The sequence below is a fragment of the Qipengyuania sp. RANM35 genome, from assembly GCF_041021145.2.
Lineage (GTDB): Bacteria > Pseudomonadota > Alphaproteobacteria > Sphingomonadales > Sphingomonadaceae > Qipengyuania > Qipengyuania soli.
Map to the genome: position 1 here is coordinate 2,266,261 of NZ_CM196433.1, position 57,671 is coordinate 2,323,931.

Annotated in this window: 47 protein-coding genes (2 of these 47 only partly in view); 19 read left to right on the top strand and 28 right to left on the bottom strand. The window is 62.8% G+C overall.

Translation table 11 applies throughout. The features are described 5' to 3' along the window. The 17 genes from RAM60_RS11315 to RAM60_RS11395 form a co-directional block, all read right to left on the bottom strand. Positions 1–875: the 5' portion of a TolC family protein gene (locus tag RAM60_RS11315; RefSeq protein ID WP_200981469.1), read on the bottom strand. The gene continues 529 nt to the left of window position 1, outside the view; only the first 875 of its 1,404 coding nucleotides appear in the window; its start codon is at positions 873–875; its stop codon lies off the left edge, out of view. A gap of 15 nt (positions 876–890) precedes the next feature. Continuing rightward, positions 891–1,592, bottom strand: a complete 702-nt coding sequence (locus RAM60_RS11320; protein WP_369026678.1) for an OmpA family protein — start codon at positions 1,590–1,592, stop codon at positions 891–893. Positions 1,593–1,623: 31 nt separating this feature from the next. Next, positions 1,624–11,868 (bottom strand): T1SS-143 repeat domain-containing protein, encoded by a 10,245-nt coding sequence (locus tag RAM60_RS11325; protein ID WP_369026677.1) that lies wholly within the window; start codon positions 11,866–11,868, stop codon positions 1,624–1,626. Between the two features lie 406 nt (positions 11,869–12,274). Further along, entirely contained in the window at positions 12,275–12,745 is a 471-nt protein-coding gene (locus RAM60_RS11330) for an A24 family peptidase (protein WP_369026676.1), read from the bottom strand. Further along, positions 12,730–13,413 (bottom strand): tetratricopeptide repeat protein, encoded by a 684-nt coding sequence (locus tag RAM60_RS11335; protein WP_369026675.1) that lies wholly within the window; start codon positions 13,411–13,413, stop codon positions 12,730–12,732. Before RAM60_RS11335 ends, RAM60_RS11330 begins: the two co-directional genes overlap by 16 nt. A 2-nt stretch (positions 13,414–13,415) precedes the next feature. Further along, positions 13,416–14,381 (bottom strand): type II secretion system F family protein, encoded by a 966-nt coding sequence (locus RAM60_RS11340; RefSeq protein WP_369026674.1) that lies wholly within the window; start codon positions 14,379–14,381, stop codon positions 13,416–13,418. A gap of 1 nt (position 14,382) precedes the next feature. After that, complete coding sequence (locus tag RAM60_RS11345) at positions 14,383–15,387, bottom strand: type II secretion system F family protein (protein WP_369026673.1); 1,005 nt, start codon at positions 15,385–15,387, stop codon at positions 14,383–14,385. Further along, on the bottom strand, positions 15,387–16,772 hold the full coding sequence (locus RAM60_RS11350; protein WP_510639746.1) for a TadA family conjugal transfer-associated ATPase: 1,386 nt from the start codon (positions 16,770–16,772) through the stop codon (positions 15,387–15,389). The genes RAM60_RS11345 and RAM60_RS11350 overlap by 1 nt, the downstream gene beginning before the upstream one ends. After that, entirely contained in the window at positions 16,769–17,968 is a 1,200-nt protein-coding gene (locus RAM60_RS11355; RefSeq protein ID WP_369027336.1) for a CpaE/TadZ family protein, read from the bottom strand. The genes RAM60_RS11350 and RAM60_RS11355 overlap by 4 nt, the downstream gene beginning before the upstream one ends. 148 nt (positions 17,969–18,116) lie before the next feature. Continuing rightward, a complete protein-coding gene (locus RAM60_RS11360; protein WP_510639747.1) occupies positions 18,117–18,734 on the bottom strand; it encodes a TadE/TadG family type IV pilus assembly protein in 618 nt (205 codons plus the stop codon). Positions 18,735–18,736: 2 nt separating this feature from the next. Further along, positions 18,737–19,225 carry a TadE/TadG family type IV pilus assembly protein gene (locus RAM60_RS11365; protein WP_369026672.1) on the bottom strand — a complete coding sequence of 163 codons (489 nt, stop codon included), beginning with the start codon at positions 19,223–19,225 and terminating at the stop codon, positions 18,737–18,739. Positions 19,226–19,230: 5 nt separating this feature from the next. Continuing rightward, on the bottom strand, positions 19,231–20,913 hold the full coding sequence (locus RAM60_RS11370; RefSeq protein WP_200981478.1) for a TadE/TadG family type IV pilus assembly protein: 1,683 nt from the start codon (positions 20,911–20,913) through the stop codon (positions 19,231–19,233). Between the two features lie 18 nt (positions 20,914–20,931). Beyond that, on the bottom strand, positions 20,932–21,210 hold the full coding sequence (locus RAM60_RS11375) for a hypothetical protein (protein ID WP_369026671.1): 279 nt from the start codon (positions 21,208–21,210) through the stop codon (positions 20,932–20,934). Next, positions 21,200–22,657 carry a type II and III secretion system protein family protein gene (locus RAM60_RS11380; RefSeq protein ID WP_369026670.1) on the bottom strand — a complete coding sequence of 486 codons (1,458 nt, stop codon included), beginning with the start codon at positions 22,655–22,657 and terminating at the stop codon, positions 21,200–21,202. The genes RAM60_RS11375 and RAM60_RS11380 overlap by 11 nt, the downstream gene beginning before the upstream one ends. Further along, positions 22,647–23,549: a Flp pilus assembly protein CpaB gene (cpaB, locus tag RAM60_RS11385; RefSeq protein WP_369026669.1), complete on the bottom strand. Its 903-nt coding sequence runs from the start codon at positions 23,547–23,549 to the stop codon at positions 22,647–22,649. The genes RAM60_RS11380 and cpaB overlap by 11 nt, the downstream gene beginning before the upstream one ends. An 86-nt stretch (positions 23,550–23,635) precedes the next feature. Beyond that, on the bottom strand, positions 23,636–23,836 hold the full coding sequence (locus RAM60_RS11390; protein WP_369026668.1) for a Flp family type IVb pilin: 201 nt from the start codon (positions 23,834–23,836) through the stop codon (positions 23,636–23,638). Positions 23,837–23,881: 45 nt separating this feature from the next. After that, positions 23,882–24,082, bottom strand: coding sequence for a Flp family type IVb pilin (locus RAM60_RS11395; protein ID WP_369026667.1), 201 nt, complete (start codon positions 24,080–24,082; stop codon positions 23,882–23,884). Between the two features lie 408 nt (positions 24,083–24,490). On the opposite strand from RAM60_RS11395, the gene RAM60_RS11400 reads away from it, so the two are divergent. Then, complete coding sequence (locus tag RAM60_RS11400) at positions 24,491–25,306, top strand: DUF2569 domain-containing protein (RefSeq protein ID WP_369026666.1); 816 nt, start codon at positions 24,491–24,493, stop codon at positions 25,304–25,306. Positions 25,307–25,396: 90 nt separating this feature from the next. Beyond that, positions 25,397–26,032: a hypothetical protein gene (locus RAM60_RS11405; RefSeq protein ID WP_369026665.1), complete on the top strand. Its 636-nt coding sequence runs from the start codon at positions 25,397–25,399 to the stop codon at positions 26,030–26,032. A 7-nt stretch (positions 26,033–26,039) separates the two neighbouring features. Here the strand turns inward: RAM60_RS11405 and RAM60_RS11410 are convergent, their stop codons facing one another. Further along, the gene (locus RAM60_RS11410) at positions 26,040–26,699 is read right to left on the bottom strand and encodes a M23 family metallopeptidase (protein ID WP_369026664.1); all 660 of its coding nucleotides are present in this window, start codon (positions 26,697–26,699) and stop codon (positions 26,040–26,042) included. 107 nt (positions 26,700–26,806) lie between these two features. Beyond that, entirely contained in the window at positions 26,807–27,502 is a 696-nt protein-coding gene (locus tag RAM60_RS11415; RefSeq protein ID WP_369026663.1) for a helix-turn-helix domain-containing protein, read from the bottom strand. 208 nt (positions 27,503–27,710) lie between these two features. Here RAM60_RS11415 and RAM60_RS11420 point away from each other — a divergent pair, with 208 nt between their 5' ends. The 3 genes from RAM60_RS11420 (at position 27,711) to groL (ending at position 31,251) form a co-directional block, all read left to right on the top strand. Further along, positions 27,711–29,111, top strand: coding sequence for an MATE family efflux transporter (locus tag RAM60_RS11420; protein WP_369026662.1), 1,401 nt, complete (start codon positions 27,711–27,713; stop codon positions 29,109–29,111). Between the two features lie 159 nt (positions 29,112–29,270). Next, entirely contained in the window at positions 29,271–29,558 is a 288-nt protein-coding gene (gene groES, locus RAM60_RS11425; protein ID WP_200981487.1) for a co-chaperone GroES, read from the top strand. Between the two features lie 55 nt (positions 29,559–29,613). Beyond that, the gene (gene groL, locus RAM60_RS11430; protein WP_200981488.1) at positions 29,614–31,251 is read left to right on the top strand and encodes a chaperonin GroEL; all 1,638 of its coding nucleotides are present in this window, start codon (positions 29,614–29,616) and stop codon (positions 31,249–31,251) included. Between the two features lie 75 nt (positions 31,252–31,326). Here groL and RAM60_RS11435 read toward each other — a convergent pair whose 3' ends face one another. After that, positions 31,327–32,025 (bottom strand): winged helix-turn-helix transcriptional regulator, encoded by a 699-nt coding sequence (locus RAM60_RS11435; protein ID WP_369026661.1) that lies wholly within the window; start codon positions 32,023–32,025, stop codon positions 31,327–31,329. A 178-nt stretch (positions 32,026–32,203) separates the two neighbouring features. On the opposite strand from RAM60_RS11435, the gene RAM60_RS11440 reads away from it, so the two are divergent. After that, the gene (locus tag RAM60_RS11440; protein ID WP_200981490.1) at positions 32,204–32,431 is read left to right on the top strand and encodes a tautomerase family protein; all 228 of its coding nucleotides are present in this window, start codon (positions 32,204–32,206) and stop codon (positions 32,429–32,431) included. Between the two features lie 75 nt (positions 32,432–32,506). Here RAM60_RS11440 and RAM60_RS11445 read toward each other — a convergent pair whose 3' ends face one another. From RAM60_RS11445 to RAM60_RS11455, 3 genes are all read right to left on the bottom strand, one after another. Beyond that, complete coding sequence (locus tag RAM60_RS11445) at positions 32,507–34,819, bottom strand: DUF305 domain-containing protein (RefSeq protein ID WP_369026660.1); 2,313 nt, start codon at positions 34,817–34,819, stop codon at positions 32,507–32,509. Between the two features lie 98 nt (positions 34,820–34,917). Beyond that, positions 34,918–36,204: an acyl-CoA dehydrogenase family protein gene (locus RAM60_RS11450; RefSeq protein WP_369026659.1), complete on the bottom strand. Its 1,287-nt coding sequence runs from the start codon at positions 36,202–36,204 to the stop codon at positions 34,918–34,920. Continuing rightward, a complete protein-coding gene (locus RAM60_RS11455; RefSeq protein ID WP_369026658.1) occupies positions 36,204–37,565 on the bottom strand; it encodes a phosphotransferase family protein in 1,362 nt (453 codons plus the stop codon). The genes RAM60_RS11450 and RAM60_RS11455 overlap by 1 nt, the downstream gene beginning before the upstream one ends. A 300-nt stretch (positions 37,566–37,865) precedes the next feature. Between RAM60_RS11455 and RAM60_RS11460 the strand changes: the two genes are divergently transcribed. After that, on the top strand, positions 37,866–38,837 hold the full coding sequence (locus RAM60_RS11460; RefSeq protein ID WP_246449749.1) for a serine hydrolase: 972 nt from the start codon (positions 37,866–37,868) through the stop codon (positions 38,835–38,837). Between the two features lie 106 nt (positions 38,838–38,943). Here the strand turns inward: RAM60_RS11460 and RAM60_RS11465 are convergent, their stop codons facing one another. Then, on the bottom strand, positions 38,944–39,195 hold the full coding sequence (locus RAM60_RS11465; RefSeq protein ID WP_369026657.1) for a hypothetical protein: 252 nt from the start codon (positions 39,193–39,195) through the stop codon (positions 38,944–38,946). A 247-nt stretch (positions 39,196–39,442) separates the two neighbouring features. Here RAM60_RS11465 and polA point away from each other — a divergent pair, with 247 nt between their 5' ends. The 3 genes from polA to RAM60_RS11480 are packed head-to-tail and all read left to right on the top strand — an operon-like array spanning position 39,443 to position 44,686. Then, positions 39,443–42,277: a DNA polymerase I gene (polA, locus tag RAM60_RS11470; RefSeq protein ID WP_369026656.1), complete on the top strand. Its 2,835-nt coding sequence runs from the start codon at positions 39,443–39,445 to the stop codon at positions 42,275–42,277. A gap of 8 nt (positions 42,278–42,285) precedes the next feature. Continuing rightward, entirely contained in the window at positions 42,286–43,554 is a 1,269-nt protein-coding gene (locus RAM60_RS11475) for a sensor histidine kinase (RefSeq protein ID WP_369026655.1), read from the top strand. Positions 43,555–43,600: 46 nt separating this feature from the next. Then, positions 43,601–44,686, top strand: a complete 1,086-nt coding sequence (locus RAM60_RS11480) for a mechanosensitive ion channel family protein (protein WP_369026654.1) — start codon at positions 43,601–43,603, stop codon at positions 44,684–44,686. 1 nt (position 44,687) lies between these two features. On the opposite strand, the gene RAM60_RS11485 is transcribed toward RAM60_RS11480, so the two are convergent. After that, positions 44,688–47,009 carry a CDC48 family AAA ATPase gene (locus tag RAM60_RS11485; RefSeq protein WP_369026653.1) on the bottom strand — a complete coding sequence of 774 codons (2,322 nt, stop codon included), beginning with the start codon at positions 47,007–47,009 and terminating at the stop codon, positions 44,688–44,690. A 399-nt stretch (positions 47,010–47,408) separates the two neighbouring features. Between RAM60_RS11485 and RAM60_RS11490 the strand changes: the two genes are divergently transcribed. The 9 genes from RAM60_RS11490 (at position 47,409) to RAM60_RS11530 (ending at position 54,387) form a co-directional block, all read left to right on the top strand. Beyond that, positions 47,409–48,116 (top strand): CoA transferase subunit A, encoded by a 708-nt coding sequence (locus tag RAM60_RS11490; RefSeq protein ID WP_369026652.1) that lies wholly within the window; start codon positions 47,409–47,411, stop codon positions 48,114–48,116. Next, entirely contained in the window at positions 48,113–48,568 is a 456-nt protein-coding gene (locus tag RAM60_RS11495) for a YybH family protein (protein WP_369026651.1), read from the top strand. The genes RAM60_RS11490 and RAM60_RS11495 overlap by 4 nt, the downstream gene beginning before the upstream one ends. After that, entirely contained in the window at positions 48,565–49,509 is a 945-nt protein-coding gene (locus RAM60_RS11500) for an HAD family acid phosphatase (protein WP_369026650.1), read from the top strand. The genes RAM60_RS11495 and RAM60_RS11500 overlap by 4 nt, the downstream gene beginning before the upstream one ends. A 1-nt stretch (position 49,510) precedes the next feature. Further along, positions 49,511–50,167 (top strand): CoA transferase subunit B, encoded by a 657-nt coding sequence (locus RAM60_RS11505; RefSeq protein ID WP_200981503.1) that lies wholly within the window; start codon positions 49,511–49,513, stop codon positions 50,165–50,167. Positions 50,168–50,238: 71 nt separating this feature from the next. Then, on the top strand, positions 50,239–51,375 hold the full coding sequence (locus RAM60_RS11510; protein ID WP_369026649.1) for a nitronate monooxygenase: 1,137 nt from the start codon (positions 50,239–50,241) through the stop codon (positions 51,373–51,375). A gap of 39 nt (positions 51,376–51,414) precedes the next feature. Next, on the top strand, positions 51,415–52,083 hold the full coding sequence (locus RAM60_RS11515; protein ID WP_369026648.1) for a ferritin-like domain-containing protein: 669 nt from the start codon (positions 51,415–51,417) through the stop codon (positions 52,081–52,083). A 40-nt stretch (positions 52,084–52,123) separates the two neighbouring features. Then, the gene (locus tag RAM60_RS11520) at positions 52,124–53,260 is read left to right on the top strand and encodes a CaiB/BaiF CoA transferase family protein (RefSeq protein WP_369026647.1); all 1,137 of its coding nucleotides are present in this window, start codon (positions 52,124–52,126) and stop codon (positions 53,258–53,260) included. Positions 53,261–53,343: 83 nt separating this feature from the next. Further along, positions 53,344–53,895 carry a GbsR/MarR family transcriptional regulator gene (locus RAM60_RS11525; RefSeq protein WP_510639756.1) on the top strand — a complete coding sequence of 184 codons (552 nt, stop codon included), beginning with the start codon at positions 53,344–53,346 and terminating at the stop codon, positions 53,893–53,895. Positions 53,896–53,979: 84 nt separating this feature from the next. Continuing rightward, positions 53,980–54,387, top strand: a complete 408-nt coding sequence (locus tag RAM60_RS11530; RefSeq protein ID WP_369026646.1) for a hypothetical protein — start codon at positions 53,980–53,982, stop codon at positions 54,385–54,387. 53 nt (positions 54,388–54,440) lie between these two features. On the opposite strand, the gene metK is transcribed toward RAM60_RS11530, so the two are convergent. The 3 genes in view from metK to RAM60_RS11545 are tightly spaced (at most 50 nt apart) and all read right to left on the bottom strand, a layout consistent with a single transcriptional unit that may run on beyond the window. Next, positions 54,441–55,679: a methionine adenosyltransferase gene (gene metK, locus RAM60_RS11535; RefSeq protein ID WP_369026645.1), complete on the bottom strand. Its 1,239-nt coding sequence runs from the start codon at positions 55,677–55,679 to the stop codon at positions 54,441–54,443. Between the two features lie 50 nt (positions 55,680–55,729). After that, on the bottom strand, positions 55,730–57,307 hold the full coding sequence (gene lnt / locus RAM60_RS11540) for an apolipoprotein N-acyltransferase (RefSeq protein ID WP_369026644.1): 1,578 nt from the start codon (positions 57,305–57,307) through the stop codon (positions 55,730–55,732). Between the two features lie 42 nt (positions 57,308–57,349). After that, on the bottom strand, positions 57,350–57,671 hold the 3' portion of the coding sequence (locus RAM60_RS11545; protein ID WP_369026643.1) for a DUF4167 domain-containing protein. The gene runs 332 nt beyond the window's last position; only the last 322 of its 654 coding nucleotides appear in the window; its start codon lies beyond the right edge, outside the window; it ends in the stop codon at positions 57,350–57,352.

Sequence of the window (57,671 nt, forward strand, 5' to 3'; positions counted from 1 at the left end):
CCGGCCCGGCCGCGGACTTCGAGGCCGACAGTCGGGTAAAGGTCACCTTCGGCCGACTTCACCAGTGCATTGGCTGCATCGACATCGGCCTGGGCTTCACGCACCAGCGGGTTGCGCAGGCGGGCCATGCCGACCGCGGTTTCGAGGTCCGCCGGCATGGCCGAGGCCAGGTTCGGCGGCAGCGCCGCGCCGCTGAGGTCGAGACCGGTCAGGCGACGCAGGCTGATGTAGGCGTTCTGGAGGCCGAGGTCGGCTTCCTCGCTCTGCACCTTGGCCGACTGCAGGCGCTCTTCGGCCTGCTGGCGGTCGGCGATGCTGATCGAACCCTGTTCGACGCCGGTGCCGAGGTCGGTCACCAGCGACTGGTGGAAAGCGGCATTGTCTGCCGCCGCAGCTGCGACGCGCTGCTGGAGCAGGACGTCGAGATACTGGCGGGCGATCTGCAGGGCGATGAACTCGGAACGCTCGACCACGCGCAGCGACGCACCGTCGACGCGGGCAGCCTGGCGCAGCAGTTCGCCGCGACGGCGACCGAAGTCGAGAACCGTCCATTCACCACTCAGCACGCCTTCGATCGGATAGAGCTCCTGGTCGGAGATGCCGAGCGAGCGGCGGGTGTTGTTCTCGAGCCTGCGAACGCCGGCAGAAGCTTCGATGTCGACGCGGGGCAGGTAGAGTCCCTGCGCCTGCTTGCGTTCGAATTCGATCGCTTCCTTGTTGAACTGTGCCTGGATGATTTCCGGGTTCGACTGCATGGCGACCGTGATGGCCTCCTGCATCGAAACGGCTTCGGTATCGGCCGATTGGGCCATCGCCGCAGGTGCAGCTCCGGCCAACAGGATTGCCGTCATTGCGGCCAGGGTGTGCTTACGCATGGTCTCCCCCCTCTCTTAATTGTTGACCAGGATTTCGACGCGGCGGTTCTGGAGTTCGCGCACGCCATCCGCAGTGGGGACGCGCGGCTCCTCTTCGCCCTTGGCCGAAGTCGAGATTGCCGACTGGGAAATGCCCTGTACTGACATCAGGCTAGCCACCGCGTCGGCGCGGCGTTGGGACAGGCCCAAATTGTAGGCATTCGAGCCCGAGGTATCGGTGTGACCGACCACGTTGAACGAGCGCCAGTTGCAGGCTGCAGCGTTCTGGGTGACGTACTGCACGATCTCGCTCGCGTCCGAACCCGGCGTAGCGGAATCGAATTCGAAGAAGATCAGGCCAGGCAGTTCACGGTTGCAGACCGGGGCCGGGGTCGGCTCGGGCGCAGGAACGACGCGGGGCTGCGGGACCTGCATCATGCGATCATAGGCCATCCAGCACTTCGACAGCGACACCTCGTCCCGCGTGTTCGACTTGAGATAGCCGAGCGCGATGCCGCACTGCGCCTTTGCTTCGGAAGCCCAGATGTACCGGGGATCGTTGGCGTTGAAATAGGCGGGATCGAGCGTCGCGGCGAGCGCCGCATCGTAACGCTGCTGGACTTGCCCCCGCAACGTATCGCGATCCATCCCGGCCCAGTTTTCCTGCGCCAGCGCTGGCGTTGCCGCCAGCCCGGTTGCCGCCAGGGCCAGCGGCATCAGAACATTGGTCTTCGTCATCTTTTCCCCCTGTCTTTTTCTGTCGGGAATATCAGGCATGAGAGGCAGTCTCGAGGACGAGAGCTGCATCCTGCACCAAATCCGTACCCATGCCGACGGCATGGAGCGAGTCGATCTGCACATCGAGCATGCCAGCCAGCATGGCATTGCCGCCAGCCTCGCCGCCAAGACCCGCGGTGCCGAAAGGCTCGCCGGTAGCAAAGTAGTCGATCGCCGCATCGAGCGCGCTCTGGGCACCAAGGTCGGCCAGCGCCGCCGCGGGATCCCCGGCAAGCTCGACAGCCTGCTGCGCAGCCGGAGCTGCCGCAAGCATGAGAAGCGCTTCCATACCACCCATGGCGTCGGACATCGGTACCGCCGAAGCGAAACCGCTGTCGATAGCGGGTTCGGTCATCGCGAAGCCATTGTTCGCAAAACCGGAGACGTGACCTTGGGCCATGTCGATCAGACCCGACATCTGTGCCGCTTCGAAGCCGTCGAAGCCGCTCATCGGGACCGTGGCCGCCGGGATCGAGAAGTTCGACGCTGCAAAGTGGCTGACGCCCATTTCAAAACCCAGGTCAACATCCGGCAGGGCTGCCAGGCTCGATGCGTGGAATGCCGGCATGTCGAAACCCATGTCGGACATCGTTGCTCGAAGTTCGAAACCGCCGAAGTCGCTGACCTGATGGTTCATGGCGAAGCCCGAAGCTGCCGCCGCAAGCGACATCATGCCCATCGAACGCAGTTCCGACTGGAAGCCATTGTTCGACGTGAGCGGGTCTGTGTTGCTGGCGAGCAGCGGTTCCGACACCGGCACCGACTTGGCGCTGGCGAAGAAAGCTTCCGCAAGCGTTGTGGTCGTTGAAGCCGGGTTGAGCGTGATGTCCAGCGTTCCCGAGGGCGAGGTGTCGCCGTCATTGTCGATCACGGATACCGGCACGGTGAAGTTTACCGGGTCGTTGGTGATCGTCGTGGCGCCGAAGTCGCCGATCTGGAAGGTCGATCCTGCCTGCCAGCTGTACTCGACGCTGTTGTAGCCGTCGTCAGTAAGCACACCGATGACAGTGCCGTTCAGCGACGAACCGCTTTCGCCGGCAACACCAGCGACCGAAACCGAGCCGTCGACATTGAGCGTCACCGTGAAGACGTGGCCATTGACGGTGTAGTTGGTCGGCGTGCTGGTCGGTATGATGACACTGCCATAGGAAACGCCGAGATAGGCGATTGTCACACCATTGATGTGATCGATGACGCCATCACCAACGACGTTGTTGCCATCCGCATCGTCAAACGCCGTGATCCGCACGGTCGAGCCCGTGCTCGACTTGAAGAGGGCTGTGGCACCGTTCACCGTGTAATGACCGTCGAAGACGTGGTCACGGTTGGCAGCGCCGGCATAGTTGTTTTGCGTCGTGTCAGCCGGGTCGCCCCGCAGGTCGGTCACAAAATCGATGCGGAAGGTTTCACCGCCGCTCTGTGACCCGACGAAGGTATTCCCGATACCGCCGATGGTCGCAGTCGTGTTTACAGAGCTGCCAGGTGCACCACCGATCTCCGGCGTCAGCAGCAGGTCGAAGCTGTCGTTGTTGACCGGCGTACCGCCAAGCGTCTCACCGGTCGGGACAAAGCCTGTCCACGACAGGTTTCCGCCGACGAAGTTGTAGTTCCCGCCATTGAAATCGATCGTCGACGTAGAGTCGAGAGGCTGGGCCATCGTGACAATGTACTGGTCCTGCGCCGAATTCGGATCGAGCACGATCGTGAAGACCAGTTCGTTGCTGCCGGACGTCCGGGCGACGAGTTCCGTGCCGTTGTTGCCGATCTGGTAGACCAGCGATTCGAAGCCGGAAGTGAGGTTCTGCGCAACGAGCGCATCAATGGATGCCTGGGTGAAGATCACCCGACCGCCGTCGCCACCGAAGTTGTTGTCGACGTCATTGTCGCTGTCGAGATAGGCGATGCCGCCACCGCTCGCGGCGTTGGTACCCACCAGAGCGACCGGCGATACAGCGACCGGGCTATCGTCTTCGACAACGACCAGAATACCATTTGAAATGGTCGTGGTGGTGGTGCCATCGTTTACGTTGACCGGTACGTTGAAGCCGAGGATGTCCTCCACCCCAGTGGTCGAATGGTCGAGTGGTCGAACGAGATCGACAGTCCAGTTGCCAGCATTGTCGATCGCGACGAACATCACGGTACCAGCGCTCGTGCTACCCTGAAGAGCCTGGCCGTCAACGCTGAGCTGCCAAGTGACCGGGAGACCGCCCGACGTCAGGCCCGGAGTAGTCGGAAGGCCCAGAGTGACAGTGAAAGTCGCATCGTCGGCATCGGTTATTGTGATCTGGCCCGAAGCCTCGAAGCTGTTGGTCGTATCCGACGGAGTACCCACGCTGTCGGGAATGCCGCCGTTGAGACCTTCTTCCGAAACCCGAGCCACACTGCCGGTTACGACCGGGGCGTCATTAGATCCGTTGATCGTAATGGTCAGCGTGGTGGTCGAGTGATCGCCATCCGCATCGACAATCGTGTAGGTGAAGGTGTCGGTCTCGCTTTCGCCAGCACCCAGGTACTGCACCGCCGCCGTGTTGAGCGTGTAGGTATAGGTCCCGTTGGCGTTGAGCTGGAGCGAACCGAATTCACCGGTGGTCGAACCGCCGATCGTACCGGCTGCGCCACCGAAGCCCGTCACGCCCGTCAGTGCCGGAGCGCCTGCACCGTCAGCACCAAAGGCATCGTCGACTCCGTCGGTCAGGACGTTGCCACCGACCGACGAAGTGTCTTCGCCAAGCGCATTAGTATCGGGCTGCGCGACCGGCGTATCATCGTTGATCGTGATGGTGACTGATCCAGACGCGTCGACCGTGTCGCCGTCGGCGTCGATCGCCTGCACGAGGAAACCGAAGTCGATGGTCAGATTGTCTTCAGTGTTTGCCGTGTCATGGTCGAGCGGGCCTTCCAGCGTGAAAGTCCAGTCACCGTTGCTCTGGAGCGCCATGGTGAATACGGGCGAACCGCCTGCCGTTGCGACGATCGACCCGCTGCTCACCACATAGGAAAGAGCCACACCGTGGGATGTAAGGCCAAGGGCATTCAGGGCGTCCTGCGCATCATTGGTGTCGAAACCATATGTCGGGGTCAGGTCGGCGCCCGAGCTGAACAGGCTTGTTACCGAACCCGTGGCCGTGGCTGTGATCGTCCCCGCACCGCCGTCGATATCGCCCGGGCCGCCTTCAAGGCCGTTGGGCGAAAGCGCGTCTTCATCGACGCTTCCACTCGAATTGCCGGTTGAGGCAATCGGGCTGTCATCTTCCACCGATACGGTGATGCCGCTGTTCACAGTGGTCGTAGTCGTGCCGTCGCTGACGTTCACGGGGATATCGAAGGTGTATACGTCCTCACTGGTCGCATCGGGGTGGTCGATCGGTGCCACGAGGTCGACCGTCCAAGCCCCCGTATCATCGATCGAAACGAGGATGACCGTGCCTGCCGTGGTGCTTCCAACCAGAGCCTGCCCATCCGGCGAGAGCGACCAGGTGATCGGCAGGCCGCCCGAGGTGAGGCCAGTGGTCGTCGGGATCCCGAGCGTTACGGTGAAGCTCGAATCATCGACGTCAGTGATTGTAATCGTCCCCGAGTCGGAGATCGAATTGGTGGTGTCCACCGGATCGCCGACGTTGTCGGGGTTTCCGCTTGCGACGATGCCCTCTTCGGACACGGCCGCCGCACTGCCAGTCACCACGGGCGCGTCGTTCGTACCAGTGATGGTGATAATCAGCGTCGTGGTCGAAGTGTCACCATCGGCATCGACGATCGTATAAGTGAAGCTGTCGGTCTCGTTTTCACCAGCCCCGAGGTACTGTACCGCCGCCGTATCGAGCGTGTAGGTGTAAGTTCCGTTGCCGTTGAGCTGGAGCGAGCCGAATTCTCCGACGGTAACACCGCCAACCGTACCAGTTGCTCCGCCGAAGCCAGTCACTGCTGACACAGCGGGGCTGCCTTCACCGTCTGCGCCGAACTCGTCGGCATTGTCGGTCAGCACGTTTCCACCAACCGATGTCGTGTCCTCGGTCAGCGAGTTCACATCGGCATTGGCGGTCGGAACATCGTCCACGATGTTGATCGTGATCGTGCCCGTCACCGTGTTCCCGTTGGCATCGGTCGCGGTGTAGCTGTAGCTCTCCGCACCAAGCTCGGTGTTGGTGCCGTTGTCGGCATCGGGGCTCGTGTCGTACGGCGCAGTCAGCGTGTAGCTGTAGCTGCCGTCAGGGTTCAGCGTCAGCGTGCCGTAGGTGTCCGACCCGCTGTTCAGCGCATAGGTCACACCTGTGCCCGCAACCGCCAGCTGCCCGGTCACCGTCTCCGTCGTCAGCGACGGGTTCGAGCCGAACGACAGCGCCGCCTCGTCCACCACCTGCGTGTCGTTGTCGGCCACCAGGGTGACGTTGTCGACATCGATGGTCAGCGTGGTGGTCGACAGGTCGCCGTCACCATCCTCGATCGTGTAGACGAACACGTCCTGGACATCGCCGGTCACCGCGTTCGCGGTCGAGACATAGGTGTAGCTGCCGTCCGCGTTCAGCGTCAGCGTGCCGTAAAGACCGTTGATCGTCGCACCGACATTGCCGCTCGCATCGCTGGTCGTGTCGCCGCCCGCTGCGCGGACACCGACCACACCACCGGCCGCTTCCGGACCATCGGCACCGAACTCGTCGGCCGCATCGGTCAGCACATTGCCCGACACATCCGCACCCTCGGTCACGCTGTTGGTGTCCGCGACCGCGGTCGGAACATCGTCCACGATGTTGATCGTGATCGTGCCCGTCACCGTGTTCCCGTTGGCATCGGTCGCGGTGTAGCTGTAGCTCTCCGCACCAAGCTCGGTGTTGGTGCCGTTGTCGGCATCGGGGCTCGTGTCGTACGGCGCAGTCAGCGTGTAGCTGTAGCTGCCGTCAGGGTTCAGCGTCAGCGTGCCGTAGGTGTTCGATCCGCTGTTCAGCGCATAGGTCACACCCGTGCCCGCAACCGCCAGCTGGCCGGTCACCGTCTCCGTCGTCAGCGACGGGTTCGAGCCGAACGACAGCGCCGCCTCGTCCACCACCTGCGTGTCGTTGTCGGCCACCAGGGTGACGTTGTCGACATCGATGGTCAGCGTGGTGGTCGACAGGTCGCCGTCACCATCCTCGATCGTGTAGACGAACACGTCCTGGACATCGCCGGTCACCGCGTTCGCGGTCGAGACATAGGTGTAGCTGCCGTCCGCGTTCAGCGTCAGCGTGCCGTAAAGACCGTTGATCGTCGCACCGACATTGCCGGTCGCATCGCTGGTCGTGTCGCCGCCCGCTGCGCGGACACCGACCACACCACCGGCCGCTTCCGGACCATCGGCACCGAACTCGTCGGCCGCATCGGTCAGCACATTGCCCGACACATCCGCACCCTCGGTCACGCTGTTGGTGTCCGCAACCGCGGTCGGAACATCGTCCACGATGTTGATCGTGATCGTGCCCGTCACCGTGTTCCCGTTGGCATCGGTTGCGGTGTAGCTGTAGCTCTCCGCACCAAGCTCGGTGTTGGTGCCGTTGTCGGCATCCGGGCTCGTGTCGTACGGCGCAGTCAGCGTGTAGCTGTAGCTGCCGTCAGGGTTCAGCGTCAGCGTGCCGTAGGTGTTCGATCCGCTGTTCAGCGCATAGGTCACACCCGTGCCCGCAACCGCCAGCTGGCCGGTCACCGTCTCCGTCGTCAGCGACGGGTTCGATCCGAACGACAGTGCCGCCTCGTCCACCACCTGCGTGTCGTTGTCGGCGGTGAGGCCGACGTTCGCCACGTTGAAGGTAAGGGTCGTGGTCGAAGTGTCACCGTCGGCATCGACGATGGTGTAGACGAAGGTTTCGACTGCGTCCGACGAAATGGCATTCGCCTCGACGAGGTAGCTGTAGCTGCCGTCGGCATTGAGGGTCAGCGTGCCGTAAGTGCCGGCAACCTGGGTGCCGACGCCGCCGGTGGCGGGAGTGCCGGTGTCGCTGCCTGCGGCGACGCCAACCACGGTCGGGCTGCCGAAGCCGTCGGCACCGCCGACGTCCGCGCCAGCCGCGCCAGAGTCGGTGTCTGCACCGGTGAGGACATTGCCGGTCGCCTCGACCCCCTCGGTCGTCGAGTCGGTGTCGGGATTGGCGGTCGGACCGTCGTCGGCGAAGCGGATGTTGCCGCCGAGGTCGAGGTCGAGCGTTTCGCTCGCTTCGTCGCCATCGGCATCAATGATCGTCGCCGTGCCCTGCAGGGTCAGGATGCCGTCGCCGAGGACCGCGAACTGCGTGTCATAGGGAGCAGCGCCGTCGCCCGGGAGAGCGTGGTCGATTTCCTCGTACTGGGTGAGCGTCACGACGCCCGTGTCGGCATCGACCGAAAGGCGGAACACTTCGGTGCCGCCAGCCGAGCCGACGATGTCCGCGCCGTCGAAGGCCAGGGTGATTTCCACCCCGTTGCTGAACAGGCCCGAGTTCGCATTCTCGATCACGAAGCCGTAGTTCCAGCCGATGCTGCCGGCGCCGTCCGCGCCATAGCTCGAGCTGTCGATGGTGAAGGAGCCGCTGAAATCGGCAGTCGTGGAAGCCGTGTCGAACGCAGCGCCGATTGTCTCGGCGTCCTGCGTCGTCAGCAGGATCTCGTTTCCGTCAGTGAGCGAGGCATCGATGCTCGGCCCATCGTCACGGAAGCTGATCGCATCGCCGATCGAGACAGTTGCGCTGGCAGTGTCGCCGTCGCCGTCCGTGACCGTAGCGCTGAGCGTGATGAGGTCACCGCTGGCAAGACCAGTCGCGTCGTCGGGATTGGTACCGTCGGCGTGGACCACAGCGCGCTGCTGGTCGAGGGTTACCGTCCCGGCAGCATCGACGCTTAGGATGAAGACGATATCGCCGCCGGTTTCGGTGCGGCCCACGACCGCGCCACTTTCCAGCGTAAGCACGACGGCTTCACCCGAGAGCGTGTCGACAAGGCCGGTCGAACCGGCTGCGACGCCCAGCGTGTAGCCCGAGACGCTGCCCGGACCATCGGCGTTGTAGTCGGGCGTGAACAGGCCCGAGAAATCGGCTGTCGCGTCGGTACCGAGCGAGGTTTCGTCGACTTCCAGCGAGCCCGCCTCGGGAGCGCTGGTCGAAAGGGTCGGAAGGTCATCCGAAACCGAGAGCGAGACTGAGGCCGAGGCCTGGTCGCCGTCGATGTCGGTCGCGACAACGAGCACTGAGCCGAGCGCAGCGAGGTCGTCGCCAAGGTCGGGGTGGAGCGCGTAATTGTCCGAGAGAGTCAGGGTCACCGTGGCAGTCGTGCCGCTGACCGAGAGGTCGAGCGTGACGATGACGTCGGCGCCGTCGCGGCCAACGATCTGGGTGTCCGAAACGCGTTCCCAGGTGAGGCCGCCGCCAAGCGAGTCGAGTGCGGTCGCGCTGTCGTCGAAGATGATCGAGGCGATCGCGTCCGAACCGGCGGTGAAGACGATGTCGCCACTGTCGGTGACGGGCGCCGCCGGATCCGAGCCGTCGGCCAGGTTCTGGTCGTCGACCTGCAGCGAAACGGGTTCACCGGCCTGCGGACCTGCACCGTCCGAGATGGTGATCGGCTGCGTCGCAGTGTCGAAGTCGTCGTCACCGTCCGTCAGCGTATAGGTGAATGACGCGTCCACATCGCCGGCGCTCTGGTCGAGGCCGGTGGCCGGATCGAAGGTCCAGTTGCCCGCGGCGTCGAAGGTATAGTCGCCGTTCGCAGTGGACACGCTGGTCGTGCCGGTGGCCGCGATCGCGTGGTCGGTGCCGCCGATGTTGACCGAGGTTACGGTGGCGCCGTCTGCGCCCTGCACGTCATTGCCGAGGACATTGCCCGACAGGGTGCCGGCTGCATCTTCCGCGATGCTCAGCGGGGCTTCGTCGGCGGCGGTCGGGACATCGTCGATGATGCTGACGCTGATCGTGCCCGAACCGATGAAGTTGCCGAGGCTGTCGTAGACTTCATAGCCGAAGCCTTCGGCACCGCTCACCGTGTTGGTGGTGTTCTCTGCGGTGTCGCCGTCGGTATAGGGCGTGTCGAGCGTGTAGGTGTATTCGCCCGTCGCGGAATTCAGCACGAGCGTGCCATAGGTGCCGTCGGCAGGGCTGGTGAGCACATAGGTCAGCGTGCCGGTTGCGCCTGTCACGGTGATCTGGCCGTTGGCAATCTCGCTGTTGCTGGCAGCATCGCTGCCTGCGGGAAGACCGGCTTCGTTCACCAGCGCGTCGCTGTCGGTCACGACGCCGGCAACATTGCCGATGTTGATCGTCAGCGTGGCAGTGGCAGTGTCGCCGTCACCATCGACGATGGTGTAGGTGAAGCTGTCGACTGCGTCAGCATTGGTCGAGTTGGCATTGGAAACGTAGGTGTAGGCACCGGTGGCGGCATCGACCGTCAGCGTGCCGTACTGGCCCTCGATGACCAGGCTGCCTTCGACCACAGAGGTGGTCTCGCTCTCGTTGTTCGAGCTGGTGACGGCAACAACGCCGCCGAATCCGTCGGCGCCGGCGATGTCGGCGGTCCCGTCGGTCAAGACATTGCCCGAAACGCTGTCGCCCTCGGTAACGCTGTTGCTGTTGGCAAAAGCGGTCGGAGCGTCGTCGTCGAAGACGATCGAAAGCGTGGTTGCGACCGAATCGCCGTCGCTGTCGGTGACGACGAAGCCCACCGAAAGCGTGGCATCGGTTGCCTCGTCGTTCGGTCCGCCAGCATGGAGGACGTTGTCGACCAGTGTGACGCGATAAGCACCGGTGGCGGGATCGGTCAGTTCGACGGTAAAGAGCACGCCGCGCGGACCGGTTGCGGTCAGCACGTTGCCCGCGAGCGAATAAGTGACCTGCTCGGTTCCGACCGTGGCGGTGGCGCCGTTGAGCGCGGGGTCGAAGGTGATGGTTGCAGGGGCGTCGTTGCCCGCGCTGAAGGCCAGAGTGCCGGTGAAGGTGGCCTCGCTGGTGTCGGCCGGATTGTCGCCGGCATTGGCATCGAGATCACCGGTCGTGGAATTGGGGTTGCCCCCCGCGAGTGCATCATCGTCGACGGTCGCGGTGACGGTGCCACCGGTCGGGATCGAGTCGGGCAGCAGGGTGATGGTGACGGTCGCGGTGTCGCTGTCGTTGTCGCCATCGGTGATGCTGTACTGGAAGGTCACCGTTCCCTGCTCGCCCGGACCGGGCGTGTAAGTGAAGGTGCCATCGCCATTGTTGACGAGCGTGCCGGTGCCGCTGAGCGAGCCCTGCACGTACTGGACCGTTCCGATCGCGACGCTGTCGGCGCCGGGCACGTCGTTGTCGAAGACGTCGACGGTGACGGTCGCGCCTTCTTCGGTCTGGCTGGCGCTGTCGTTGTTGGCGATCGGCGCATCGTCGATCACGCGGATGTCGAGCGTGGCAGTGGCCATATCGCCATCGGCGTCGGTCACTGTGATTGCGAAGCTGTCCACCTCGACGTCGAGGAGGTTGTCGGTCAGCGTGTAGGTGTAGCCGACCTGGCCGCCGCCGATGCTGGTGATCAGCAGCGTGCCGTATTCACCCTGGATGACCTGGCCGACAGCGGTGATCGCGACGCCGTTGATGCTCAGCGAAGCGAAGCCGTCGGGCGTGGTGTAGACGATCGTGCCATTGGTGATTTCGGAGTTGCTGGACGAGTTGGTTCCTGCCGATTCACCCTCACGCGCAGGCAGGCCTGATTCGTTGACTTCGTCCGAAGCATTCACGGCGCCTGCCGGATTGTCCGGAGTGATGACGATGATTTCGGGCGGATCGTTCGGAGCGAACGGAATGATTTCCTTTTCGGGATACTGCGGACGGAACAGCTCCGTGTAGGGAAGCAGGTCGCCGATCGCATAGGCCGCCTGGATGTCGCCCACGTCGCCGGCAAAATTGCCGCCCGAGCTCTGCGGGTTTCCGGCTTCCGGCTCGGGTTCGTTGCCGGTGAGGAGCGCGGCTACGGTCTGCGGAGCGATGGAAACGCCATCGATGACGAACTGGGGAACGACAATCGCGCCATCCGGGATGCGGATGACGGAGCCGTCTTCGAGCGTGATGATGAGATCGCGTCCATCGACGGCAAAGCCTTCGAGGTCGGCACCGGCAGGAAGGACGATGACATTGTCCGGACCCGCCTGCACGATCCGCTCCCGGCCAAGGCCGCCGAGCGGCGCTGCGGCACTCTGGCCCTGCATCAGCTCGTTCGAGAGCTCGTCCTGGTTCTCGGGCACGAAACCGCCCTCAGAACGACCGTCAAAATCCATCATCGGATGCTCCTCCGCATTCGACGGACGGCACCGGGGTCACCGATGCGCACGCGAAACAGCGCGGGGAAGGAGCCAAATTCGACTGCCCGAAACCCGACAAGATGCGACCGCAGTCGTAACTTGCTGCTTCGCGGCCCGTTTGTCTGTTTTCCGCCACTCGGCAGGCTGTGCCTTGAGAGCGACGATTCGTTGGCTCGATATGACACCCGGGCCGAAATAGTTGCAAGGATATTAACTACTTCGCTTAACCACGGCGCCAAGAGCCCCTATCCGAAAGCGGTGGTGCATCCCGTTGTTTTCATGAGATAGTTTGGTTTGAAACCGTTTCTACGGATCGCCCCAAAACGGAACGGCCCCCGAATGCGGTAACCATTCGGGGGCCCTAGAAGGAATTCCGTCGGGAGAATCAGAATATAAGGCTGTTAGAATCCGACAGGAAGGCGGCGATGAAGCCGCAACAAATCGGGACGCCGTAGGGCAGCGTCCAGCTGCGCTTCTTACCGTCCGTCATGATCTTGAGACCGCGATAGTAGATCATCAGGACAATCATGAGGAGGAAACCCGCCAGTACCACCCAGCCGAACATGACCCAGGCGCGGTCCAGAGGCACAGCGAGTGCCGCGGCGGTATAGAACTTCGCATCGCCTGCCCCGATCGCCTTCAGGGCGAACAAACCTACTCCGATCGCCAGAGCGATCCCGGCATGGATAGCGGCAGATCCAAGCAGTTCGAGTCCCCCTGACGCTACCGTCGTGGTGACGGCGCATACCGCAAGAATTCCGACCAGCCAGTTAGGAATGCGACGCGTTCGGACATCCCAGACCGCCCCGACCACTGCCGTGGCCAAGGCCGCCCAGAGCGCTATTTCTGCAACCATTTGCCGAACACGACCTCGAATTGTTTGGAGACTTTTTGCGTATCGACCGCGGCCACTTCGGTAACCTTGGGCTCGACCTTCTCGACGGCCGGCGAAGCCGCTGCCTGTCGCGAGCTTACCTGCATGGTCGGGGCAGCCGCGGGCTCGGTTGTCGTGATTCGAAACTCGCCGTGGGAAACCCGGTGAACTTCGGAAGTGCGATCTTCACGAGCGGCAAGTTCGCTGCTGGGCACGGATTCGGCCGATGCAAGCTGCTCTGTTACCCGAGCCTGCTTGGCGAGCATCATATTCCCCTGCAGGCGCAGTAGGTTCGCTACATATTTTGGCTCATTCGGATCGAGAGTGGCCGCCGTGCGAAAATAACGCTCGGCAAGATCTGCGCGACCGAGACGAGCATACGAAACCGCCAGTCCATTGTTGGCGGCGGCAGCACTCGCCTTGTCGAGACGGGCGAGCTGGAACGAGGCGACTGCCTTTGAGATGTTCCCGTCTCTCAGGTAGCGGCGACCTTCTTCCAGCACGACCGGACCATCAAGTTCAGGATTAGCGGCCAGGCGCTTGTCTCCGTCTCGGTTGAACGACCATCCGGCGAGTGGCGAGGATTGGCAACCTGACACCGTGACGGCGGCAAGAACCACCATTCCCGTCGCAAATATGGATTTCGACATCTTCAACCTCCCAAGGCAGGCACAATAACACGGACGATCTGGACGACACCCGGCAGCATCAGCACGCCGATCATCGTCGGAAGCATGCAGAACACAAGCGGGATCGAGATGAGCACCGGCAAGCGGTGAGCCTTCTCTTCTGCACGCAAGCGACGCTTCTCGCGCATCTCCGTCGAGTAGACGCGCAAAGTGTCGGCAACGCTCGTACCCAGCTTGTCCGATTGGATCAGCAGCGTCGCAAAGCTCTTGATTTCGGTGACGCCGCTCTTTTCGCCCATCCGGCGCAGCGCCTCTTCACGGCGGGCACCGGCGCGTAGCTGCAAGGTTACTTCAAGAAGCATGTTTGCGACCAAGGGATGCGAGTGCACCATTTCGCGCCCCACGCGGTCCATCGCCGCTTCTAGTCCGAGGCCTGCTTCCACGCAAACTAGCATAAGGTCGAGGCAATCCGGGAACCCATTGGTGATTTCTTCCCGCCGGCGGTCCGCCTTAGCCGTAACCAGCAAGTTGGGTACGTAGAGGCCGGCGACTGCCAGACCCATACCGTAGAGATATGATTTGACCGCAGATATCTCGCCACCGCCGCCAAATCGTTGCGCGACAAAGAACAGCAGGGGCAACAGGATAACCAATGCGAACCGCGTCAGGGTGAAGACCTTCGGCGCAGACGGCGAAGTATAACCGGCGGCAGTGAGCTTGTCGCGCAGGACATCGCCCTTGGTATCGGCCAAGCTGAGCCCTGCCCGTTCCACACGATCGGCGAGATCAGACCATGCGCTGGTACGGCGATCCTGGAGTGACTCCCTCTTGACCGCCCCGCCACCCGCGATCTGCTGGATATTGTGACGTGCCTGGATCCGCCGCGATGACAACCTGCCGAAAGTCACAACAGCGAAAATGACCAACGCGAAGATCAGCGCCAGAAGCGACATACGGGCAATCGGATTGGTGATCAGGAAATTGATCATGCTAGACCTTCAAATTGACCATGTTCTTGATCCAGAAAACGCCGACGAAGAACCAGGCGACCATCAACGGGAAGCCAATGTAGAAAATCGGATCGGTCGAGACGTCGAGATAGAACTTCGGGTTCGACGTGAAGAGGATCAGGAAAGCGATCACCGGGAGCGCTGTGAGCAGCCATCCCGTCATGCGCCCTTCGGAACTCAGTGCGCGTACCTTCAGGTACAAGGTAGCGCGCTCGCGGATGACCTTGGAAAGCGCTTCGAGGATCTCGGCGAGATTACCGCCCGTTTCGTTTTGTACCGAAAGCGAGACAACGAACATGCGGATATCGTCAAGATCCCAGCGTTCGGCCATATCCTCGAGAGCTTCATGCAAGTCTGCACCATAGGAAATCTCGTCCGAGATCAGGCCGAATTCGGTGCCGATCGGATCGTTCATCTCTTGGGTCAGCAGGTCGATCGCCGACGAGACGGGGTGCCCGGATCGGAGCGCACGGACGAAAATGTCGAGAGCAACGGGGAACTGTTCCTGCATCACCTTGCGGCGGCGCTGGGCGAGGAAGCTGACCACAAGCATCGGCAATCCGATCGCGCCCGCCGCAGCGAAGGCGAGGATGATCTGGATGACGCCGAGTGTCAGTGTATAGCCGTAGGACACTGCCATGGTGGTCACGACGAGCATGAGTGCGGCGAACAACACCACCATCCCTAAGGATATCTGGGCAAAGCCGAAGGGTACTGCCGCCATCATGAGGTCGCGGCGGAAATTATTTATCGGTTTGCTGAGCAGGCCGATGTTGATCGGGTTGCCGATAGGATCATGCTTACGCAGCGCACCCAGGATTTCTTCGCGTTTCTGACCCTTGGAAATCAGCTTCAGTCGCTTGTTGACCGCGCCGGCATGGGCACGTCCCGCAAGACCTATCCGCAAGGCCACCTGAGACATCAGGAAGATGGACGCAAATATGGCGACCAGGATCAGGACACGGGTGGCGTCTCCGGTCAGCATCAGACTTTACCTAGATCGAGGTTGGGCCGGAATAGGTCAGCGGGCAGATCGATGCCGTGTTCGGCGGCCGTTTCCAGGAACTTAGGACGGATGCCGGTGGCTTCATGCCGACCGAGGACCTCGCCGTTCTCTCCGCGGCCTTCCATCTTGAAGCGGAAGATTTCCTGCATCGTGATGGTTTGGCCTTCCATGCCGACCAATTCGGAAACGCTGAGCAGGCGGCGCCTGCCATCTGCCTGGCGCCCGATCTGGACCACCACATTGATGGCCGATGCGATCTGCGCACGGGCCGCAGTCGGCGAAATGTCGATACCGCTCATGCCGACCATCTGCTCGACACGAGAGAGGGAATCGCGCGCGGTATTGGCGTGGACCGTGGTCATCGAGCCATCGTGGCCGGTGTTCATCGCCTGCAGCATGTCGAAGGCCTCGCCGGCGCGGACTTCGCCCACGATGATTCGGTCTGGGCGCATACGCAGGGCATTCTTTACGAGATCGCGCTGATTGACTTCACCGCGGCCTTCGATGTTGGCCGGGCGCGTTTCGAGACGGGCAACGTGTTCCTGCTGCAACTGGAGTTCTGCCGAGTCCTCGATCGTGACGATGCGTTCGCGCCCGTCGATATAGGAAGACAGGGCGTTGAGCAGCGTCGTCTTGCCCGAGCCGGTACCGCCGGAAATCAGCACGTTGCGGCGCGACCGCACGATGGCAGCAAGAACCTCGGCGACTGCGGCCGGGATACTGCCGAGCTCGACCAGCTTTTCCATGCCGATCCGCTTCTTGGCGAACTTGCGGATGGAGAGCAGCGAGCCGTCGATCGCCAGCGGGGCGACGATGGCATTGACGCGGCTGCCATCTGCGAGACGTGCATCGACGAATGGCGAGGATTCATCGACGCGGCGACCAACCGCGCTGACGATCTTCTGGATGATGCGCAGCAAGTGCTTTTCATCCTGGAAGCGGGTTGTGGCGCGCTCGAGCAGGCCGAAGCGCTCGACGAAAACATCACGGTGCCCGTTGACGAGAATGTCGGTGATGGACTCGTCGGCAAGCAAGGGTTCGAGCGGTCCCAGGCCGAGGAGCTCGTCGAGTACTTCGCCCACAAGGCGCTTGCGCTCGCTTGCGTTGAGCGCGGCGTCCTCTTCGACAAGGAGGCCCAGGACGATGTCGCCAACTTCCTCTTCAATCTGCTCGCGCGACATGCGGTCGAGCAGGCTGAGGTTGATGCGATCCAGAAGCTTGCGGTGGATGGAAGTCTTCAGCGCGAGGAGCTTGTCGAGCTCTTCATCGACCTCAAACATCGGCACGGGCTGAGCGGCATAGGCATCGCTGCCGACAATATCGGCGTTCTCGCTCTTTCCACCGCCTATGAACTGCCATTTCATCGGTGCGCACCCTCCACGGCTGCGGCGATCGTTTCCGCAAGCCCTTCCAAATCGCTGACGAAGGCGCTTTTGCGCTTGATCGATCGGGCAAGGACACCCTGGTCCTGCGCCGAAGCAAGGGTGGCGCTGTCGAGCGCAATTCCGGCGGTCACAGGTCGCCCGAGGGCCTTTTCGACGTCGCCGAGGCTGATCGCGCTGAAAAGCTTGCGCTCGGTCTTGTTGACCACGATCGAGATCAGGCGATGGTCGAGCCCGAGATTCTTGAACAGATCAAGTCGTCGCCGCGCCTGCCGCAGGCTGGCCAGCGTCTGTTCGACGACCATGACGACACTATCGGCTTTCGACAGGACGTTCAGCGTCCAGTTGGTCAGGTTCGACGGGAGATCGAGCACGACGTAATCGTACTCGTTTCGCGCGATTTCCAGGATCCGCGCAAGATCTTCGGCCTTAACCGCTTCGATAGGAATAATCTCTCCAGGTGCAGCGATTACGGAAACGCCGCTGGCGTGTCGCTCGGCAACAGACTGCATCAACGATGCGTCGATCCGCTTGCCCGCTTCGAGCAGGTCACTGAGCGTACGGCGGGGTGTGATACCGAGCACTTCGGCCAGCCTGCCCGACTGGATGTCGAGGTCGAAGATGCAAACGCGCGGCCGCGCATCGTCATCGGCGAGAGATGCGGCTAGGTGACTGGCGATCGTCGTGGCGCCCGAGCCGCCAACCGCGCGGGTAACCGCGATGACCGGCGCCAACTCGACTTCCTGTTCGGCAGCATGCCCCTTTGTCTCGAGCACGGCGACCACGGTCTGGAGAATCTCTTCGGCCGCGAACGGCAGCTCCACCACATCGGCAACGCCTTCGCGCACGAGCGTCCGGACAAGCTTGAGGTCCACGTTCTTCATCGCAACGATTTGCGGCATGCCAGGACGGATCGCGTGGAGCTTGCGAATACGCTCCATGCTGCGCGGCACGGTCGGATCGACTTCGAAGACGATGATGCCCGAGGTATTCACTTTCGCTTCGGGGATAGCCTCACCCGGATCGACCGCGATGAAGTTCGCGTCCGAGATCCAGTTGGCTCCGGCCGAGGCCTCCAGGGCATCAATGTACTCGCTCGAGGCGACGATCGTTATGGGCGCAGTAAGCTGCAACTCCAGTTCCTTCCCGCGGTCGAGTATGTATTCACCATGGCCCATATCGATCACCAGATAACACCTTCAATACTTGTTGCGCGAGGCGCAGTCCCTCCCTGTCGAAAAACGAGACAACCCGAACCTTGTCGCTCTTTGCGGCAACTTTGGCCCGATAATTCCAGAGAATTCATAAGGATGCAGAGTACGAACATCAGTTGAAATTCGTCCCCTGACCATCTTCCATCGTCAAAGTATATGCAAAATCGGGAAAACCTACAGTGCTCCCGAACAGCAAATATGACCGGAAAGTCTGATTGAGCAGGCGTACAGTTACAAAGGGCGCAATGTCCATTCCGGTAGGATTGCCTGCATAGCCAAGCCCGGACCCTGAGTAATCGATTGCGATATCTGCCAGTGCCACCCTAGGATAAATATTCTTCACACGGCCGGCGACGCGATTGAAGGAAGTGGTATCGAGCGTCAGCGTCCCGTCGAGACAGGTCCCGCTGACGCAAGTGCAACCGGTCGAGCGGCAGGTGATCTTTCCGAACGCGCTAGCGGGAATGCGATCCCCCTGATTGATAAGGACCCCCCCAACGGTTCTTCCAGTATAAGTATATGTCGCAAGCTCGGTCACGAGTGGATCGGTTACCACTGCGGCACGCGCGCCGACCTGGGATGCCTTTTCGCCTTGGTTGAACAGGTAGGCATACCGCCCTGCATCGATGATCGCGATGACGAAGAGGATGAAGATGGGCAGGATCAGAGCGAACTCCGCCGCGCCTGCGCCCCTCTGATCGCGCCAGAAGGCCTTGAAGAAACGAACCAACCTCATATGCCCATCACCGCGGCTTGCTGGGTGGCGTAGAGTTCGTAGGAATTGGTCAGGAAACCGAGGCCGTGGAACAGCGAGGGGAAATTCACCCGCGCGCTGACCGTGACGACCGGCGCATTCGGTTCGTCCCGATAGATGCCCGTCCGCAATGCGGTCGTCGGGCAATTGACTGCCACGGTCACATTCGAATTTACCCAGCCGATTACCCGGGTCGTGCCACCCGAGGGTTGGCCGGTCCGGGTGACTTCCTTGATCGCCGTCTCCGTCGCGGACGGCAGGGTGTAACCGGCGGTGCAATTGATATCGACGAAGCTCTGGCGCGCAGCGAAGCGCGCCCCGTCGCGCACACCCTTCACCACCTGGTGCTGGTTGTAGAAATAGTAGCCCATCTCGACGGCGCCGAAGACCATCAGGATCAGAAGTGGCAGCAGCAGCGCCATTTCGCCGGCAGCCGCACCGCGCTCGCAACGGACAAAGGCGCGCATGATGCTCACCTGATCAGGTACGGGACATCGCGGCGGATGACCGTCCCTGCAGTTTCGCCACGCGAACCCGAGGCCGTCTTGCCGATGATTTCGGCGTAGATCTCGTCCTTCTGGGTGTAGTTGGCGTTGCCTGGCCGGCTACGGTTGAGCGAAGGTTCGACCAGGAACACGTCCATGAACTCCACAACCGGTACCGACCGCGAATTGCCTTTCACGTCGAGCGCCTTGCAATTGATGACCGCGACGGACAGGCGGCGACGGTCGGCCACCGTTGAAGTCGGTACGACGCCCGCTCCGAAGCCCTTGCGAGGACTGCACTGCGGCGTTCCGTATGCCGAGTTCGAATTGGGGCCGCCAAGCACTCTGACACCATCGACTACGGTTCCGCGCTTCTCAATTTCCCAGAGGTAGACTTCGTAGCGCGTCGGGAAACGGCAGCGGGCCGGTGTGCCACTGCAACCGCTTAGCGTAAGACCCGTGTTGGTCTGCCATTCGGCTTCCGACCAATAGCCGGTTAGGCCGTCCTCGGTGCGCCGGTAGTGCGTCGCGAAGTAGGCGTTGCGGTCCCAGAATCCGTCGCCGACCGGCCCGGTGCAGGCCTTGGTGTTCATCGCATGGCAAACATCCCGCGGGTGGCCCATCGAGGTCGGGATGTTCGCTGCACTTGAGAGATCGAGAGCATTGTTCGAGCCCGGGAGGTACTTCGTTCCCGTTGTCTCGTGCCAGCCGTTGTTGTGGTCCTTGCAGGAATTGGTGTCGGTGAACACGTCCGTGTGCACCACGTCCTTCTGGACGTTGATCGACGCGGGGCAATTGCCGCCAGTTGGGCAGGACACGTCGCCATTGTAGATGTCGAAGCGCGTATTCATGGAATCACTGACGTCGGTCTTGTTACCGGTGTCGGTATCCACCGCGTCATTCGCGGATTTCGATACGCATTCACCCGGAGGCGTATCCCAGCCCAGCGCCTTGCGCAGGTCCGGCGTACCGCCGCCCGTACCGGGGATGGTATCGAGGAAGCCAAAATTGCCCGGCGCCCATGAACCTCCACCGCCCGACGCCCCACCTTTGAGGAAGAGGCCCATGCCGCGGTAATTGTCGGCGTTGAATGGGAGGCTCTTGTCTGTGTTGGTGGTGGGCTCACTGGGGTTGCAGATCATCAAGGGCGGAGTGCGACACAGGGCAGCGCCGATCCCGGCGACTGCTTCGCCCGACAAAGTGTTTTCGAACCAACCGACGACCGGTGTGAGCGCGTATTTGGCCTTGCGGTCCTCCACCTTCACGCGAATGAAATTCGCCTTGGCGTCCGACGCTGCAAGTGTTGTGTCCAACCTGTTGGTATCGGCTTCGGCTTGGGCCAGCGTCTCGTAAAAGAACACGCCTGTGCCGGCCACCGGGATGTCGACGGTCATCGTGTCACCGTCGTTTCCGAACACCGTCAGGTTTGTAACGAGGCCATTGCGTGCAACGGCGATCGCTCGATTGATGGAACCGGTGGTCTGGTCGAGCTGCGTTGCGCCTGCGAGTGCAGCCTGGTCAGCAGCATTCTGGAGTTCGGTGTCGAGCGCCGCCATGCGAGCGTAATCAAAACCTATGCCCGCAGCCCCGACAAGCGCAGGGAGCATAAGCGCGTAGAGGGCGGCACTCGCGCCGCTCTCGTCACTCCAGAACTTCCCCAACCAGGTCATACATGCCTCACATCACACTCAGTTCGGGCCCGAGCTTTCGGTCGTGCTTATGGTCTCGGGCTGCTTCACGGCATCCTTACGATACCGTTCGACAGCCTGCGCGGCGTGATCGCCACTTGTTACCATATCGTCTTCGTAAACGGGATCGGGATTGACGACCTGCGCCATCATAGTCTGGCGATTGGCCTCACCAAAAGCGGCATCGCCCGGACGATCGAAAACCGCATTGTCCGCGCACGCTGCTGCAAGCGGCATTACCGAGATCGCAAGGGTGAAACGAAGAACCTTAGTAGTCATAGTCTTCACCCTCCTTGACGACCACGGGTGCCTTGGGAGCTGCGAGCTCCTTGGCCGAAACCGGATCATATGCTTCGCCGGACAGGATTGTCTTGAGCGCATCCGGGTCATGCACCCGGTCCGTCGGCAGCTTGACCTGCGAAGGCTTGATCGGCTTCACCAGGCGCGGAGTAACCACGATCAGCAATTCGGTTTCGCCCTTCTGGAACTGGGTCGAACGGAACAGCGCACCCAGGATCGGGATATTGCCGAGCAGTGGAACCTGGTTGACCGTGGTTTTGAAATCTTGCTGCAGCAGGCCCGCAATCGCGAAACTTTCACCATCGCGAAGTTCGAGCGTGGTCGACGCGCGACGGGTCTGCAAGCCAGGAATGCTGATACCATTAAGCTGGATTGAAGCCGCGGGGTCGATCGAACTGACTTCGGGCTCAACAATCATGTTGATGACGCCATCACCTAGCACGGTCGGCGTAAAGCCGAGACTGACACCAAACGGCTTGAACTCGATCGAGATGCCGTTGTTGCCGCCGTTACCGGCTCCGGCGCCGCCTCCACCACCGCCGCCGCTTTGGACGACGGGAATAGGAAATTCACCGCCTGCCAGGAAAGAGGCCCTTTCGCCCGACAAGGCGACGAGCGTCGGTTCGGCCAGGGTCTTGGCGAAACCCTTGTCTTCAAGGGCGTTGAGGTATCCGTTGAAATCGATCCCGAGTGCGCTGAACGCACCGCCAATCACACCGAAGCTGTCCTGGATTGCAGAGAAGCGAAGGACATCGACCGGATTGGTGAGCGTTCCGGGTGTAAGGCCGGCGCCCGGACCGCTAACCGAACCGAAATCTCCACCCCGATCGATACCGAAACCGCGCACGCCGACATCTTCGCCGACCGAGCGGTTGACCTCGGCAAACTTGACCTCGAGCATGACCTGCTGGCTGCTGCCCAGGCTGATCATGTTGACGACGTTCTCGCCGGCATAGGTCTTCGCAAGCAGGACTGCGCGATCGATTGCACCAGGATCGTTGGCAAGGCCGGTCAGGACCAGCGCATTGCCCGAAATGTGTGCGTCGATCTGGCTACCCGGGATCAACTGCGAGACCTGGGTGCGGAATGCTTCCGAATCCGGGCCCACCGAAATATCCATAACGGAGAGCACACGGCCGCGCGCATCATAGAGCGTCAGGCTGGTGGTACCCATGCCCTTGCCCAGCACGTACAGCGAATTCTCGGTGAGAGCGACGATATCGGCAATCTCGGCATTGCCGATCAGCGCTTTGGCAATCGCCCGGTCGGCTGTGACCACCTGGCTTTTGTTAAGTGGGATTTCCAGCGTTCCGGCATGGATGCCCCCGCCGGCATATTGCTGCGCCTGTGCAGGAACCGAAGCCATGAGAGCTAGGGGTAGGGCTGCGGCGCAAAGCGCGCGTCCGATGAAAGTCTTAGTTGCCACGGTTCACCTCCTGGCGAGCACCCTCGGTGCCGCGGTAAATTACCATCGACGGGCCGCCGTAACTGGGAACGAAAGTCGTCGTTCCCGAAGCAACAGGGCCGCTCGGAGCGCGGTAAGGAGCGGCGCGCGGCGCCGGAGTGCCACCTCCACCACCCCCGGTACTGCGCTGCGAATAGCGGATCGCACCACCGGGAAGATCGCGGGTCGTGACGACGCGGGTGGCGCCGACAGTCTGGTTCTCGACGTTGCGCAGCGCCAGGCTCAGGCGACCGCTCTCTACTGCGAGGGTCAGTTTCTGCGCATTGTTCTGGTCGACAAGCAGGGTCGCCATCTTGAGCTCCTGTGGCTCGGTGCTGCTTTCCGATGCACGCCGGTCGATCGCGATGACCTGGACGTTCTCGAGAATGACCGAAGTCATCTTCTCGTCGTTGCCGCCGGGAATGGTGCGCGTCATAAGCACGTCGACGGCATCGCCCGGCGTTACGAAACCGGCAACGCCAGCCACTTCGTTCACCGGGATTGTGACGGCACGCATGTCATCGGGAATGTTTTCCGAAAGGATCGCGCGTTCGGAGATGCGCGACTGGAGAATGGGTTCGCCCTGGGCGATCGGACGGATCGCAACGTCGCGGCCGGCAAAGCGGGCCATATCGGTGAAAGCTCCGGCCGGAACTGATTGGGCCGGCCAGTTTACCAGGCGGACATTGTCGGGCGTGAGCGGGGATCCGAAGTCGAGGTCCTGCGACGCTACAGCGATGCGAACCAGTTGCTGTTCCTCAGCAACGCGCTCCTGCTGCTCTTCGACACCGGAGAAATAGGCATTGGCGAGATAGACAGCGATAAGCCCCAGGACCACTGCCACGCCGATGATTATCAAATTGCGCCGTTCCATCGCGCATCCCCCTCAAGCTGCCCCTTTAAACGCAGTATACCGGCCCTTCCCGCAATCAGGGAAGGGCCGGTGACCTTACTGGCTAATTAGCCGCAGACGCCGCCCGAAGCGACAGTACGCGACGAGGTAATGCAAGTGCCGGCCGTGCTCATCGCACCCGAAATCGAGGTGGCGAGGAAGCGTGCGCCGAGAATGATTGCAATACCGACCATGACGAGGATCAGGGCGTATTCGGCAGCCGAAGCGCCCGATTCGTCAGCAACGAAGTTCTTGATGAAGTTGGTCATGATTCAAATCCTTGTGTGAAGTTCGAAAAAACCGATTGGCAGTGATCAGCCGCAGACGCCGCCCGAGGCAACAGTGCGCGAGCTGGTGATGCAGTCGCCGGCCGTGCTCATCGCACCCGAAATCGAGGTGGCGAGGAAGCGAGCGCCGAGAATGATCGCAATGCCGACCATCACAAGGATGAGAGCGTATTCGGCAGCCGAAGCGCCGGATTCGTCAGCGACGAAGTACTTGATGAAGTTGGTCATGATACAAATACCCTAGTCCAAGCGGGGACGTGTCCCCCTCATTTCACAAAAGGCTCCGGCATCTATTTCCGGCTTGCCCTTGTCCGTGCGGGTATCTCTGGAACCGGCGCGACCGTTTTCTATTTTTAACCGACGGTTACGCCGGTCCAAGAAACGCCTGTTCCCTCACGGAACGATTAAATCATCACCAACAGTGTAACCTACGTCAACGTTTCGGTAACCCATTTAATTTTTCTCCGAAAAACAGTGATTTACGGAAAATTGCGTTGCCAGTGTTGGTTAATTGCAACGAATCTGATTTGGCCACCGGTTGCACCATAACCCTCGGGAATCCGTGGAATTCTGCGAGTCAAACCGCGAGTCACGACAGTTGCCGCAAAGGAAACCAAAATCGCCGATCGGTGTTAAATGGTCGAAATGGTATCAAAACGGCACAGGTTGCAGTTCATCGCGCGCGCTTCGCGCAGCTTCGATCGCAAGACCCGTGTCCTTGTCAGCAGGCTCCGCCCCGCCCTCGAAAGCGCCATTCCGTGGTGGATAGCGGCATGGTTGGTCCTGTCGGCATGGAAGGTGTCCGGCGCCCTGGGTGAGGGGCCCTCGGGATCTGATGTTGCTTACACCGTGCTTCCCTATCTGCTGATCGCCCTCGCCCCTGTCGTAGCCCTGCGCTTGGCCGAGAGCGCTTTTTGTGACCGATCCACGGCGTGGACCCCGCGCACGCGCCTCGCCCGAATCGGTCGCTGGCGCGAAGTCGCGGTGGAGACCGCCCGCGAGCACCGCCTGTTCGGGCCGGTTGGATTTCTCGCCTCGCTCACGATCGGCATGCTGCTCAATGTCGTATTGCGCAGCGGCGAGTTCCTCCTCGCAGTGCCCGCCATAGGTACTGCGGCACCTGGATGGGCGCAGGCCCTGTTCCTTTCCATGGCGTTCGAGACGATGGCGATGAACTTCCTTTACATGGTCTGCTTCGTCATGGCCCTGCGCGCGGTCCCCGCTTTCCCGCGCATGCTGGTGGCAACGTGGATCGTCGACCTTGCCTTCCAGCTGCGTACCGCAACCATAGTCGGTTCACACGAAGCCCTACCACCCGACGTCGCGATCGCCCTGACCGGAGTATTGCAGGGCAATGTCCAGAAGGTCTGCATCAGCATATTCATCTGGCTGCCTTATCTCCTTCTGTCGAAGCGGGTGAACCTGACCTACCGTCATCGCCTCGCGCGCTGAACCCCGCTCTACCCCGCCTGCCCCCTCGCCTGCCCGATGGGCTTATGCTAGACGGCAGCTTGCAAAGAAGCTGGAGGGCAGCGGGAAGTCATGGTGCTCACGCACGGACGCAAGCGGTTGATTTTGAGCGGTGCTGCCGTGCTTGCAGCGCTTGCCGTCAGCTTGCCTCTCCTTCCGCGCCTGCAGACAATTGCCGCCCCGTATACCGGCGTGATGCGCGTCGTGCTCCCCACCTATACCAGGATTACCCTGCCGGGTGTCGGCGAAGGGGACGTGGTAGATACGACACTCGCCGATCGCAAAGCCATCGAGGATACGGCGGCCCTTGCGGTGGAGGAGGCCAGCCTTGCACCGCAAGCCGACGCAGGGTCCCGCCCGACCGTGCTGCCCAAGATCGCGCCGGGGAACATCATCCCGGTCAAGTTCGATATCGAGAGTCCGGGCCTTGGCGACGAGGTGGTGGGCGGCGACGAGATCGTCGTGCGCAAGAGCGTCCGGCTCGGCTCGCGCGACCTTGGCAAACTGCCGATCCATGTCGATTCGCGCTCGCGCCTGCTGATCCGGCCCAGTGACCTGAGGTCGGTCCTCGCGAACGCAGGACAGGAAGACAAATTGCGCGAAGGTTCCGGCTCCAACGAGTTGCGCACGCTTGGCGATCTGCGCAAGGACGGTGTCGACCTGCGCTATGACCCTACAAGCGACAGCGTGGTCCTGACGATCGGCTGAGCGCGCCCTAGCGCGAGGAAAACGGATTTGTCGGCTGGCCGGAAACGCGCGTCTCGTAATGGAGATGCGGCCCGGTCGATCGACCCGTCGACCCGACGTAGCCGATCACCTGCCCCTTCACGACGGCCTGTCCGGGCCTGACTGCAACGGCCGACAGGTGCGCGTAACGCGTCTCGACCGAGCCGCCGTGAGCAATCGATACGAGGATCCCGTAGCCGCCCGCCCAGCCGGCGCGCGAAATCTGGCCCGAGCCCGTCGCGGTGACGGGTGATCCGTAAGGTGCGGCAAGGTCGACCCCGGCATGGAACCGCGTCCCGCCCAATGTCGGATGGTAGCGCATCCCGAAGCCGCTGGTGAGGCGGGCCCCCGACATGGGCAGTCCGCCGGGCATGCCGCCGATAATCTTGCCCGGTAATTTCTTCGGCACAGGCTCGATGTCACGTCCGGCGAGGTCGACGGCGCGACCGAAGTGGATCACCGGAGCCCCGGCCTCATCTTCGAGCGAAAGGTCTCCGTAATCCTCGAGAAGTTCGTCGGCCTGCATATTGGCAATGGTCGCCGCAGCAACATTTACAGCGACGTCGCCATCGGCATCGGCCTGCGCGCCGGTTGCCGCAAAAGCGACACCGGCAGCCATGACCAGCAATGAGATTCGCGTTGCCGACACCCAAGGCCCTCCCCGAGTCTTGGCTGCGACATATCACGCGAGCGACGGTTACGCGAATCGCAACCGCATGGAGTGCCGCAATGGCACTGCCAGACCAATCGCTCGATCTAATTGAAATCGATGGAAATAGAGACCTGTCCAGGATCGATTCCTGCGGCTTGCGCGATCATGCGCCGCGCTTCGGCCACCGTCATGGCCAAGGTCGCATTGCTGGCGGCACGGGAAACCGACACGCCTCTGCCCGATCCCCGCTCGCCGTATAGCAATTCGGCTTCGGCCACCCCGAAAACATCGGAAATCCGTATGATCGCGTCGTGTCGCGGGCGTGATTTGCCCGTCTCCCACTTCCACAAGGTCGGCTTGGTTACACCGACGAGGCTCGCCAACTCCTCCATCGTGTGTGGCGAGTCCATGCGCAGTCGGCGAAGCCGGTCGCCGAGCGTTTCAGTACCGCTCTCCACGACACCCACCTCCGGCAAGTCGCGCGGCGGATGGGCGCGCAGCAGGTTCGCACCCAGTTCCGCCCGCGAGAGCGATTGTTCGAACCGGCAACCGTAAAGACGCCCCGTGTGCCACATGATCCGGGCACGATGCTCTTCACCATCGGCAAGCACGACTGCGACCGGTTCGTCGAGATCGAGCGATGCGCTGGTACTCATCAAGAGGCCGCTTGCCGACAGGTCGAGGATTTCGACCCCGCTTGACCCGTCACCCTGCGCCGCGCTGGCGGTCAGGAAAATCCGCCGCCGCTCCTCGCTGCGGCCATCCGCGACGCTGGCCTTGTCCTCGATGCGACCCTTCATTCTTCAATCCTCTGAACGCGGCTTTCCTGCACCGCCCTTGGCACACGATCATGCGCATCCACCGGTTAAGGACCGGTATCCTCCGGTTTCCATTTGAGGGCAGCCCCCGTGTCGTGTGACCCGATAGCCGCGCCATTCGCCCAATCGCTCGGGTTGCAACCATGCACGCTTTTTCCGGGCGATCCCTTCGCCTATCCGGGCCGGCTGCATGACGCACGACCACGCCCTGAAACCCCTGCCCATCGGCAGTGACGGCTGGCGCGACGAGATCCGCGCAACCTTTAGGCTCGCCTGGCCGCTGGCGCTTGCCAACCTGCTGCAGATGCTCGTGCATGCGGTCGACGTGATCTTCGTCGCGCGCCTGGGCGAACGCGAGCTGGCGGCTTCGGCGTTGGGCATTTCCGTCTTCGGCCTCACCATGTGGGCTTTCACCGGACTTGTCGGCATGGTCGCGGCGCTGATTGCCGAGGAGCTGGGCCGCCGCCGCCATTCGGTGCGCGAAGTGCGCCGGTCGGTCCGTATGGGCCTGTGGCTGGCGGTCGCCACCGGCCTCGTCGGGATGGGCATCTGCCTGCTTGGCGAGCGGTTGATGATCGCGACCGGTCAGGAGCCGCAGATTGCCGCACAGACCGGCATGTTCCTGCAGGTCATCATGTTCGCGATGATCCCTATGATCGGATCGGCAGTGCTGCGCAGTTTCGTTTCCGCTTTGGGCCGCCCAGTCTTCGCAACGGCGATAACCGGAGTTGCCTTCATCGCCAGCCTGATCGGCAACTACGCTTTCGTCTTCGGTCATTTCGGCGCCCCGGCGATGGGGCTGAAGGGCTCTGCGCTGGCCAGCGTGGTCACTGCCCTGGTCCAGTTCGCAAGCTACGTGATCGCGGTCCACTGGGACCGGCGCCTGCGGCGCTATCGCATCTTCGGCAATTGGTGGCGGCCGGAATGGGACCGGCTGCGCGAGCTGGTCCGGCTGGGCAGCCCGGTCATGGTCATCATCATTGCCGAGGCAGGACTGTTCAGCGCCGCCGCACTGCTGATGGGACGGATCGGCGCGTCCGAGCTTGCGGGCCACACGGTTGCCTTGCAGGTCGCCGCTCTCGCCTTCCAGATACCCTTCGGCATCGGCCAGGCGGCGACCATCCGCGTCGGCTATCACTATGGCGCGCGCGACAGGGTTGCCATGGGACGCGCCGGCTGGGTCGGTATCGTAATGGGTGGCGGGTTCATGTGCACGACGGCCGCGGCGATGATCCTCGCACCGCTCGCCCTGCTGCGGATTTACGTCGATCCCGCGGCACCGCAGAACGCGGCCATGGTCGGCTTCGCCGTGCAATACATGGTCGTCGCCGCCGCCTTCCAGCTTTTCGACGGCGTGCAGGCCGTGGCCGCAGGTTCGCTTCGCGGGCTGCAGGACACGCGCATGCCGATGCTGATCGCGGTCTTCAGCTACTGGGTCCCGGGGCTTGGCATTTCGCTATGGCTCGGCTTCTACACACCGCTCGAGGGGACCGGCGTGTGGATCGGGCTTGCCACGGGCCTCGTCTTCGCGGCGAGCCTCCTGACCTGGCGCTGGGCACGGCGCGACAGGCTGGGACTTACGGCGACCTGAGCCGACCCACGCCAGCCACGCCTCACCCCGCCTCCGGCAACTTTTTTCCGTTCCGACCCGTTGACTCGGCGCAGCGCCGCTCCCAAATGCGCCGCGCTGGCACTCTCACCCAGTGAGTGCCAATCATCGTTTCACACTCTTAGAAGAGAGGTCATCATCATGGCATTTCGTCCGCTGCACGACCGCGTTCTGGTCCGTCGCATCGAAGCCGAAGAAAAGACCGCCGGCGGGATCATCATTCCCGACAGCGCCAAGGAAAAGCCGAGCGAAGGCGAAGTCGTCGCTGTCGGTTCGGGCGCCCGTAGCGAAAACGGCACCGTCACCCCTTGCGACGTCAAGGCCGGCGACCGCGTGCTGTTCGGCAAGTGGTCCGGCACCGAAGTGAAGATCGACGGCGAAGACCTGCTGATCATGAAGGAAAGCGACATCATGGGGATCATCGGCTGATAGCCCGACCCGCATGTACTTCCTCAACTAACACCGAATTCCAGGAGAAACACCAATGGCAGCCAAGGACGTAAAGTTCGGCCGCGACGCGCGCGAAGGCATCCTGCGCGGCGTCGACACCCTCGCCAATGCCGTCAAGGTCACGCTGGGCCCCAAGGGCCGCAACGTCGTGATCGACAAGAGCTTCGGCGCACCCCGCATCACCAAGGACGGCGTCACCGTCGCCAAGGAAATCGAACTGAAGGACAAGTTCGAGAACATGGGCGCGCAGATGATCAAGGAAGTCGCCAGCAAGGCGAATGACACTGCGGGTGACGGCACCACCACCGCCACCGTTCTGGCCCAGGCCATCGTCAACGAAGGCATGAAGTCGGTTGCCGCCGGCATGAACCCGATGGACCTCAAGCGCGGCATCGACCTCGCTGTCGAGAAGGTCGTCGAGAACCTCAAGAGCCGTTCGAAGGACGTCGCCGGGTCGAGCGAAATCGCCCAGGTCGGCATCATTTCCGCCAACGGCGACCGTGAAGTCGGCGAGAAGATCGCCGAAGCCATGGAAAAGGTCGGCAAGGAAGGCGTGATCACCGTGGAAGAGGCCAAGGGTCTCGAATTCGAACTCGACGTCGTCGAAGGCATGCAGTTCGACCGCGGCTACCTCTCGCCCTACTTCATCACCAATCCGGAGAAGATGACGGTCGAACTCGAAAACCCGTACATCCTCATCCACGAGAAGAAGCTGTCGAACCTCCAGGCGATGCTGCCGGTGCTCGAAGCCGCGGTCCAGTCGGGCCGTCCGCTGCTGATCATCGCGGAAGACATTGAGGGCGAAGCGCTGGCTACCCTCGTGGTCAACAAGCTGCGCGGTGGCCTCAAGGTCGCAGCCGTCAAGGCACCGGGCTTCGGCGATCGCCGCAAGGCCATGCTGCAGGACATCGCCATCCTGACCAAGGGCGAGATGATCAGCGAAGACCTCGGCATCAAGCTCGAGAACGTCACGCTGAACATGCTCGGCCAGGCCAAGAAGGTCACCATCGACAAGGACAACACGACCATCGTCGATGGTGCCGGTGAAGCGGACGACATCAAGGCCCGCGTCGGCGAAATCCGCACCCAGATCGACAACACCTCGAGCGATTACGACCGCGAGAAGCTCCAGGAGCGCCTCGCCAAGCTCGCCGGCGGCGTTGCCGTGATCAAGGTCGGCGGTGCGACCGAAGTCGAGGTGAAGGAGCGCAAGGACCGCGTCGACGACGCGCTGCACGCAACCCGCGCAGCCGTTGAAGAAGGCATCGTCCCGGGCGGCGGCACCGCTCTGCTCTACGCCACCAAGGCTCTTGACGGCCTGACCGGTGCGAACGACGACCAGACCCGTGGCATCGACATCATCCGTCGTGCCATCCAGGCTCCGGTTCGCCAGATCGCGACCAACGCCGGCCACGACGGTGCGGTAATCTCGGGCAAGCTGATGGACGCCAATGACGATTCGCTCGGCTTCAACGCCGCGACCGACACCTACGAGAACCTCGTGGCTGCCGGCGTAATCGACCCGACCAAGGTCGTCCGCACCGCGCTGCAGGACGCAGCTTCGGTTGCCGGCCTGCTGATCACCACCGAAGCCGCCATCACCGAGAAGCCGGAAGACAAGCCGGCCCCGGCGATGCCCGACATGGGTGGCATGGGCGGCATGGGCTTCTAAGCCCGTCCAACCTACCGGACAAAGAGTAGGCCCGGCGGAGCGATCCGCCGGGCCTTTTTTGATATCTGCGAGGTTCTATGCCGCCAGCCGGGCGGGTAGCGGAGCGCGATCGGCTTCGGCAAAAATGCTCGGCTTGAGCCAGTTCCTCAAGTTGCGGACGAGCGAAGGCTCGCCTTCGATCAGAAGGTCACCGGCATCCATCGCCTCGCGATAGGTCCGATCACCCATCCACACATCGTGCATCGTACGCAGGGTGCAGGTAACGTAGACGCTGACATCGCGTCCCGGATCGGAAATGCAGGTGTCCACCCCGTCCTGTTTCACCAGAAGCCACCAGTTCTGCTGTTCACTCAGGTCACGGAACTTGAATTGGATGATGCTCTCCTTGCCGGGCATCATCGCGGGATCGATGCTCCGTTCGAGGTAGAGCATCAGCAATTCGACATCGAGATCCGCATCGACAACATTGTGACGCGCCCACAGCAGACCCCATTCGCCCAGGTTCACGATCAGTGGCAGCAGGGCTTCACAAGCAGGCGTGGGGAAGTATTCGTAACCTCGCTGCCCCGGAATCTTCCGGCGCACCAGCATCCCTTCCTGCTCCAGGAACTTCAGTCGCGCGGTCAACAAGGCTGGCGAAATGTCGCCCAGGCCGCGCTGGATCTGGTTGAACCTCCGGCCCCCGCAGAGCAGCTCGCGCACGATCAGGATCGTCCAGCGTTCCCCAAGGATCTCAACGGCTTTGGATATGGGACAAAATTGTCCGTACTGCATGCGTGCTCTCCCGTAGCGTCCACATGCGACCCTGCTTATTTCCGGAACTGTAGCAGCTTTCTTCAGAATTTGTAGCACGCAGCTTCATTCGCTGAACTCAACTGAGCGCCAGCTTGCGGGCAAAAGCATTCCTGTCGCCGGGGCAGTCCCCGGCCAAACCAACCAGAAGGAAATGCACATGCCTCTCGTAACCATCGACGTAATCAAGAACGTTTTCACCGCCGAGCAGAAGCAGGAGATCATCAGCAAGGTCACCGAGACCATGGTGTCGATCGAAGGCGAAGCCCTGCGCCCGGTCACCTGGGTCCGGATCATGGAAGTCGAGCAGGGCGACTGGGGAATTGGCGGTCAGCTGCTCAAGGCGGCCGACGTCCAGGCAATGGCCCGACAGCCTGAACCGGCCTGATTGTCGCACAAATGAAGTGGGCCCGACGGAGCGATCCGCCGGGCCCATCTTGTTGCCTCGTTTCCGTCGGGGCGGTCAGCCGCCCTTGCGGCTCGCCTCGGCCGCGGCGACCAGTTCCTTCGGCCAAGTGACCTGGGTCTGGGTCTGCGGGTTGAAGACGTCGCCCGGATAGATCGCGCCTTCCGCAGCGGCGATTTCCTCCTTGGTCAGATATTCGCCCGGTTCGAGAGCGAACACGTCGATACCGCGGGCGATCTCGGTCGCGTAGATGCGCCCCTTGTACCAGTATGCCGACCAGTACCCGCCCAGTACCATCTGGTCTGCCGCGATCGGGCCACGGTCGAAGTAGGCGATCTCGTGGATGTTATCGGGATCGGTGAAGTCGATCACGCTGATGCCGCCCTGGTACCAGGCCTGGACGAAGATGTCGCGCCCCGGCACCGGGATGATCGAGCCGTTGTGTGCGACGCAGTTCTCCTTGTCGCTTTGCGGTGCCGGCAGTTTGTAAGTGCCGCGATAGACCAGCTTGCCGTTCTCGATGCCGTAGAAAGCATCGGCGCCCCAGTTGCTCGGGTCGCCAGCCTGGCAACGCGGACGGCCACCGCCGCCCCATTCGTCGGTGAAGAGAACCTTGGTCCCGTCATTGTTGAACGTCGCCGAGTGCCAGTAGGCAAAGCCCTTGTCGGTCACGTCGTCGATGCGCTTCGGCTTCAGCGGGTCGGACACGTCGAGAATGATGCCGTTGCCCGAACAGGCGCCTGCCGCCAGCTTTTTGCCGGGGAAGACGGTGATGTCGTGGCACTGGTTGGTCTCGTTGGTATCCTGCGTACCCTCGCCATGGTCGCCGCCACGCCACAGGCCCGCGATCTGCCCGCCAGTGGCGAAGACGCGGGGGCGGTCGACAATGCGTGCCGCTGCGGGATTGCCAACCGGCACCTCGATCACATCGATCGAGAACAGCGCGGTGTTGTCGCCCGGCAGATCGGTGCAGCTTGACAATTCCTCGGTCCGGCGCACACCGCCAGTGCCCGAGGCATAGACGACGAGGCGCTTGTCGTCCGTGCTGACGATCGAATGGGTGTGGCTGCCGCGGCAGGTCTGCACCTGGCCCACCTGGCGCGGAGCCGCCGGGTCGGAAATGTCGAAGATGCGAAGGCCACGGAACCGTTCTGCGGTCGCGCGCTGCATGTTGCCTTGCAGACCGCAATCGACACGTCCACGGCCTTCTTCAACGCTCATGATGAGAAGCTTGCCCGCGATCGAGACGTCGCCCTGGCCGCCCGGACAAACAACCGAGCTGACGAGCCCCGGAATGCCGTCGGTGCCCAGCCGGTAGATATTGAAGCCGTGGTAATTGCCCGCGACCAGCATGTCGCCGGAAAACGCCATGTCGGTGTTGGCGAAATCGAGCATCGAGCCGCGATCGACCAGCTTGGGCTTCTCAGGTTCCTTCTCGTCCTCGGCGAGCGCCATGGGATCGTTGGGGTCGACCGCCTTGTCTTCTTTCTTCTCGGCGGGCTTGGCGTCCTTCGCCCCCTTGGCCTCGGCTTCCTTCTCTTCCTTGGACTTGGCGGCCGGAAGGGCGAGGCCGGCGGGATTGGTCGGATCGTAGAAGCCGGCAGGCTTTTCGAGGCTGGCGAGCTTCTTCAGTCCCTTGATCGCCTCGCCGCTGTCGCGGAAACCGGCCTTCAGGGTTGCGCGCGGGTCGGCAGAAAGGGTCGCGAGCCGCTTGTTCATGCGGGTGATCTCGGCCTTCTGGTCGCTTACCACGTCGGCGGTGAACTGGTTCATCTCGGGGTCCGAAGCCGTGCCATACCAGTTGAGCAGGTTCTCGGTCATGTCGACTGCGCCGCGGTGGTGCGCGATCATGAGCTGGAGGAACATGCGATCGAACGCCACGCCGTCCGAGGCAGCCAGGGCGGCCATCTGTGCGGGTGTCGCCATGCCCTCCATGACCACCATGCCCTTGCCCGACGACGGCATGTCATGACCCATGTGGGAATGATCCATCGGCGCGTCCTTGCCCATGCCGGGCGCTTCGGTCGTCTCGCCGCGGCTGGTGAGCCACTCGGTCATGAACTTCATTTCGTCCGCCTGGCTCGCATTGATGCGACGGGCGATGCGGCGGATGTCGGGGTTGGTTGTCCGCGCCTCCACCAAAGCCGTCATCTCGGTCGCCTGGCGGTGGTGGACGATCATGTGCTGCATGTAGGCGACGTCGCCGGGCGAATATCGCATGTCGGCCAGCTTGATCGCTTCCGCCGGGGTCAGGGCCTTGACCGGTTCGCCCGGGGCGCCCGGCTGAACGATGGGCACGCCCTCCGCAAGCGCAACGCTGGAAGTCGTAAGCAGAAGGCTGGCGGCAAGCGCCCGCAGCGAGTTTGTCATTATGTCAGTCCCCAAAGTTGAAATCGGATTAGGCTGTCATCGTGGTCCCTGCGTCAAGCAGTCGTTCTGCGAACGACTTGTGACGGACCACCAATGGCTTAGCCATACTTGCCGCGCTTCGGGCCGAGGTATCCGAAAAGGTATGCCCCGACCTTGCGCATCTGGATTTCCTCCGCGCCCTCGGTGATCCGATAGCGGCGGTGATGGCGGTAGATATGCTCGAACGGCTTGTGCCGCGAATAGCCGATCCCGCCATGCACCTGCATTGCCCGGTCGGCCGCCTGGCAGACGAGGCGGTTGGCGTAATAGTTGCACATGCTGACCTTGTCCGAGATCGTCTTCTCGATCTCCTCGTGCGGCATGTTGTCCATTTCCCAGGCAGTTTTGTAGATCAGCAGGCGCAGCATCTCGCATTGGGTGGCAAGCTCTACCAGCGGGAACTGGATTGCCTGGTTGCGCGCCAGTTCCTCGCCGAAGGGCTTGCGTTCGCGGGCGTAGCGGACGCTCTCCTCGACACAGTAAGTTGCCGCACCAAGGCTTGATGCGGCCTGACGGATGCGGTTCTGGTGGACGAAGCTCTGGGCGAGCGCGAGACCACGCCCTTCGACGCCAAGGATGGCGCTGTCGGGGACCCAGACATTGTTGACCGACAGTCGTGGGTGGTCGGTCGGCATGTTGAAAGTCCACATCCACTCCTCGATTTCCAGACCGGGAGTGGGATTGGGCACGAGGAAGCAGGTTATGCCGCTGGCATCGCCGTCCTTGCCGCTGGTGCGGGCGAACATTGCGCAATGCGTCGCCACGTGCATGCCGGTGATCCACATCTTCTCGCCGTCGATGCGCCAGCCGTCGACACCGTCACGCGTTTCGCGCACGGCCTTGGTCTCCATGAAGGTGGCGTCCGAACCATGGTGTGGCTCCGTCAGGCCGAAGGCGACGCGCCGCGTCCCTTCAAAGCCGCCGAGGATGAATTCCTGCTTCTGTTCCTCGGTCCCGAAGGTCTCGAACATGGCCACGAAGGGGAAGTTGCCGACGATCGAGTGTTCATTCTGCAAGTCGTTGTGAAGCCCGAGGCCGCGCGCGGCAAAGCGATCGCGGATGACTGCCATCCACAGGTTCGAGCCGTCCTTGCCCCCGTACTTTTTCGGTGCCGAGAAACGCCAGTGACCGGCCTCGTCCGCTGCCTTGCGGGCCTGGCGCAGCAGGTCTTCCCACTCGTGGCGCGGCAGCCCCCCTTCCTCGAAATTGGTGCGCGCCCACTCGCGGCGATGGTCGAAAAACCGGATGTTGTCATCCTTGGCCACCAGCGGATCGATCTTCTTCTCGATGAAATCGACGAGCTCGGCGTAATAATCCTCGAGCTCCTGCGGCACGGTGAAATCCATCAATCCTCTCCTGTCCATTTGCGCCGTGCGACAGCGAGCGCAGGGTATTTGGGCATGTCGACCGCCAGCTTGTCGAGCGTCGTGCGGCGCAAGCGGGCAAGCAATCCGGGTTCAGCAAGCGTGCGTTCGCCCTCGAGCAATGCTCGAGCGAGTTGCGCATCGGTAGCGATGACCTGCGCCGCGTAGTCACGGGCGATGATGCCCAGTGCATTGCGCGCAACGGCATGCTGGAAGCGGTCGTGACCTTCCATGCGATCCTTCACCGTTGCCAGCCACTCGGAGATTGCGGTCGCGAGTTCTCCGGCCGTGGCCTCACCGGTCGGCGGTGGCGGTGACGACGACGCGGGTAAGGACTTCGTCCGCTCTTCTTCGGGTGCCTCGCCTTCCAGCAGCAAGAGGAGGTCGAGTTCCTGCTCGCTAGTCCGGCGCGAAATGATCGCCCGCTCGACGGTCCGGTCCGCACCTTCGCGCCATGTCCTGCCCATGCGCCAGCAGCCGAGCGCCCACCAGCAGGTGCGATAGACGAGCCACCAGTGAAACCTTGCGCGGTCGACTCTGCGACCGCCAGCAGACTCATAAGCGGCAAACCAGTCGTCGAGGCTGGCGAGTCCGGCGGCCGGGCGGTCTATTCGCGCAAATCGCCAAACGGTCAGGCAAGCATAGGCGAGATCTTCATGCGGGTCGCCGAGGTGCGCCAATTCCCAGTCGAGGACCCCGGTCAACTCGGTGCCTGCGACGAGCACGTTGCCGAGCCGGTAGTCGCCATGGATCAGCGCGGGCTCGGTTGGCCCGGGCAGATTGTCGACCAGCCAGCGCAATGCCAGCGCGACAATCGGTCGGTTGCCACCGGCCTCTTCGTACTGAGTGCGAAGGCCGGCCACTCCCTCCGCCGGGTCGAGGGTAGGCAAGCCAGTCGGCAGAGAGCCGGGATCGATGTTGTGAATGCCCGCCAGCTCACGCGCGAGCTGGCCACCCAGCAAACGGCCCTCAGCTTCCCCGGAATTATCGCCGAGGATCGTCCGCGGATCGGGAGTTCCAGGAAGCGCACGCATGACAAACCCCGTTCCGAGGCCATCGGCTTCCTCCAGCTCGACCACGATCTCCGGGGCAAGGACGCCGACGGCATGAACTGCCCTGATTGCGGCCGCCTCAATATCGTGACCGATAGCGCGGCCTTCCATCATGGCTGCAGATGGCGCCCGCCTCAGGACGAAATCTTCCCCGCCCGCTGAGAAGCGCCAGCTTTCCATCGTTGCCCCACCCGTTAATCGGGTGAGGCCTGATGGCCGTTCAATTCCGACGCGCGCAAGCGCTCTCTCCAGCCCGCTCTCGATGGCGGCACCGCGTTCCTCGACTCCCATGCAGCCGATGCTTGCAGGGAAACAGTCCGCCGCTCAACCCCGGAACTGAGGGTCATGGGTTCTGGCGGGTCGCTTGGCCGCAGTGAGGGGGCGCTGTGCACGGTGCGCACCTGCATTTCGGTCGTGGGACTTGCCTGATATTGCCCCATGGAATCAGGTCCGGTCGCTGTAGCGACACTTCTCATCGCTTTGGCACTTGCGCCAGATTCCGTAGCGGCCTTAAGCTTCAGGTAACCATAGGGGCGGTAAATAGGTTACATGCGGACAGGGTTTTTCAGCACCATCATAGCGTCTTTCGCGATGTTGATCGCGGCTCCTGCAAGCGCTGACTCCGGCGGCAAGGCTCTTGAAGCCAATTTCGACAATGTCCTGGGGACTGAGGCCAGAACGCCGAAGTCATTTGACGCGGTCTATGACAGCGCGCTGGAGCAGAGGATTGCCGAACTGGCCGAAGGGTCACGCGGCCGCATCGGCGTGGCAGCAATCGATCTTTCAACGGGTCAGTATGTCGGTGTGCTGGGTGACCAGCGCTTCCCCATGGCCAGCACGAGCAAGGTCGCTATTGCAGCAACTTTCCTCGAAGGCGTTGAAAAGGGCCGGTGGTCGCTGACCAGTGAGTTTCCCTTGTTGCTGCCACGCAGCTCGGCACCGTTTTCGAGCAAGGTCGCACCGGTCTACGAAGGCCAATATATGAAGGCGATCGATCTCATCGAGATCATGATTACCCGTTCCAGCAATCCCGCGACCGATGCCCTTCTCCGCGTCGTCGGTGGCCCCGAGAAGGTCAACGACTGGGTCCGGAGGCAGGGTATCAAGAATTTCAGCATCGATCGCGATATCGCTACACTGGTGCGCGACGACGGCGAGTTTAATCCTGCGAACCATATCGACCTGCGCGACAGCGCCACGCCCAAGGCGATGGTCACCCTCCTGACAGGCCTCTATCAGGGCAAGTATCTGAGCGAGGATAGTCGCCGCGTGCTACTTGGCGCGATGAGCCGCACGCGTACAGGCAAGCGTCGCATTCCCGCTCTCATGCCGGCTAGCGTGAAAGTCAGCCACAAGACAGGCTCACTCAACAACACTTCGAGCGACATCGGCATCATCGAGACTTCAGACGGTCGCGCCATTGCTGTGGCAATCTACGTCACTGGCCAGGGCACGAGGCTGGATCGCGAAGGAAAGATCGCCCAGATCGCCCGCGCATTGCACGATGGTTATGCGGCGGAAAACCAGCGTAACTGGGCCAGCGCGAAGTACGGCGGTCGCTGAGGGAAAACCTCAAAAAGTTCGGTGGACATAGAAAAAGGGCGGCGCCGGATGGCACCGCCCTTTCCTGTTTCGTGACGGAAACCCGTCCGCGAAAACCCAGGTCCGATTAGTCGGCCTTGGCTTCGGCAGTGGTTTCGTCCTGCACGTCGGCTTCGACTTCTGCAGCAGCGTCGTCAGCAGCTTCGGCGGTCGCATCAGCAGCGCCTTCAACGGCGTCGCCAGCAGCTTCCATGTTGGCTTCGGTGTCGGCAGCAGCGTTCTCGACGGTTGCGTCAGCAGCGTCTTCGGTAGCTTCCGAGCAAGCGGCGAGGGTAAGAGCAGCGGCCGAAGCGGCAGCGAAAAGAGCGATCTTACGCATAGGATGAATTCCTTAGTCAGCGAGTTAAGGTGCGTTCCACGACCCAAGAGACGCTTCCCGCGCGAGCCCCGGATTCGGACCTCACGAGCCTAAATAGTGGCGGGATTGTGGCAGAGCAAGCTTTTTTGCCCTATTTCGGCCATCATCCCACACCTGCCCCCGAGCCAAGGACTTGCTTGTAAAGGGTTTCAGGTCGAACTCCAAAACGGCTCCCCAAGCCCATTTGGCGCTGCTAAGTCCCCTCGCGATGGCCGAAAAACCCCACCTCTACCTCGTCGACGGATCCGCATACATCTTTCGCGCCTACCACAGGCTGCCCCCGCTAACTGACCCCGAAGGCACGCCGGTCGGCGCCGTCTATGGCTACACCACCATGTTGTGGAAACTGGCCGACGATCTCGACAAGGCCGACGGCCCGACGCACCTCGCGGTCATCCTCGACAAGGGTTCGTACAGCTTCCGCAACGACATTTACCCCGAGTACAAAGCTAACCGACCCGAGCCGCCTGAGGACCTGCGCCCGCAGTTCCCGCTGATCCGTGACGCAACCCGCGCCTTCAGCCTGCCCTGCATCGAGGAAGAGGGCCTTGAAGCAGACGACCTTATCGCCTCCTATGCCCGCGCTGCACAGGATCGGGGCTGGAACGTCACAATCGTCTCCTCCGACAAGGACCTGATGCAGCTGGTTGGCGAGAAAGATGGCGCTCGCATCGACATGCTCGACACGATGAAGAGCGCGCGCATCTATCGCGACGAAGTGAAGGAGAAGTTCGGGGTGTATCCCGAGCTGGTCGGCGATGTGCTCGCGCTGATGGGCGACAGTGTCGACAACATCCCGGGTATTTTCGGGGTCGGGCCGAAAACTGCCTCCAAGCTCATCGACGAACACGGTTCGCTGACCGCCGCGCTCGACGCTGCGCCCGACATGAAGAAGTCGAAGCTGCAGGAACGTCTGATCGAGGGCCGCGAGATGGCCGAACTCAGCCGCGTCCTCGTCACGTTGAAGGAGGATTGCGACCTTCCCGAGCCGCTCGACGATTTCAAGCTCGACGGCGTCCCTCCCGAACCGCTTGCCGCCTTCCTCGCCAAGCACGGGTTCACCAGTCTGTTGAAGCGTCTCGACGCGGGTCGTGGAAGTCCCTCCCGTCCTACCGACCTGAATCCCGCCAAGCAGGACACTGCCAGCGCGCCCGCCACCAATGGTGGAAACCGGCAAGACCTGCCCGACCTCCCGCATATCGATCGCACCAAGTACGAAAGCGTTCAGACACTGGAGCGACTGGAACACTGGGTCGCTCGCGCCAGCGCTGCGCGGGTCGTTGCCGTCGATACCGAGACCGATAGTCTCGACGCAATCCGCGCCAACCTCGTCGGAGTCAGCCTGTCGGTCGGCCCTGACGAAGCCTGCTACATCCCGCTCGCCCACGGCGGCAGCGACATGTTCTCGGACAAGCCGACACAGGTCGACAAGGCCGCTGCCCTCGCCGCTCTGAAGCCGCTGCTCGAGAGCGATGCCGTCCTCAAGGTCTTCCACAACGGGAAATACGATCTCAACGTTCTCGCAAGGAACGGAATAACCGTTGCCCCGATCGACGACACCATGGTGATCAGCTTCGACCTCGACGCAGGCCGCAGCCTCGACGGGATCGGGGGCGGCCACGGCATGGACGAACTCGCCGAGCGCCATTTCGGCCACTTGTGTATCGCGTTCAAGGACGTGTGTGGCTCCGGAAAGAAGGCGATCCCCTTCGGCGAGGTTCCGCTGGACAAGGCCACCGAATACGCTGCCGAGGATGCGGACGTCACCTGGCGCCTCTACCAGCTCCTCAAACCCCGACTGGCTGAAGAGGGGGGAACGCGCATTTACGAGCGGGTCGATCGACCACTGGTCCCGGTTGTGGCGCAAATGGAGCGTCACGGCATCAAGGTCGACCGCGCACACCTGTCACGACTATCCGAGGAATTCGCGAAGGAAACCGCTCGTCTCGAAGGTGAAATCCACCAATTGGCAGGCGAGCCATTCACGGTCGGCAGCCCCAAGCAACTGGGCGACATCCTGTTCGACAAGCTCGGCTACAAGGGCGGACGCAAAGGCAAGAGTGGTCAGTATTCGACCGACCAAGCCATACTCGAGCGGCTTTCGGGCGAGGGAGCAGTGATCGCCGACAAGGTCCTTGAATGGCGCCAGCTCGCCAAGCTGAAATCGACATATACCGATGCCCTGCAGGAGGCGATCAATCCCGAGACCGGTCGCGTCCATACCAGCTACAGCCTCGTCGGCGCGCAGACGGGTCGCCTGTCCTCAACCGATCCGAACCTGCAAAACATCCCCATCCGTACCGAGATCGGCCGTCAGATCCGCGACGCTTTCGTAGCAGAGGAGGGCAATGTCCTGCTCGCCGCCGACTATTCGCAGATCGAGCTGCGCCTTGCCGCGCATATGGCCGATGTTCCCAGCCTCAAGGAAGCCTTCGCGGCGGGCGAAGACATTCATGCGCGCACCGCACAGGAAATGTTCGGCACAATCGATCGCGACACGCGCGGCCGCGCAAAAACTATCAACTTTGCAATCCTTTACGGTATATCGCGCTGGGGGCTCGCCGGGCGACTCGGCGTAACGCCGGAGGAAGCACAGGCGATGATCGACACCTATTTTCAGCGCTTCCCGGGCATCCAGCGTTACATCATGGAAACGCTCGAGAGCGTGCGAGAACGCGGCTACTCCGAGACCCTGTTCGGTCGCAAGACGTGGTTCCCGCGGATTAATTCGAAGAATCCCAACGAACGCGCCGGGAGCGAACGTGCCGCGATCAACGCGCCGATCCAGGGTACAAGCGCGGATATCATCAAAAGGGCCATGGCGCGCATGATGCCCGCGCTCGACGGTGCCGGCCTCGGTCATGTCCGTATGCTACTGCAGGTGCATGACGAACTGGTCTTCGAATTGCCCGAGGGCGACGTCGCGGCCGCGAGCCCGGTGATCGAACGGGTCATGGCAGAGGCTGCACGTCCAGCCGTAGAACTCAGTGTCCCGCTGGGGGTCGAAATCGGTACTGGTCCGAGCTGGGGAGCAGCACACTGAAACGGACCATGACCTTTGCCTTGCGGGACCGCGGGTTCCGCTGGGTCAATCTGGCCCTGCTGGCCACGATTGGCGCGGCGATGCTTGCGCTCATCTTCCTGGTCTACAAGACCGTCGAGGCGGAGCGCGCGCAACGCGCGCAGGTCGAAAAGACTTCGGAAATCCTCGACCAGCTCCGCAGGATCGGCCGGGCCACTCTCAACGGCGAGACCGGACAACGCGGTTACCTCATCACACTCGACCGGAGATACCTCGTTCCCTACGAGGCCGGCCAGGAACAGATCGACCCGGCGCTCGATCGCCTGCGCGCACTTCTCCAGGACGTCGCGACCCCACGCCAAACCGAACTGGTGGACGAGATCGAGGCGCTTGCGAGGGCGAAGTTCCGGGAAATGGACGACAGCGTCGCTATGGTCGAAGAAGGGCGCTTACTCGACGCCCGCCGCGGTGTGCTGACCGACGAGGGTGTGGAGACGATGGAGCGCCTGGCCCGGGCGATCCGCGAGATGGAGGAAATCGAGAACGGTATCCTTACCGATGCGATTGCCAACACTTCACGTTCGGAAGGACGGGTCATGCCATTGCTCGGCGCACTCCTGTTCCTCCTCATCCTGGCCATGATCGGCGGCGGTCGACTTGTAAGCCGCGCGGCACGGGCAGAGGCCGAAGCCGCTCAGGCAGCGGCACTGGGCGAGGCCCGCGATCGTGCAGATTTGCTTGCGCGCGAGCTCAATCACCGCGTGAAGAACCTCTTCGCCGTGGTCCTTGCCATCGTTCAGATGAGCGCCCGCGACAAGCCGGAAGCCAAGGAGGTGACGGAGAGCATAGCCCAGCGCATCCGCGCACTCCTGACAGCACACGAGGTCAGCCAGGGCGAGCTCGAGCGCCCGGTGGCATCGCTCCAGCAATTGATCGAGACTTCGCTCGCCCCCTACCGCTCGTCCAGCCAGACTGCGCAGATCGACGGTCCTGAAGTGATGCTACCCGCGAAAAGGGTCACGCCGCTTGGACTCGTGCTTCACGAACTGACCACCAATGCGGTGAAATATGGTGCATGGGCCAACGGCGGGCAGATCCTGGTCGACTGGGAAGAGCGCGACAATCGCGTGCGACTGAATTGGCGCGAGACCGGTGTGCCGGAGCAGGAGACGCCCGATCGCAAGGGCTTCGGCAGCCTGCTGATGACCAGCGCCGCGCGCCAGTTCGGCGGCAGCATCGAACGCGAATTCGGACGCGATGGTATCGTGGTCCGCATCGACCTGCCATTGGGCGATTGATCTCCGCCCTTGAAAGGCGTGGCCCGCGCCCATAGGCATGCCCGCAATGCTAGAGCGTTTTGACCCACGGAACTGGCCCGTCTCGACCGAGGCGCTGATAGAAACACTGATTGCGTTGGGCATCGCGGTAGTCGCGGCCTGGCTCCTCCACTGGGTGCTCTTCGCTATCTTGCGGCGCGTGGTCGCCCGGTCCGAAAGCCAGATCGACGATGTCGTGCTCAGTGCGGTACGGCGCCCGCTCCGCCTGGCAATGGTCGCTCTTGCCATCTCCATAGCAGCCGAGAACGAAGCGCTTGTCGGTCGCGGCTGGGACATGCTTGCCGGGTTTCTGGTTCCGGCAGTCCTGGGATGGGTTGCCTTTGCCACGGTCAAGGGTCTCGCCAAGGGATATGCCGTGCAAATGGCAGGGGTCGACGACCTGGTGGCCCACCGCGGGCGGATGACCCGGATCGCCATCCTTTCGCGCACAGTCAGGGTGGCCATCGTCATCATCACCGTATCGCTGGTCATGCTCAACATCCCGGGCGTCCGGGATGTGGGTACGACCATGCTTGCTTCGGCAGGGCTCGCTGCCCTGGCAGTCGGCGCCGCGGCGCAGCCGGCGCTGAAATCGTTGATCGCAGGCCTTCAGATGGCGCTTACGCAACCGCTGCGCATCGGCGACCTGGTAAAGGTGGACGGACAAGCCGGCCGGGTCGAGGAAATCCGCATGAGCTTCGTCACCGTGCGGACCTGGGACGAGCGTGTGCTCGTCGTGCCGACCAGCCGCTTCCTCGACCAGAGTTTCGAAAACTGGTCGCGGGTGAGCGAGAAGCTGACCGGACCGGTCTTCCTCCACCTCGACCCGGATACCGAGATCGAGCCGATCCGCGAGGAATTCGAGCGCTTCGTGAAGGAGCATCCGCTTTGGGACGGGCGCAACCTCGCGCTGCTCATGACCGAAGCCTATCCCGAAAGCATCGAGCTTCGTCTTTCGATGAGCGCAGATACGATCGGCGATCTGTGGACGCTGCGCTGCGCAGTGCGCGAGCACATGCTCGCATGGTTGCGCAAGAACCAGCCGGGGGCGCTGATCCGCCACCGGCTCGAGGTCGACGCGGCCAACCAGCGCGCGCAGGAAGCTAACGCCTGAGCTAGTCCGTGATCGGCGCGCCGTGCTTCTGGCTGCGCGTCGATTCGATCATGCCTTCATGGATGAAGCCGATCGGGTGGACCTCTGCCGCGCGCTTCTTCAGCTCGCCACGCATCTTCTTGTACTCGTCCTCCATCTCGGTGGTGACGGTCGCACGGCTGTCCTTCAAGGCTTCCTCGAAATCGGCGGCAGTGACGTTTTCGACATCTCCACCCGCCCGTTGCAGGGCATTGAGGCCGGCCCTGCGCACGACATCCTCGAGATCGGCGCCGGTAAAGCGCTCGGTCTTGCCCGCCACATCAGCGAGTGAGACGTCCTTTGCCAGCGGCATGCTGGCCGTATGGATGCCGAGGATCTGCTCGCGCCCGGCCTTGTCGGGAGTGCCGACATAGACGAGTTCGTCGAACCGGCCGGGTCGTAGCAGAGCCGGATCGACCAGCGTTGGACGATTGGTGGCACCGATCACCACGACGGACTGCAGTTCCTCGAGACCGTCCATCTCGGCCAGAATGGTGTTCACCACACGTCCGGTCACGGCGGGTTCGCCCTGTCCGCTGCCGCGCGCAGGTACGAGGCTGTCGATCTCGTCGATGAAGATGACGCAGGGTGCGACCGAGCGGGCACGCTTGAACATGCGCGCAATCTGCTGCTCGCTCTCGCCATACCATTTTGACAAGAGGTCGCTCGACTTCATCGAAATGAAGTTCGCTTCGGCCTCCTTGGCGACCGCCTTGGCCAGCAAGGTCTTGCCGGTCCCCGGAGGACCGTAGAGCAGGAAGCCCTTGGCCGGGCGGATGCCCAGTCGACGGAAGGCGTCGGGGTTCTTGAGCGGAAGTTCGATGCCTTCCTTCAGCTTGTCGATCGCCTCACCCACGCCGCCGATGTCGGACCAGCCGACGTTGGGCACCTGGACCATGACTTCGCGCATGGCCGAAGGCTGGATACGCTTGAGCGCAGAGAGGAAGTCTTCGCGACCCACATAAAGATCGTCGAGCACTTCGGGCGGGATCGTCCGTTCGTCGAGATCGATGCGCGGCATGATCCGGCGTACCGCATCGATCGCAGCCTCACGGGTCAGGGCGGCGATGTCGGCACCTACGAAGCCGTAGGTCGCGCGGGCCAGTTCGTTCAGGTCGACCTTGTCGCCGAGCGGCATGCCGCGGGTGTGGATGCCCAGAATCTCCCGGCGTCCATGCTCGTCCGGAACGCCGATCACGATTTCGCGATCGAAGCGGCCCGGACGGCGCAGGGCCTCGTCGATAGCGTCTGGCCGGTTTGTGGCAGCGATGACGACGAGATTGTTACGAGCCTCCAGCCCGTCCATCAGCGTCAGCAGCTGGGCCACGAGGCGCTTCTCCGCCTCTCCGGGAACGCGATCGCGTTTCGGCGCGATCGAGTCGATCTCGTCGATGAAGACAATCGCAGGTGCAGACTTGGTCGCTTCCTCGAATACCTCGCGCAGCGCCTTCTCACTCTCGCCATAGCCGGAACCCATGATCTCGGGTCCGTTGATGGTGAAGAAGCTGGCGTCGCTTTCATTGGCGACCGCCTGCGCAAGACGGGTCTTGCCAGTTCCCGGCGGACCATGGAGGAGCACGCCCTTCGGCGGATCAACGCCGAGGCGAGTGAAGAGTTCGGGATAGCGCAGGGGCAGCTCGACCATCTCGCGCAGAGCCTGGATGGTTTCGCCCATACCGCCGACGTCGTCGTAATTGACGACCGCGCGTGCATCGCGCGGCGGCTCGAACTCGGCGCGCAGCTCGACCTCGGTGTCCTCGTCGATATGGACGATGCCTTTGGGCGTGGTCGAGACGACGCTGAGGCGGATCTGGGTCAGTGCGTAGGCCGGCGCGTTGAACATGCGGCGTACTTCGGGCGGCATGTTCTGGACCGGCTGCTGGCCGGTGGTTGCGACGAGGTCACCCGCGACGATCGGCTTGCGGAAGAAATTGCGCTTGAGTGCCTGGGCCGGGCCCTGCAACCGCATCTCGCGCTGGGCCGGGGCGAAGACTACGCGCGTAGCGGGGCGGGACTGGGCGGCCACGACATTGACGTGTTCGCCCGAACCCACCTCGGCATTGCCGCGCTGGAGACCGTCCAGTCGCACTACATCGAGGCTTTGGTCCTCGTCATAGGCGGCCATGGCGATGGCTGCGGTGGACCGCTTGCCGGTAATTTCGACGACATCGCCTTCGGTGATGCCGAGGGCCTGGAAGGCCGAGCGCGGCATGCGGGCGATGCCCTGCCCGCTTTCTTCCTGACGCGCAGCCGCGACCTGCAGTCTGACCGTCTTGTCCGCTACCGCGGCTTCAGCTTCCGCCATGGGGGTGTTTTCCCTTTGTCCGTCCAGTCGTTCGGCCCCTAGCTGGGGTCGGGGCCATGCCGATGCAATGAACAACTCGCCGCCAAGGGTCCGGCGCGGGCAAGAAAAAAGCCCGGCAGGAGAACCCGCCGGGCTTGGAAAGTCTTGGGAGAGGATGCCTGAAAGGCAGGTGCAGATATGCTGGCGAGGCCGATTTTGTGCAAGTGCGAAATAAACAAGCATGCTTGCAAAAACTGCAACTAGGTGGATGGCTGATCGGGTTAACGCGTTGAAAAATCATAATGCATACGATTGCGCGTTGCAATATTTGCGCTGCGGCGCACAACGCGAAGGTCCTGTGGCGGTGACGCTACGGCATGCGCGTGACAGACGCGATTTAAGCCGTTAAGCCGCGCTCCCATGAACAAGATCTTCCCCGATGCCGCCGCCGCCCTCGAAGGGGTTCTCAAGGATGACATGCTGATCGCCAGCGGGGGTTTCGGCCTTTGCGGCATCCCCGAAAGGCTGCTTTCCGCGATTCGCGACAGTGGGGTGACGGGCCTGACCTTTGCCAGCAACAATGCCGGGATCGACAACGAAGGCATCGGCATGCTGCTGCGCACGCGGCAGGTGAAGAAGATGATCAGCTCCTATGTCGGCGAGAACAAGGAATTCGAGCGGCAGTTTCTCTCGGGCGAGCTGGAAGTCGAATTCTGCCCTCAGGGCACGCTCGCGGAACGCATGCGCGCAGGCGGTGCGGGCATTCCCGGTTTCTACACCAAGACCGGTGTCGGCACGCAGGTCGCCGAGGGCAAGGAGAGCAAGGTCTTCGACGGCGAGGAGTATATCCTCGAGCGCGGCATTTTTGCCGACCTCGCCATCGTCAAGGCTTGGAAGGCCGATGAGACCGGCAACCTCGTGTTCCGCAAGACCGCGCGCAATTTCAACCTGCCTGCAGCCACCTGCGGCAAGGTGTGCGTCGTAGAGGTCGAGGAAATCGTCCCCGTCGGCAGCCTCGATCCGGACTGCATCCACCTGCCCGGCGTCTACGTCCAGCGGATGATCGTGGGCGCGCCCTACGAAAAGAAGGTCGAATTCGTCACTACGCGCGAACGCGAGAACTCATGATGCCTTCCCTGGTCGACGATATCGCGGCTGTCGATCGCACCGTCGACGCGGTTTACGCTGCCATCTCGGGCGGTGTCGGCGAAGAGCGCGACTGGGACGCAATGCGCGCGCTGTACCTGCCCGATGCGCGGCTGACCGCAATCCGTGCCGACGGGATCGAGAGCGGTACGCTGGAAGAATATATCGCTAGCAAGCGCGATTTCCTGGTCGCCAACGGCTTTAGCGAGGGGACCCTGGTCAACCGCATCGCAGTCTACGGCGATATTGCCCATGCATGGTCATCTTATTCGGGTGACTGGACGGAACCCGACGGCGCCAAGGGTGCGACCACGGGGATCAACTCGTTCCAGTTCATGCGTCAGGCCGACGGTAGCTGGCGCGTCCTGTCACTGCTGTGGCAGGTCGCAACGCCCGACCTTCCCCTTCCCCAAGACATGGAGAAAGCCGCATGAGGAATGCCGCGACCCCCGCAATTCTCGCCATCCTCCTTGCCGGCTGCGCGACCACCGAAGCAACCGAAGTGGCGAGCGCACCGGCCGCTCCCGTTTCCGCCGCAAGCGTTGGTGAGAAGGACGCGCCCGATACGATGCGCTGGCTGTACGGCTCGGGCGAGGCGGCTGGCGCTTCGATCCAGGCCTGGCGTCAGCTGGCCGACTACGCGATCGCGGTCTCGCGCCAGCGCAAGGTTCCGCAGTCGATCCCGCTCGGCCTCCCCGACGTGCCGGGTGGCATAGCGACCCCGTCGTGCGTAGCGGCCGATGGGAAGATGAAGCCATTCGCCGCCGTGTTCGACGTCGACGAGACCGTTCTCCTCAACACCGGCTACGAGTATTGGCAGGCCTATTCGGGCAAGCCGTACGTTCCCGAAGAATGGGAGCAGTGGGCCAATGGCGGCGCGGGCATTGCAGCACCGGTCCCGGGGGCCGTCACTGGCCTCCGGCGCTTGCGCGAAGCGGGCATTGCGGTGATCTTCAACACCAACCGCAATTCCGACACCGCGGCCGGCACTGCTGCCGCGATCGAGGCTGCTGGCGCAGGTCCCGCAGTCCATCTCGACAATCTCTTCCTTCGCGGCGACGACGCCATGGGCGGACGCAAGGACGGACGCCGCGCCACCATTTCCGCCAAGTACTGCGTCATTGCGATGGCAGGCGACAACCTCGGCGACTTCGCCGATGCATTTAACGATCCCGCGCTTGGCGTTCAGGAGCGCCGCTCGCTGGTTGCCCGTGGCGAATATGCACAACTATGGGGCAATGGCTGGTTCCTCATCCCCAATTCGGCCTACGGAGCCTGGCAGAAGGGCACGCTCGACGATGTCTTCCCGCCCGAAAGCCGCTGGATGCCCGCCGAGAAGACAGACGCCCCTGCCATCATGGAAAAGAGCAAGTAAGATGACCGATACCGCCACCAAAACCGGCTGGGACCGCAATGAAATGGCTGCGCGCGCGGCGCGTGAGTTGAAGGACGGCTACTACGTCAACCTTGGCATCGGCATCCCCACACTGGTCGCCAACCACATTCCCGAAGGCATGCACGTCACGTTGCAGAGCGAGAACGGCATGCTCGGCATCGGACCCTTCCCCTATGCCGGCGAAGAGGATGCCGACCTCATCAACGCGGGCAAGCAGACCATCAGCGAACTGCCGCACAGCGCCTATTTCGACAGCGCGGCGAGCTTCGCCATGATCCGCGGCGGGCATATCGACTTGACCGTGCTCGGGGCGATGGAAGTTGCCGAGAACGGCGACATCGCCAACTGGATGATCCCGGGCAAGATGATCAAGGGCATGGGCGGCGCGATGGACCTCGTCGCCGGCGTCAAGAAGATCATCGTGGTGATGGAGCACAACGCCAAGGACGGCAGCCCCAAGTTCATCCCCGCCTGCACCCTGCCGCTTACAGGACGCAACGTGGTCGACATGATCATCACCGATCTCGCCGTGTTCCAACGGCCCGATCACGACAGCCCGTTCCGCCTGATCGAGACCGCGCCGGGCATCACGGCAGACGAGATCGCCGCCAAGACGACGGCGCATTACGTTTCCTAACGCAACGGGTCTTGCCAGCCCCCGATTCGCCACGCACCATGCCCCGCGAGAGAATTCGAGGGGAGAGTGCGATGCCGATGAACCGAGTTTGCGAATTGACCGGGGCGGAGTTCCCGCTGTTTGCCTTCAGCCACTGCCGCGACGTGGTCGCAGCGGTCAGCAAGGCAGGCGGGTTCGGCGTGCTCGGCGCGACGCGGTTCAGCCCGGACCAGCTCGAAGAAGAGCTGGCATGGATCGACGCTCATGTAGACGGCGCCCCTTATGGCGTAGATGTTCTCGTCCCTGAAGTAATCGATCCGCGCGTTCGCGAGCTGTCCGACAACAAGAGCCGCGCTGCGGCGATCGATCCTGCCTACCAGGGCTTCGTCAATGAGGTCCTCGGTCATTATGGCATCGCCCCGGAAGCCGAGATGCCGATCCTGCGCGAGCGGATGGGGATCACGCCCGAGAACGGCCTCGCGCTGATGGAGGTCGCGTTCCGCCATCCGATCAGGCTGATCGCCAATGCGCTCGGGATCGCGCCACCGGCGATGATCGAGGAAGGCAAGAAACGCGGCGTACCCGTGGCCGCGCTAGTCGGCGCAAAGGAACATGCGATCCGCCAGGCCGAGGCCGGGGTAGACATCATTGTCGCGCAGGGCACGGAGGCCGGCGGGCATTGCGGTGAGGTCTCGACGCTTGTCCTCATTCCCGAGGTGGTGCGCGAACTTTCACGGGCCGGGCACGACATTCCGGTGCTGGCAGCGGGCGGCATCATGACCGGCGGACAGATGGCCGGGATGATGGCTGCGGGGGCGCAAGGTGCGTGGACCGGGTCGATCTGGCTGGCGACGCCGGAGGCCGAGACCTCCGAGGCTTTCCGCGAGAAGATGATCGCCGCACGGAGCCGCGACACGGTCCGCTCGCGTGCGCGCACCGGCAAGCCCGCGCGCCAGCTCAAGACCGCATGGCACGATGCCTGGGATGCTCCCGACGGCCCGGGTACTCTGCCCATGCCGCTGATGGGCATGGTGTCGGAACCCGCCTTCGCCCGGATCGAGCGCGAGGCAGCGGCCGGAAACGAGGGCGCACGCGAGCTGGTGACCTATTTCGTCGGCCAGGGCGTGGGGCTGGTCGAACAGGTCCGCTCGAGCCGCCAGGTTGTGCAGGACTTCCGCGAGGAATTTATCGAAGCGGTTTCAGGGCTTAGCGGAATGCTTGCCGAATAAGCGCTTACCCTGACCGCCGTTTCGTGCGAGGGAACACCTATGGGTTTGCGCACTTCCTTCCGGAATCGGTTCCTCGACGTCCTGGGCTCGATCTACATCTACAACGAGCACCGAGGGTACACCTCGCTCGACCGCGTGCTCGAGGCCGTGCGGGCGCGCTGTCCCGACGACCATGCCTTTATCACCGCGGTCGAAAAGCACCGGGCTGACGAGGAAAAGCATTACCGCATGTTCCGCCGCTGGTTCGAACTGCGAGGGGTGATGCCCTTGAAGGTCGACCGCACCTGCGGCCACATCGACCATTTCATCGAGACCGTGTTCGGTTGCACCATCGACGATCTCGACACCGCCGCGATCGTTGCCGACGGCGACGAGTTCGAGAAACTATGCCGCGTCATCATGATCACAGAACAGCGCGGCATGGACCAGGTCGAGGTGCTGCTTAGGAACAGCCACATCCGCTCCGACAAGGCGATGAAGCGGATCTTCGAGGTGGTCGAGAAGGACGAGCCCAGCCACTGGATGCCCTATGACGCCTGGCTGCGCGCACATGGTCGCAGGCCCAAGCCGCGCTGGCGCGAGAAGTGGACCGATTACTGGATCCACAAGTCGCTGATGCTGGCAAAGCTCCCGGCAGTCTTCCTCAACCGGAAAAGCGCCCGGCTCGAAAGTTGGCCCGACGAAGACCCGAACGCCTACGCCATCTGAGGCTTGACCACCTGCCCCCACTGGCGCAGCAGCACCAGGCATGTGGCTCGACCAACCCCGTAATCCGAATGCCCCGCTTGCCGGGCTAAAAGTCCTCGAACTTGCCCGCGTCCTCGCCGGGCCATGGGCTGGACAGATTCTGTCCGACCTGGGCGCGGACGTGATCAAGGTAGAAAGCCCGGAAGGCGACGGGACCCGCCTGTGGGGACCGCCGTGGGTCGAGCACGAGGGCGAGCGCTCGGCAGCCTATTATCATGCGACCAACCGCGGCAAACGCAGCGTGGTAGCCAACTTCAAGAACCCCGACGATCTTGCCCGCGTGAGGGCTCTCGCCGAAAGCGCAGATGTCGTTCTCGAGAACTTCAAGACCGGCACGTTGGCCAAGTTCGGCCTCGACTACGAGGTCTTGTCCGAAGCCAACCCCCGTCTCGTCTATTGCTCGATCACGGGCTTCGGGCAGACCGGACCGCGCGCGCATGAAGCGGGGTATGATTTCGTCATCCAGGGCATGAGCGGCTTCATGGCCCTGACCGGCGAGCCGCAGGGGCAGCCGATGAAGATGGGAGTGTCGATCTCCGACCTCAGTTGCGGCCTCTATTCGGTAATCGGCATCCAGGCCGCGCTGGCGATGCGCGAACGCACGGGCAGCGGGCAGCATGTCGACATGGCATTGCTCGACTGTTCGGTCGGCTTGCTCGCCAGCCAGGCACTGCACTTCCTGACCACGGGCACGAACCCGCCCCGGATGGGAAATGAACACGCGCAGGTGAGCGCCTATGGTGTGTTCCCGGTTGCCGACGGCGAGGTGGTCCTGGCACCCGCGAACGATGGCCTGTTCCGGCGTCTGCTCAAGCTGCTGGGCCGCGACGACCTGCTCACCGACACCCGCTTCGCCTCCAACGAGGCCCGCCTCGCCAATCGCGCCGAGCTGGACGCCTTGATCGCAAGCGAAACATCGAAGTGGCAAATGGACGAATTGCTGGCCGACTGTGCCGAGGACGGCATCCCCGCAGGTCCGATCAACGCCATCGACCAGGTCTTTGCCGACCGGCAAGTCCTCGCACGCGGCATGCGCGTCGATCTCGACGGCATCCCCGGCGTGCGCAGCCCCTTCACCTTCTCCGAAGCCGAGCTTGCACTCGACCGTCCCAGCCCGCGCAAGGGCCGCGACGGCTGAGTCCCCAGCACCACGTCAAGCGCAGGATTGACGCGTTCCGTTAATTTCTGTAATTACAGAAATACAAGGAATGGAGCCGAGTCGTGGCCGACATCATGGACATCCCCGAAGCGCGCGCCTTCATCCTCCACTGGGGCGAGATGGGTAGCGAGTGGGGCGTCAATCGCTCAGTCGCGCAAATTCATGCCCTGCTCTACCTTTCAGACCGGCCACGTCATGCCGAGGAAATCTGCGAGAAGCTGGGCCTTGCCCGCTCCAACGTCTCCAACGGATTGAAGGAACTCCAGTCCTACCAGATCGTCAGGCGCGTCCATGTCGAAGGTGACCGCCGCGACCACTTCACTGCAGATGTGGACCTGTGGGACATGCTCATGAAGATCACCGCCGAGCGCAAGCGGCGGGAGATCGATCCCACCATCCAACTGCTCGGCGAACTGGCCGAGAGCCTGGAGGGGCGTCCCGATGTTCCCCGGCATGTCCGCGAGCGGATCGGGCGGATGCATGAGTTCATTGGCACGCTTGCCAATTGGTACGCCGATGTGCGCCGCCTTCCCAAGTCCACCCTGGTCACGCTGATGAAGCTGGGCGGACGCGTCGCCCGCCTGCTGCCCGGCGGCGGCAAGGACAAGACCTGATCCCCCACCCCTGACCGAAAGGAGACAAAACCCGAGACAAAGTCGCAAAAGCAGATTTCTCAAATTACAGAAATGGAGGAAATCATGTATCTCGTACCCGCCTACATCATCTATTTCGTCGTTAGCATCGCCCTCACGGTCTGGGTGGCGCACACGCTGTCGAAGAACGGTATCGTATTCCTGGTCGAATGCTTCGGTCATGACGATCTGCTGGCGCGAAGCACCAACCACCTGCTCGTGGTCGGATTTTACTTGGTCAACCTCGGCTGGATCCTGCTGACGCTACGCTTCGGGACCGAGCCGCAGAACCTTGCCGGCATGATCCAGTTCCTGTCGGGCAAGATCGGACTGGTCGTGGTGGCTCTCGGGTTCATGCACTTCTTCAACATGAACGCGATTGCGAAGTTCGGGCGCAAAGTCGGGCAGTGGCTGCGCGAGGACAGCTTCGGCAATCCGGTCGAAGTCCCTCGCGAGGGCGTGGCCCTGCGTTAGGATCGTCCGACTGGTGAAAGGGGGCGGCTCTTGCGGGCCGCCCCCTTTTCGTATCAGGCCAGGGCTGCCTTCAGGTCGTCGACGAGGTCGATCCGCTCCCAAGGGAACAGGTCGCCTTCTGCCTTGCGGCCGAAGTGGCCGTATGCGGCGGTCTGGCGATAGATCGGCTTGTTGAGGCCGAGATGGGTACGGATCGCGCGCGGGGTCAGCCCGCCCAGCTTGTCGATACTTGCAATCGCCTTTTCCAGCGCTTCGTCGGTCACCCCCGGCGCGCAGGTGCCGTGGGTGTCGACATAGAGCGACAGCGGCTGCGAAACGCCGATGGCATAGGCGATCTGGATCGTGCATCGCCGGGCAAGGCCCGCCGCGACGACGTTCTTGGCAAGGTAGCGGGTAATATAGGCTGCCGAGCGGTCGACCTTGGTCGGGTCCTTGCCGCTGAAGGCGCCGCCACCGTGCGGAGCCGCGCCGCCATAGGTGTCGACAATGATCTTGCGCCCGGTCAAGCCGGCGTCACCATCGGGTCCGCCGATTTCGAACGAACCGGTCGGGTTGATATGCCAAGTCGTCGCGTCCGACAGGAAGCCTTCGGGCAGGATCTCGCCGACGACCTTCTTCACATAGGCGTGGAGCTCTGCCTCTTTCTCGCCTTCGTCGTAGCCCGGAGCATGTTGCGTGCTGACGACTACGGCGGTGCAAGCGACCGGCTTGCCGTTTTCGTAGCGCAGCGTGACCTGGCTCTTGGCGTCGGGTTCGAGGAAGGGCGCGGTACCGCTCTTGCGATCAGCCGCAAGGCGTTCGAGGATCTTGTGGCTGTAGTCGATCGGTGCCGGCATCAGGTCGGGCGTCTCGTCGCAGGCGAAGCCGAACATGATGCCCTGGTCACCTGCGCCCTCGTCCTTGTTGCCGCTGGCATCGACGCCCTGCGCGATATGGGCGCTCTGGCCGTGGAGGTGGTTTTCGAAGGTCAGTGTCTGCCAGTGGAAACCATCCTGCTCGTAACCGATTTCGCGAACCGTACGGCGGACAGCCTTCTCGATTTCTTCCTTTGCGCCCGGTGCCCAGCCGCCGTTCTCCGCCCAGTCGGGGTTGTTGGCATCGTACATCGGTGCGCAGCGAATTTCGCCCGACAGGATCACCCTCTGCGTCGTGGTCATGGTCTCGCAGGCAACCCGCGCCTCGGGATCCTTGGCCAGCATCAGGTCGACGATGGCATCGCTGATCTGGTCCGAGACCTTGTCGGGATGACCCTCTGAGACGCTCTCGGAAGTGAACAGGAAATTGGCGCGCATTGGGACCCCGAGATATGGATATAAAGAAAGCTTTATGTGCTCGAAGTCACCTAGCCGCCCCGTCGCCGCATGGCAACCAGCGATGCGCCGGCAAGGGCAATTCCCCAGAGCAAAGTGAGCCAGTGGCCAAGTCGCGCGAAGGGAGTCGGCGCTGCGGCAGGGGGCACGACGGTGTCGATCCGCCCCGCGACGTTGCGTCCGATGTGCTCCCTCACGACCCCGCGCGCGTCGATGACGGCGCTGATCCCGGTGGTGGTGGCGCGCAGGACCGGCAGCCCCTCCTCTGCTGCGCGCATCCGCGCCTGGCCGAGATGTTGCGGAGGACCCCACGATCCAAACCAGCCGTCGTTTGATGGATTGAAGATATAGTCGGGGCGGTCGGCACGATCGGCCACCTCGCCCGAGAAGACGATCTCGTAGCAGATCTGCATCCCGGCCTTGCCGTGCTCGCCCAGATCGACCGTCGCAGCGCCGGGGCCGGGCAGGAAGTCGATCGAGCCGGCGACAAGCCGCGACGCGCCGAGGGGTTCGAGGAAATCGCGTAGCGGGAGATATTCGCCGTAAGGCACGAGGTGGGCCTTGGCATAGCGCTTGCCGAGGTTGCCCTGCGCATCGATCGGCGTGATCGTATTGTAGGCGCCGACGGCGCGGCGTCGGCCGTCCACTTCGCCGATAATGAGGTCGGTCACGCCGGTCAGCAGCAAGCTCCCCTCACCGATCACGGCGCCGATCCGCTGACGTGCGAAGGCGGGGTCGCCTGCCGCGGTCATCTGGTCGTAATAGCGCTGCGGATAGCCGTCGCGCAGGTAGTCGGGCACCCCGCTCTCGGGCCACAGGACGAGGCGACGAGAAAGCGGTCGTTCCGGCAGGCTCAGCCGCGCGATATTCTGGAACTGGCTCTCGAACTTGGTCGGGTCGTCGATCTCCTCCTGCCGCAGGTTCGGCTGGACGAGGGTGAGTGGAAGTAAGCCTTGCGCGGCCTTCCCGGCAGGCAGGAACATTCCCACGACAAGCGCAACCGAGGCAATCCCGAGCGGGAGCCAGCGGCGGCCCTGCACCCAGATGCCGAGCATCGCGCATAGGGCAACGGCGATGCCCGAAAGGGCGTAGGTTCCGGTGAAAGGCAGCAACAGGCCAAGGCCGGGTCGGTCCCAGATACCCATCAGGGCGAGCGAGAACGGTCCCCAGGCGTATCCGGTAAAGACCCAACTGCGCAGCCACTCCGCCAGCACCCACGCCGCGCCGAGCGCCAGCGCGAAGGCTACAGCGGGACGCCGTGGCACCAATGACCACGCCAGCGTCACGGCGATCGCAGGAAAGACCGCAAGGTAGAGCGACAGGAGCGGCACTGCCGCCCAGCCAAGGACGGCGGGCATCTCCGCCTGGTAGGTAAAGGCAGTGGCGATCCAGTTGTCGGTGATGGTGAAGTGCGCCACGCCGAACAGCCAGCCGCGCAGGAAGGCGGCCTTGCGGGTCGGGCTGTCGGCGACCAGCAGCGCAAAGGCACCCATGGCGGCCAATGCTACCGGCCACAGCTGGAGCGGGGGGAAGCCGAGCGCGGCTAGCGCGCCCAGCACGAGTGCGGTCCAGTTGGGGTGCCGCCGGGCGAAGCCGAGGAAAGCGTCCATCGGCTTCGCCCTTACGGCCTTGGTTCAGTCAATCAAGCGCGATCAGCCGACCGCGCTGACCTCGCTGTCGTCTTCCTGCTTGCGGCGACGGCGGCGCGGCGCGGGCTTTTCCTCGCGGTCGTCGTCGTTCGAGCCGAATGCGGGCGGCAGGACGGTTGCGTCGATCTCGCCTTCCACGCCCGCTTCCCCTTCCGCGTCGTTGCGCGGGCGACGCTGGTTGCGGCGCTTTTTCGGCTCATTGTCCGAGCGGCGGGTGAACGGGTTGTCGGCCGGTTCGAAATCGCTGTCGTCGCCGTCGCTGTCCTGTACGTCGTCGTCGCGTTCGTCACGGTCGTCGCGATCTTCGCGGCGGCCACGCTGCCGG

Coding starts and splice junctions, on each gene's coding strand:
- RAM60_RS11480 (WP_369026654.1), top strand. CDS start 43,601: ATGCTAGAGCGTTTTGACCCACGGAACTGGCCCGTCTCGACCGAGGCG.
- groL (WP_200981488.1), top strand. CDS start 29,614: ATGGCAGCCAAGGACGTAAAGTTCGGCCGCGACGCGCGCGAAGGCATC.
- RAM60_RS11320 (WP_369026678.1), bottom strand. CDS start 1,592: ATGACGAAGACCAATGTTCTGATGCCGCTGGCCCTGGCGGCAACCGGG.
- RAM60_RS11370 (WP_200981478.1), bottom strand. CDS start 20,913: ATGACCTGGTTGGGGAAGTTCTGGAGTGACGAGAGCGGCGCGAGTGCC.
- RAM60_RS11465 (WP_369026657.1), bottom strand. CDS start 39,195: ATGCGTAAGATCGCTCTTTTCGCTGCCGCTTCGGCCGCTGCTCTTACC.
- cpaB (WP_369026669.1), bottom strand. CDS start 23,549: ATGGAACGGCGCAATTTGATAATCATCGGCGTGGCAGTGGTCCTGGGG.
- RAM60_RS11495 (WP_369026651.1), top strand. CDS start 48,113: ATGATGCCTTCCCTGGTCGACGATATCGCGGCTGTCGATCGCACCGTC.
- RAM60_RS11415 (WP_369026663.1), bottom strand. CDS start 27,502: ATGAAGGGTCGCATCGAGGACAAGGCCAGCGTCGCGGATGGCCGCAGC.
- RAM60_RS11510 (WP_369026649.1), top strand. CDS start 50,239: ATGCCGATGAACCGAGTTTGCGAATTGACCGGGGCGGAGTTCCCGCTG.
- RAM60_RS11440 (WP_200981490.1), top strand. CDS start 32,204: ATGCCTCTCGTAACCATCGACGTAATCAAGAACGTTTTCACCGCCGAG.
- RAM60_RS11515 (WP_369026648.1), top strand. CDS start 51,415: ATGGGTTTGCGCACTTCCTTCCGGAATCGGTTCCTCGACGTCCTGGGC.
- RAM60_RS11475 (WP_369026655.1), top strand. CDS start 42,286: ATGACCTTTGCCTTGCGGGACCGCGGGTTCCGCTGGGTCAATCTGGCC.
- RAM60_RS11345 (WP_369026673.1), bottom strand. CDS start 15,387: ATGCTGACCGGAGACGCCACCCGTGTCCTGATCCTGGTCGCCATATTT.
- RAM60_RS11355 (WP_369027336.1), bottom strand. CDS start 17,968: ATGGGCCATGGTGAATACATACTCGACCGCGGGAAGGAACTGGAGTTG.
- metK (WP_369026645.1), bottom strand. CDS start 55,679: ATGCGCGCCAATTTCCTGTTCACTTCCGAGAGCGTCTCAGAGGGTCAT.
- RAM60_RS11435 (WP_369026661.1), bottom strand. CDS start 32,025: ATGCAGTACGGACAATTTTGTCCCATATCCAAAGCCGTTGAGATCCTT.
- RAM60_RS11420 (WP_369026662.1), top strand. CDS start 27,711: ATGACGCACGACCACGCCCTGAAACCCCTGCCCATCGGCAGTGACGGC.
- RAM60_RS11390 (WP_369026668.1), bottom strand. CDS start 23,836: ATGACCAACTTCATCAAGAACTTCGTTGCTGACGAATCGGGCGCTTCG.
- RAM60_RS11490 (WP_369026652.1), top strand. CDS start 47,409: ATGAACAAGATCTTCCCCGATGCCGCCGCCGCCCTCGAAGGGGTTCTC.
- RAM60_RS11340 (WP_369026674.1), bottom strand. CDS start 14,381: ATGATCAATTTCCTGATCACCAATCCGATTGCCCGTATGTCGCTTCTG.
- RAM60_RS11520 (WP_369026647.1), top strand. CDS start 52,124: ATGTGGCTCGACCAACCCCGTAATCCGAATGCCCCGCTTGCCGGGCTA.
- RAM60_RS11325 (WP_369026677.1), bottom strand. CDS start 11,868: ATGATGGATTTTGACGGTCGTTCTGAGGGCGGTTTCGTGCCCGAGAAC.
- RAM60_RS11335 (WP_369026675.1), bottom strand. CDS start 13,413: ATGTCGAAATCCATATTTGCGACGGGAATGGTGGTTCTTGCCGCCGTC.
- RAM60_RS11530 (WP_369026646.1), top strand. CDS start 53,980: ATGTATCTCGTACCCGCCTACATCATCTATTTCGTCGTTAGCATCGCC.
- lnt (WP_369026644.1), bottom strand. CDS start 57,307: ATGGACGCTTTCCTCGGCTTCGCCCGGCGGCACCCCAACTGGACCGCA.
- RAM60_RS11460 (WP_246449749.1), top strand. CDS start 37,866: ATGTTGATCGCGGCTCCTGCAAGCGCTGACTCCGGCGGCAAGGCTCTT.
- groES (WP_200981487.1), top strand. CDS start 29,271: ATGGCATTTCGTCCGCTGCACGACCGCGTTCTGGTCCGTCGCATCGAA.
- RAM60_RS11450 (WP_369026659.1), bottom strand. CDS start 36,204: ATGGATTTCACCGTGCCGCAGGAGCTCGAGGATTATTACGCCGAGCTC.
- RAM60_RS11330 (WP_369026676.1), bottom strand. CDS start 12,745: ATGGTTGCAGAAATAGCGCTCTGGGCGGCCTTGGCCACGGCAGTGGTC.
- RAM60_RS11455 (WP_369026658.1), bottom strand. CDS start 37,565: ATGGGAGTCGAGGAACGCGGTGCCGCCATCGAGAGCGGGCTGGAGAGA.
- RAM60_RS11375 (WP_369026671.1), bottom strand. CDS start 21,210: ATGACTACTAAGGTTCTTCGTTTCACCCTTGCGATCTCGGTAATGCCG.
- RAM60_RS11350 (WP_510639746.1), bottom strand. CDS start 16,772: ATGAAATGGCAGTTCATAGGCGGTGGAAAGAGCGAGAACGCCGATATT.
- RAM60_RS11365 (WP_369026672.1), bottom strand. CDS start 19,225: ATGCGCGCCTTTGTCCGTTGCGAGCGCGGTGCGGCTGCCGGCGAAATG.
- polA (WP_369026656.1), top strand. CDS start 39,443: ATGGCCGAAAAACCCCACCTCTACCTCGTCGACGGATCCGCATACATC.
- RAM60_RS11395 (WP_369026667.1), bottom strand. CDS start 24,082: ATGACCAACTTCATCAAGTACTTCGTCGCTGACGAATCCGGCGCTTCG.
- RAM60_RS11400 (WP_369026666.1), top strand. CDS start 24,491: ATGGTCGAAATGGTATCAAAACGGCACAGGTTGCAGTTCATCGCGCGC.
- RAM60_RS11485 (WP_369026653.1), bottom strand. CDS start 47,009: ATGGCGGAAGCTGAAGCCGCGGTAGCGGACAAGACGGTCAGACTGCAG.
- RAM60_RS11445 (WP_369026660.1), bottom strand. CDS start 34,819: ATGACAAACTCGCTGCGGGCGCTTGCCGCCAGCCTTCTGCTTACGACT.
- RAM60_RS11405 (WP_369026665.1), top strand. CDS start 25,397: ATGGTGCTCACGCACGGACGCAAGCGGTTGATTTTGAGCGGTGCTGCC.
- RAM60_RS11500 (WP_369026650.1), top strand. CDS start 48,565: ATGAGGAATGCCGCGACCCCCGCAATTCTCGCCATCCTCCTTGCCGGC.
- RAM60_RS11505 (WP_200981503.1), top strand. CDS start 49,511: ATGACCGATACCGCCACCAAAACCGGCTGGGACCGCAATGAAATGGCT.